This window comes from Streptomyces macrolidinus (assembly GCF_023887685.1).
Classification (GTDB): Bacteria; Actinomycetota; Actinomycetes; order Streptomycetales; family Streptomycetaceae; genus Streptomyces; species Streptomyces macrolidinus.
The window spans coordinates 57,355-104,277 of the sequence record NZ_JAMWMR010000024.1; the positions used below are offsets into that span (position 1 = coordinate 57,355).

At 69.5% G+C, this 46,923-nt stretch carries 39 protein-coding genes, 1 tRNA gene and 7 pseudogenes (1 of these 47 only partly in view); 26 read left to right on the forward strand and 21 right to left on the reverse strand.

The genetic code is table 11. The features are described from left to right. Positions 1 to 311, reverse strand: a pseudogene (locus NGF19_RS23475) (TioE family transcriptional regulator); it reaches 438 nt to the left of the window's first position. A gap of 58 nt (positions 312 to 369) precedes the next feature. On the opposite strand from NGF19_RS23475, the gene NGF19_RS23480 reads away from it, so the two are divergent. Next, positions 370 to 1,578, forward strand: coding sequence for an erythromycin esterase family protein (locus NGF19_RS23480; RefSeq protein WP_252427238.1), 1,209 nt, complete (start codon positions 370 to 372; stop codon positions 1,576 to 1,578). Here NGF19_RS23480 and NGF19_RS23485 read toward each other — a convergent pair. Then, positions 1,547 to 2,617, reverse strand: coding sequence for a protein kinase family protein (locus NGF19_RS23485; protein ID WP_252427240.1), 1,071 nt, complete (start codon positions 2,615 to 2,617; stop codon positions 1,547 to 1,549). The genes NGF19_RS23480 and NGF19_RS23485 overlap by 32 nt on opposite strands. 184 nt (positions 2,618 to 2,801) lie before the next feature. Here NGF19_RS23485 and NGF19_RS23490 point away from each other — a divergent pair, with 184 nt between their 5' ends. Then, the gene (locus NGF19_RS23490) at positions 2,802 to 3,092 is read left to right on the forward strand and encodes a hypothetical protein (RefSeq protein ID WP_252427242.1); all 291 of its coding nucleotides are present in this window, start codon (positions 2,802 to 2,804) and stop codon (positions 3,090 to 3,092) included. Between the two features lie 10 nt (positions 3,093 to 3,102). Here NGF19_RS23490 and NGF19_RS23495 read toward each other — a convergent pair whose 3' ends face one another. The 5 genes from NGF19_RS23495 to NGF19_RS23515 form a co-directional block, all read right to left on the reverse strand. Continuing rightward, entirely contained in the window at positions 3,103 to 3,561 is a 459-nt protein-coding gene (locus tag NGF19_RS23495; protein WP_252427244.1) for a hypothetical protein, read from the reverse strand. Positions 3,562 to 3,704: 143 nt separating this feature from the next. Next, positions 3,705 to 4,568 carry an isocitrate lyase/PEP mutase family protein gene (locus tag NGF19_RS23500; protein WP_252427246.1) on the reverse strand — a complete coding sequence of 288 codons (864 nt, stop codon included), beginning with the start codon at positions 4,566 to 4,568 and terminating at the stop codon, positions 3,705 to 3,707. A gap of 175 nt (positions 4,569 to 4,743) precedes the next feature. Continuing rightward, on the reverse strand, positions 4,744 to 5,466 hold the full coding sequence (locus tag NGF19_RS23505) for a Vgb family protein (protein WP_252427247.1): 723 nt from the start codon (positions 5,464 to 5,466) through the stop codon (positions 4,744 to 4,746). A gap of 55 nt (positions 5,467 to 5,521) precedes the next feature. Further along, on the reverse strand, positions 5,522 to 6,025 hold the full coding sequence (locus tag NGF19_RS23510; RefSeq protein WP_252427249.1) for a hemerythrin domain-containing protein: 504 nt from the start codon (positions 6,023 to 6,025) through the stop codon (positions 5,522 to 5,524). 162 nt (positions 6,026 to 6,187) lie between these two features. Beyond that, positions 6,188 to 7,171: a quinone oxidoreductase family protein gene (locus tag NGF19_RS23515; protein ID WP_252427251.1), complete on the reverse strand. Its 984-nt coding sequence runs from the start codon at positions 7,169 to 7,171 to the stop codon at positions 6,188 to 6,190. A gap of 183 nt (positions 7,172 to 7,354) precedes the next feature. Here NGF19_RS23515 and NGF19_RS23520 point away from each other — a divergent pair, with 183 nt between their 5' ends. Both NGF19_RS23520 and NGF19_RS23525 read left to right on the forward strand, forming a co-directional pair. Then, a complete protein-coding gene (locus NGF19_RS23520) occupies positions 7,355 to 7,882 on the forward strand; it encodes a hypothetical protein (RefSeq protein WP_252427253.1) in 528 nt (175 codons plus the stop codon). After that, the gene (locus NGF19_RS23525; protein ID WP_252427255.1) at positions 7,879 to 8,439 is read left to right on the forward strand and encodes a cysteine hydrolase family protein; all 561 of its coding nucleotides are present in this window, start codon (positions 7,879 to 7,881) and stop codon (positions 8,437 to 8,439) included. The genes NGF19_RS23520 and NGF19_RS23525 overlap by 4 nt, the downstream gene beginning before the upstream one ends. A gap of 37 nt (positions 8,440 to 8,476) precedes the next feature. Here the strand turns inward: NGF19_RS23525 and NGF19_RS23530 are convergent, their stop codons facing one another. Both NGF19_RS23530 and NGF19_RS23535 read right to left on the reverse strand, forming a co-directional pair. Then, on the reverse strand, positions 8,477 to 10,897 hold the full coding sequence (locus NGF19_RS23530) for a protein kinase domain-containing protein (protein WP_252427257.1): 2,421 nt from the start codon (positions 10,895 to 10,897) through the stop codon (positions 8,477 to 8,479). 177 nt (positions 10,898 to 11,074) lie between these two features. Beyond that, on the reverse strand, positions 11,075 to 12,226 hold the full coding sequence (locus NGF19_RS23535; protein ID WP_252427259.1) for a LacI family DNA-binding transcriptional regulator: 1,152 nt from the start codon (positions 12,224 to 12,226) through the stop codon (positions 11,075 to 11,077). Between the two features lie 241 nt (positions 12,227 to 12,467). Between NGF19_RS23535 and NGF19_RS31025 the strand changes: the two genes are divergently transcribed. Beyond that, the gene (locus NGF19_RS31025) at positions 12,468 to 14,015 is read left to right on the forward strand and encodes an endonuclease/exonuclease/phosphatase family protein (RefSeq protein ID WP_252427261.1); all 1,548 of its coding nucleotides are present in this window, start codon (positions 12,468 to 12,470) and stop codon (positions 14,013 to 14,015) included. A gap of 241 nt (positions 14,016 to 14,256) precedes the next feature. Next, positions 14,257 to 15,234, forward strand: coding sequence for an SGNH/GDSL hydrolase family protein (locus NGF19_RS23545; RefSeq protein ID WP_252427263.1), 978 nt, complete (start codon positions 14,257 to 14,259; stop codon positions 15,232 to 15,234). A 558-nt stretch (positions 15,235 to 15,792) separates the two neighbouring features. Here the strand turns inward: NGF19_RS23545 and NGF19_RS23550 are convergent. Next, positions 15,793 to 15,866, reverse strand: a tRNA-Ala gene (locus tag NGF19_RS23550). A 122-nt stretch (positions 15,867 to 15,988) separates the two neighbouring features. Next, positions 15,989 to 17,151 (reverse strand): annotated as a pseudogene (locus tag NGF19_RS23555) (nuclear transport factor 2 family protein). A gap of 95 nt (positions 17,152 to 17,246) precedes the next feature. Here NGF19_RS23555 and NGF19_RS23560 point away from each other — a divergent pair. Next, complete coding sequence (locus tag NGF19_RS23560) at positions 17,247 to 18,176, forward strand: LysR family transcriptional regulator (RefSeq protein WP_252427265.1); 930 nt, start codon at positions 17,247 to 17,249, stop codon at positions 18,174 to 18,176. Here the strand turns inward: NGF19_RS23560 and NGF19_RS23565 are convergent. Then, entirely contained in the window at positions 18,112 to 19,278 is a 1,167-nt protein-coding gene (locus NGF19_RS23565; protein WP_252427298.1) for a methyltransferase, read from the reverse strand. The two genes, NGF19_RS23560 and NGF19_RS23565, sit on opposite strands and share 65 nt — an antisense overlap. A 336-nt stretch (positions 19,279 to 19,614) precedes the next feature. Between NGF19_RS23565 and NGF19_RS23570 the strand changes: the two genes are divergently transcribed. The 6 genes and pseudogenes from NGF19_RS23570 to NGF19_RS23590 all read left to right on the forward strand — a co-directional run bounded on the left by NGF19_RS23570 (position 19,615) and on the right by NGF19_RS23590 (position 24,128). Then, the gene (locus NGF19_RS23570; RefSeq protein WP_252427267.1) at positions 19,615 to 20,529 is read left to right on the forward strand and encodes an aminoglycoside phosphotransferase family protein; all 915 of its coding nucleotides are present in this window, start codon (positions 19,615 to 19,617) and stop codon (positions 20,527 to 20,529) included. A 91-nt stretch (positions 20,530 to 20,620) separates the two neighbouring features. Further along, positions 20,621 to 21,037 (forward strand): DUF6234 family protein, encoded by a 417-nt coding sequence (locus tag NGF19_RS31165; RefSeq protein WP_372505741.1) that lies wholly within the window; start codon positions 20,621 to 20,623, stop codon positions 21,035 to 21,037. Positions 21,038 to 21,159: 122 nt separating this feature from the next. Next, positions 21,160 to 21,786 (forward strand): hypothetical protein, encoded by a 627-nt coding sequence (locus NGF19_RS23575; RefSeq protein ID WP_252427269.1) that lies wholly within the window; start codon positions 21,160 to 21,162, stop codon positions 21,784 to 21,786. 292 nt (positions 21,787 to 22,078) lie between these two features. Next, a complete protein-coding gene (locus NGF19_RS23580) occupies positions 22,079 to 22,579 on the forward strand; it encodes a peptidylprolyl isomerase (protein WP_252427271.1) in 501 nt (166 codons plus the stop codon). A 235-nt stretch (positions 22,580 to 22,814) separates the two neighbouring features. Next, positions 22,815 to 23,167, forward strand: a pseudogene (locus tag NGF19_RS23585) (hypothetical protein); the annotation flags it as partial. A gap of 357 nt (positions 23,168 to 23,524) precedes the next feature. Continuing rightward, positions 23,525 to 24,128 (forward strand): annotated as a pseudogene (locus NGF19_RS23590) (hypothetical protein). Here the strand turns inward: NGF19_RS23590 and NGF19_RS23595 are convergent. Then, on the reverse strand, positions 24,077 to 24,751 hold the full coding sequence (locus tag NGF19_RS23595; RefSeq protein ID WP_252427273.1) for a class I SAM-dependent methyltransferase: 675 nt from the start codon (positions 24,749 to 24,751) through the stop codon (positions 24,077 to 24,079). The pseudogene NGF19_RS23590 and the gene NGF19_RS23595 overlap by 52 nt on opposite strands. Before the next feature lie 112 nt (positions 24,752 to 24,863). On the opposite strand from NGF19_RS23595, the gene NGF19_RS23600 reads away from it, so the two are divergent. Continuing rightward, positions 24,864 to 25,394 (forward strand): GNAT family N-acetyltransferase, encoded by a 531-nt coding sequence (locus NGF19_RS23600; RefSeq protein ID WP_252427275.1) that lies wholly within the window; start codon positions 24,864 to 24,866, stop codon positions 25,392 to 25,394. 344 nt (positions 25,395 to 25,738) lie between these two features. Here NGF19_RS23600 and NGF19_RS23605 read toward each other — a convergent pair whose 3' ends face one another. Both NGF19_RS23605 and NGF19_RS23610 read right to left on the reverse strand, forming a co-directional pair. Next, the gene (locus NGF19_RS23605) at positions 25,739 to 26,338 is read right to left on the reverse strand and encodes a GNAT family N-acetyltransferase (protein ID WP_252427277.1); all 600 of its coding nucleotides are present in this window, start codon (positions 26,336 to 26,338) and stop codon (positions 25,739 to 25,741) included. 77 nt (positions 26,339 to 26,415) lie between these two features. Next, on the reverse strand, positions 26,416 to 27,255 hold the full coding sequence (locus NGF19_RS23610; protein ID WP_252427279.1) for a helix-turn-helix transcriptional regulator: 840 nt from the start codon (positions 27,253 to 27,255) through the stop codon (positions 26,416 to 26,418). Between the two features lie 103 nt (positions 27,256 to 27,358). Here NGF19_RS23610 and NGF19_RS23615 point away from each other — a divergent pair, with 103 nt between their 5' ends. Next, positions 27,359 to 28,558, forward strand: a complete 1,200-nt coding sequence (locus NGF19_RS23615; RefSeq protein WP_252427281.1) for an MFS transporter — start codon at positions 27,359 to 27,361, stop codon at positions 28,556 to 28,558. A 139-nt stretch (positions 28,559 to 28,697) separates the two neighbouring features. After that, positions 28,698 to 29,534 (forward strand): SDR family NAD(P)-dependent oxidoreductase, encoded by an 837-nt coding sequence (locus NGF19_RS23620; protein WP_252427283.1) that lies wholly within the window; start codon positions 28,698 to 28,700, stop codon positions 29,532 to 29,534. Here the strand turns inward: NGF19_RS23620 and NGF19_RS23625 are convergent, their stop codons facing one another. Further along, positions 29,535 to 30,671 (reverse strand): acyl-CoA dehydrogenase family protein, encoded by a 1,137-nt coding sequence (locus NGF19_RS23625; protein ID WP_252427285.1) that lies wholly within the window; start codon positions 30,669 to 30,671, stop codon positions 29,535 to 29,537. It lies immediately after the preceding gene. A gap of 287 nt (positions 30,672 to 30,958) precedes the next feature. Between NGF19_RS23625 and NGF19_RS23630 the strand changes: the two genes are divergently transcribed. Next, complete coding sequence (locus NGF19_RS23630) at positions 30,959 to 31,690, forward strand: SDR family oxidoreductase (protein WP_252427287.1); 732 nt, start codon at positions 30,959 to 30,961, stop codon at positions 31,688 to 31,690. 65 nt (positions 31,691 to 31,755) lie between these two features. On the opposite strand, the gene NGF19_RS23635 is transcribed toward NGF19_RS23630, so the two are convergent. Continuing rightward, positions 31,756 to 36,057 (reverse strand): S8 family serine peptidase, encoded by a 4,302-nt coding sequence (locus tag NGF19_RS23635; RefSeq protein ID WP_308288520.1) that lies wholly within the window; start codon positions 36,055 to 36,057, stop codon positions 31,756 to 31,758. 220 nt (positions 36,058 to 36,277) lie between these two features. On the opposite strand from NGF19_RS23635, the gene NGF19_RS23640 reads away from it, so the two are divergent. After that, entirely contained in the window at positions 36,278 to 37,306 is a 1,029-nt protein-coding gene (locus NGF19_RS23640) for a helix-turn-helix domain-containing protein (protein WP_252427289.1), read from the forward strand. A gap of 54 nt (positions 37,307 to 37,360) precedes the next feature. Here the strand turns inward: NGF19_RS23640 and NGF19_RS23645 are convergent, their stop codons facing one another. Beyond that, on the reverse strand, positions 37,361 to 37,978 hold the full coding sequence (locus NGF19_RS23645; RefSeq protein WP_252427290.1) for a TetR/AcrR family transcriptional regulator: 618 nt from the start codon (positions 37,976 to 37,978) through the stop codon (positions 37,361 to 37,363). Positions 37,979 to 38,051: 73 nt separating this feature from the next. On the opposite strand from NGF19_RS23645, the gene NGF19_RS23650 reads away from it, so the two are divergent. Beyond that, positions 38,052 to 38,879, forward strand: a complete 828-nt coding sequence (locus NGF19_RS23650) for a class I SAM-dependent methyltransferase (protein ID WP_252427291.1) — start codon at positions 38,052 to 38,054, stop codon at positions 38,877 to 38,879. A gap of 91 nt (positions 38,880 to 38,970) precedes the next feature. Here NGF19_RS23650 and NGF19_RS23655 read toward each other — a convergent pair whose 3' ends face one another. Together NGF19_RS23655 and NGF19_RS23660 are read right to left on the reverse strand one after the other, a co-directional pair. Continuing rightward, entirely contained in the window at positions 38,971 to 39,285 is a 315-nt protein-coding gene (locus NGF19_RS23655) for a hypothetical protein (RefSeq protein WP_252427292.1), read from the reverse strand. After that, positions 39,282 to 39,626, reverse strand: coding sequence for a hypothetical protein (locus tag NGF19_RS23660; protein ID WP_252427293.1), 345 nt, complete (start codon positions 39,624 to 39,626; stop codon positions 39,282 to 39,284). The genes NGF19_RS23655 and NGF19_RS23660 overlap by 4 nt, the downstream gene beginning before the upstream one ends. Before the next feature lie 108 nt (positions 39,627 to 39,734). Between NGF19_RS23660 and NGF19_RS23665 the strand changes: the two genes are divergently transcribed. The 7 genes and pseudogenes from NGF19_RS23665 to NGF19_RS23700 all read left to right on the forward strand — a co-directional run bounded on the left by NGF19_RS23665 (position 39,735) and on the right by NGF19_RS23700 (position 45,684). After that, positions 39,735 to 40,505, forward strand: coding sequence for an HAD hydrolase family protein (locus NGF19_RS23665; protein WP_252427294.1), 771 nt, complete (start codon positions 39,735 to 39,737; stop codon positions 40,503 to 40,505). A gap of 836 nt (positions 40,506 to 41,341) precedes the next feature. Beyond that, entirely contained in the window at positions 41,342 to 42,025 is a 684-nt protein-coding gene (locus NGF19_RS23670) for a hypothetical protein (RefSeq protein ID WP_252427295.1), read from the forward strand. Beyond that, positions 42,022 to 42,660: a hypothetical protein gene (locus NGF19_RS31170; protein ID WP_372505744.1), complete on the forward strand. Its 639-nt coding sequence runs from the start codon at positions 42,022 to 42,024 to the stop codon at positions 42,658 to 42,660. The genes NGF19_RS23670 and NGF19_RS31170 overlap by 4 nt, the downstream gene beginning before the upstream one ends. 21 nt (positions 42,661 to 42,681) lie before the next feature. Then, positions 42,682 to 43,422: pseudogene (locus tag NGF19_RS31030) on the forward strand (aldehyde dehydrogenase family protein); the annotation flags it as partial. Beyond that, on the forward strand, positions 43,419 to 44,486 hold the full coding sequence (locus NGF19_RS23690) for an enoyl-CoA hydratase/isomerase family protein (RefSeq protein WP_252427301.1): 1,068 nt from the start codon (positions 43,419 to 43,421) through the stop codon (positions 44,484 to 44,486). The pseudogene NGF19_RS31030 and the gene NGF19_RS23690, both read left to right, overlap by 4 nt. Continuing rightward, positions 44,483 to 44,686: pseudogene (locus NGF19_RS23695) on the forward strand (NAD(P)-binding domain-containing protein); the annotation flags it as partial. The gene NGF19_RS23690 and the pseudogene NGF19_RS23695, both read left to right, overlap by 4 nt. 248 nt (positions 44,687 to 44,934) lie before the next feature. Beyond that, positions 44,935 to 45,684 (forward strand): VWA domain-containing protein, encoded by a 750-nt coding sequence (locus NGF19_RS23700; protein ID WP_252427297.1) that lies wholly within the window; start codon positions 44,935 to 44,937, stop codon positions 45,682 to 45,684. On the opposite strand, the pseudogene NGF19_RS23705 reads toward NGF19_RS23700, so the two are convergent. Beyond that, positions 45,656 to 46,885 (reverse strand): annotated as a pseudogene (locus NGF19_RS23705) (NACHT N-terminal Helical domain 1-containing protein); the annotation flags it as partial. The gene NGF19_RS23700 and the pseudogene NGF19_RS23705 sit on opposite strands and share 29 nt — an antisense overlap. Positions 46,886 to 46,923 lie beyond the last annotated feature (38 nt).

The following is a 46,923-nucleotide window of genomic DNA, read 5'->3' on the forward strand; positions in this document are numbered from 1 at the left end:
CCGGTCTTCCAGGAGTTGCGCGTGACTCTCGTCGATGAGACGGAACGCCTCGTCGACCGCGCCTGGTTCACGGCCCGCATGATCGACGCCGCCGTCCGATGGCCGTGCCCGGGTATCAGGGCGAGGAACGCGCGCAGAGCCCGCGCGTGCAGCGACGTATAGGTGCGGTAGCCGTGAGGTGTGCGGTCGGCGGCCGGAAGGATGCCGGCCTCCTCGTAGTTCCTGACCGCCTGCGTGGACAGACCGTGCTCGCGCGCCAGATCGACCGGCCTGAGCTTGAGCCGATCGCCGCTTTGAAGGTTTCGCCCCATGACCCTGACGATATCGAGCGAAAGTCTCAATCGAACGTTCAACGATACCGTTGAAGGCATGGCTCCTGACATCAAGGACACCGCCCACCCCATCGACGCCGACGCCGTCATGAGACTGCTCCCGGCCCGGCCCCGGCTGCTCGCCCTGGGCGAGCCCACCCACGGCGAGAACGCTCTGCTCGACCTGCGCAACGAACTCTTCCGACAGCTCGTGGAGCACGAGGGCTACCGGACGATCGCGATCGAGAGCGACTGCATGGGCGGCCTGGTCGTGGACGACTACGTCACTTCGGGCACAGGCACTCTCGACGAGGTCGTGGAACACGGCTTCAGCCACGACTGGGGCGCCCTCGACGGCAACCGCGAACTCGTACGCTGGATGCGCGCGTTCAACGACGGTCGGCCCGCATCGGACCGGCTCCATTTCGCCGGGATCGACGGCCCGTTGGAGATCACCGGCGCCGCGAGCCCCCGGCAGGCCCTCACCGCGCTCCACGGCTACCTCGCGGCCCGGGTGGACGCGGACCTGCTCCCGTGCACCGTGGACACACTCGACCGACTGCTCGGCGCCGACGAGCGATGGACCGACTCCGCCGCGATGACGGACCCGAAGCAGTCCGTGGGGCAGTCCGCCGACGCGGATCAACTTCGGCTTCTCGCAGATGACTTGGTGGCGCTGCTCGACCAGCAGGCGCCGCATCTGCTTGCCACGACCTCGCTGGACGCCTTGGACCGGGCGCGCCTGTACGGACGTACCGCCACCGGCCTGCTGCGCTACCACCACGGGATGGCGGACACCTCACCGGCCCGCATGACACGACTCTGCGCCCTGCGGGACCTGATGATGGCCCACAACCTCCTCGCCCTCGCCGCTCGCGGCCCGGTACTCGTCCACGCCCACAACTCCCATCTCCAGCGGGAGAAGAGCACGATGCGGATGTGGCAGGGGCCGGTGGAGTGGTGGAGCGCCGGTGCGCTGGTGAACGCCCAACTCGGGGAGGAGTACGCCTTCGTGGCGACGGCCCTCGGCACGATCCGGCACCAGGGGGTGGACACACCACCGCCGGACACCCTCGAAGGACTCCTGTACGCGCTCCCGGAAGACCGCTCCCTCATCGACGCACGGCAGATGGCCACCACCCTCGGCGACACACCGCCCGCGCCCCGCGTGTCCCCCTGGTTCGGCTACGCCCCGCTCGACCCGGCGCACCTGCCCGGATTCGACGGCATCGTGTTCACCAAGGACGTGTGCGCGACGCCCTCCTGATCTCGGCGCCCGGAAACGGCGTCCGCTTGCTCTCGTTGACCAGGCAGCGGGCGAACTCGCCCATGACCATGGTGGCTTGGGCATGCCGATCGATGATCGCGGCGATGTCGCGCGGGACGTCATCGGGTCGACGGCCGGCAATCCACTCACGCAGGAACGCCTCGTGGTCCGAACCGCCGCGCAGCCTCTCGGGCAGGTGGTAGCGGAGCAGATGGCGCATGGTGTGGCCGTGGTCGTAGACGAGGTGGTCGGAGAGGAACTCCGCCTCGGCCGACGCCAGTTCGAAGTCGGAGCTGAGGGCGAGTCCGAAGTCGGCGAAGTACAGCGTTCGGCCGTCGGTCAGGAGATTGCCGAAGTGGGCGTCGAAGTGGACGAGTCCGCGCGAACTCATGAAGGCCGTCCCTCGTGCGAGGGCCTCCTCGACCCACAGGTACGGCGAACCCACCCCGCCCTCCGGCGCGGTGGTCAGGTGGTCGTGCAGCCAGTCGGCGAGCGTCTGCGGGACATGCTCCAAGAAGAGCACCAGGCTGGCCGAGGACCGGCCGATGGCCTCCAGACGCTCGCGCACGGCCGACGAGCCCTCCCAGTACTTCACCGCCCCGTCGATGTCCCCGAACACGTCGGTGAACCCTTCGGGAGGGGAGTCCGGCAGGATGCGCCAGTGGTACATCAGCGGAAAGCCCTCGTACTCGTTTCCGAGGACCCAGTGGGTGGTCATGATGTGCGCGGCCAGCTCGCGCCAAGCCCCGAACCCGGCCGAGCCCACCCCGTACTGGTAGAACATCGGCAGTCCGAAGAGGTTCGCCGTCGACCGTACGTTCTCCGGCCGCAACTCCCTGTCCGTGAGGGGGACCCGCTTGACGAACACGCGCGTGCCGTCGATGTCCAACTCCGCTGATCTGCCACCGACACCGGAGCCGAGCGGGGCAGCGGCGGCCACGGCCTCACCGAGCCGACGGTCACTCATGAGGGACAGACGTGTGGCCACGGTCCCGTACGTGGCGAGCCGCGCGGCATAGCGCGCATCAGGGTGGTGCATCGACGACTCCTCGGGCCCGGAACCGGGGCTTCGATCCTCTCGCGAACGCGGCCACGTTCGCGAACGCGGCCGAGCCTATCCCCGCTTGAGCAACCTTTCCGCATACGGGCGCAGTTGCAGGTGGACATGCGGGGACGGTGTGCGGAGGTCTCCGTGGAACATCGAACTGCGGACTGTCCGAGAAGTGCTGTGCATACGCGAGGCGTTGCCTGACCCCTGGTTCAGGAAGGAGGACGTAGGGGACTGGGCGAGGGACCCTTGCGACCCGACGGGTCTGCATGTCGGCGTTCACGCGCCCGATCTCTCCGGGCTGCTGTTCAACTGCCGTGCCACGACTCTCGACCAGCGCGCCGACGACCACACCGTTCTTGTGTACGTGCGCCGCGGGCATCGCGACGGGGCCGAGGAGCGACACGCCTCCTGGCTGGCCGAGCAGATCGGTCGGTCCGTCATCGGCCCGCCACAAGAGCTCTGAGCCGCGCCTGTCAGGGCTCCGACGGGGCCGCAGCATCCGTCGGCGGCTTCGCGGTCGCGGTGCTGCGGGCAGCGCGTTCGGTGTCCGCGTCGCCCTCGTCGTCGTCTCCTCCGGTCGCCGCGTCCCTTGTCTCCGGGCCCTCTTCCTCGCCCTCGTGTTCGTCCGGAGCGGCCTGGACGCCCACTCCCTGCGAGGCCGAGACGGTCTGGTCGACCGCTCCTCCTCCGCCGTCATGGTCACTGCCCGCCGTGCCCTTGCTCAGCGGGGCCAGCACATTGGCCGTGCGGTCGACTTCGAGCCAGGAGTCGGCGTTGGAGTTGTCGATAGTGATCAGGGAGGGGCCGTGATGTGTCTCCATGCCACCCGCAGGGGCGTCGGCCCAGGCGGTTCCGGCGGTCAACTGGCCTTGGCAGAGCAGGCCGAGAGCGGCCACCAGGGCCGCGCGCGCCTTCGATGAGGTGGGTCCCATGTTCCAGAGTTCCTTTCCGACCGTGCGGTCCTGGCGGTCGGGTGCATGAGTGCGGGGGCGGTGCGGGTGGCTTGGTGCCATCGGCCGCCCCCGCAAGTCCGGTGGTCGGGCTCCGGCGGTCCGGAGACCGTACATGGTGTGGGTCAGGCGAGCGTGGGCTCGTGGACCGGGTGGTGCCTGCTGATGTTCCGCTCCAGCAGTTCCGTCGACCGCCGCACCCCGATTCCCGTGTCCGGATCGAACTCGGGAAGCCGCCCATCGGCTCGCTTGAGGTCCGTCAGTGCGGTGTCGATAGCGGAGTGCGCGGCGAACAGGCAAGGGGTGCTGTAGATGGCCACCTGGCAACCCAGTTCGGTGAGTTCGGTGAGCGAGAGCCGGGGTGACTTGCCGCCCGCGATCTGGTTGAACAGCAGCGGCTTGTCACCGATCACGTCGCGGATGCGCTTGATCCACTCGACGCTGCGGACCCCGTCGACCAGGACGACATCCGCGTCCGTCGCGGCCAACGCCTTGGCCCGACGCAGGATCTCGTCCTCCTCCGTGGCGTCCGTGCGGGCGACGACCACCAGGTCCCGGCGGCTCTCCAGCACGAGGTTGAGCTTCTCCAGGTACTCCTCCAGCGGCAGCACCTGCTTGCCGTTCGCATGGCCGCACCGGCGGGGGCGCTTCTGGTCCTCCAGGATGACGCCGGAGGCGCCGATCCGTTCCAGCCGCTGCACCACATGGCAGGCGACCTCCGGGTCCACGTACCCGTCGTCGATGTCGACCAGGAGGTGGTGGGAGGGGAAGGCCAGGCGCAGCCGTTCCACGAAGGCCAACATGTCCGGCCAGGCGATGAATCCGATGTCGGGAAGCCCGTAGTGGGAGGCGGCGAAGCCGAATCCGGACACGAAGAACCCGTCGTAGTGCCCGGCCACGACGGACGCCGAGTACATGTCGTAGATGCCGATGAGCGGAGTCGTTCCGGGGGACCGGACTTCCTTCCTCAGCACACTTCCGTAACGCATGACTTCTCCTTGAGGACCTGGTGTTCCAAGGGACGGGGCGAGAGCGGTGGTCGCTGGGTGGCCCGTGATTCCGGGCATCGTCGGCCGGAGTGACGGGATTTCGGTCATTGGGGAAACGGCGGCGGCACTCGGTTCGAACGGGACGCGATCTGCCCTCTCGCGAAGACACGCATACCTATACAGACATGACCGTCCCTATACCTACGGACACGCCGTTCTTGACCTTGTGTACGACCCTCGCGGGTAGGCGTCGCGGATCCGGTTGACGTGCTCGTCGGAACCGTGTTGGCCGTGTTGTACGTGCTCGCCGGCGCTGCTCCTGCGGCATGGTCCGCGCAGCGGAGTTCGCGCCCCCTCCACCCAGCGGGTGGATGCGTATGGCGCCGTCGGTGTCGATCCGGCCGATGGCATCGGCCTGGTTGAGGGTGAACCACAGGGCGCCGTCGCCACCCGCCGTGATCGCCGAGGGGAACGCGCCGCGGACGGGCAGGTCGTACTCGGTGACTTGCCCGTCCGGAGCGATCCGACCGATACGGTCGGCCAAGGTCTCGGTGAACCACAGGGCGCCGTCCGGCCCTTGGGCGATTCCGAAGGGGCCGCATACGGGCGTGGGCAGCGGGTACCCGGCGACCACACCGGCGGTCGTGACACGGCCGATCCGGTGGGGCCGGTTCTCGGTGAACCAGAGCGCTCCGTCCAGGCCGGGGATGATGACCATGGGCCCGCAGTCCGGCGTCAGCAGGTACTCGGTGTGTTCACCGTCCAAGGTGAGACGGCCGATCCGGCCACTGTGGACCTGGGCGTACCAGAGCGCGCCGTCGGGACCCGCGGTGACCGCGTACGGGCCCCTCTCACGGTCGGCGACCTTGTGTTCTTCGATCGAGACGTCGGTGGTCACCGCAAGTCCCTTCAGGGCATGCCGAACGAGTCGGTCCACCCAAGGGCGGTGCTCGTCAACCGGGTGGCGGGGTGTCGGAACGCAGGAACGCCGGTGGGGTGTCATGCCACGCCGGGATGTCCAGTGCGTTCAGGGCAGAGACGATGCGCTTCTCCTCGTACACGAAGTGCGTCTCCATCAAGGCCGCGAGGCCGTCGATCTCGCGCTGGATCTCGATGGGGTCGCGGTCCGTGTTGCCGAGTTCGGCGACGAGCGCCTCGAGCCGTCGCAGCGATTCCTCCACCAAGTCATGGTCTTTGCGCAACTCCTCGATGAAGGCGGTCAGTTCGGGGTACTGCGCGGCAAGTACGTCGAATGCCGTGGCGTCCTCGCCGTGATGGTGCCGGTGCAGTGCCGAGCAGAACGTGAGGCAGTTGGTCCGCAGTTCGCGCAGCGGGGCGCCTTCAGTGAGATACCCCTCGACGTTTCCGCGGAGGGATGCGAGTTCTTCGCGAAGCCAGAGGTGTACTTCGATCAGTTGTGTGCCGAAGCCTCTCAGGCGTTCGTCAGATGTGACCAAGGTGAGTCCATTGGTTCCACGCCTCCATGCCCACGACGGTCTCTTTGCCGGGTGCACTGCGACGCTGGCACAAAGTTCTAGCGGCGAGCCGATTCGCCTGTCAAGCACATTCCTGTCCCTGAGCCGGCCAACCGTTCCCTTGCGCAGCACCCCGACCTCACATCACAACGCCCCGACCTGGAGCACGAGTTTGCCCGTAGTGGCACCCGACTCGATACGACGGTGGGCCTCGGCGGCCTGCTCCAGCGGCAGCGTCTCGACCTGCACGCGCAGGTCTCCCGAAGCCGCAGCCGTCACCGCGCGGCGCAGTGCTCGGCCCGTCTCCCGGGGGAAGTCGGCGGAGAACGCGGCAAGGTTGAAGCCGGAGACGGTCTTGTTGGTGAACCACAGTTCGTTCGCCGGAACACCGACGTCCTCCGCATCCGAGGCATTGCCCATGACGACCAGACGTCCCATGGGGGCCAGCCGGTCCAGACTGGCGCGGCGGGTGGGTCCACCGACCATGTCGACCACGACGTCGAACTGGCCGGCGTCGGCGACCCGGTCCCGCAGGATCACCTCGTCGTAGCCGAAGCGCTTCGCGGTCTCCACCTTGGCTTCGCCGCCGACGGTTCCGACCACACGCCCCGCCCCCAACAGCCGGGCAACCTGACCGAGTTGGCTGCCCACTCCACCGGCCGCCGCATGGACCAGAACGCTCTCACCGGGGGCGAGCCGGGCCACCCGGTGGAGCACGAGCAACGCGGTGGTGCTGTTGGACGGCAGCGCCGCGGCGACGTCCATCGCGAGACCCGAGTCGTCCAGCGGCGCGACCAGGTGCGCCGAGGTGACCACCACCTCGGCATAGCCGCCGCTGTCGACGATCGTGAGCGCGGCCACCGGTTGCCCCACGGTCAACCCCTCAACTCCCTTGCCGATGGCTCGGATCCGGCCTGCCACCTCGATACCGGGCACGAACGGAAGGGGTACGTCGACCACGCCGCGCCGGTAGAGGACCTCGGCGAAGTTGGCGCCCGCGTAGACCACGTCGATGGCGACCTGGCCCGGCCCGGGGTCGGGTATCGGCAGGGTGGCCACGCGCAGTGTCTCGGCCTCGCCGAACTCGGGGATGGTCACGGCCGTCATCTGCGTGCTGCTGGTGTTCATGCCATCGATCCTGCCGGTCCCGGCAACACGGTGGGCAGTGCCTGCTCATCCTGGGTGTGCCACCACCAGGCTTGCGTTGCCGCAGTGCGCGTACGCAGAAGGCGGCGGATCGGCTCTCAGGACCTCAGAAGAACGAGATGGGCGGCAACGACCTCGCCCCGCCCCTGTGACACGCTGTGCACCATGGGATGGACTTTCAAGCTGCACGCTGGTGTCGCCCTCGGGCTGGGTGCCACGCTCTTGTCGCTGGCCACGCTCACGTGGCTACCGGGGGTCCTGCCGCTCACCGGCACGAGCAGCCTGGGCGCCGCGGCGTTCGCGCTGGTCTTCCTGACCTTCGTGTCCGCTCTGGTGCGACTGATGCCGAGGGGCCCGGACAAGCACGCGATCTGGCTGGCCTTCCGGTGTCTGCCCGGCAAGGTGCAACTGACACTTGGCGCGATGGCCCTGTGGGGCGTGGTGCTGGTGGCCTTCAGCATGGCGACAGAAGGGAACCTGCAGTCGGCAGAGATACGGAACGGCCGCTACGTCGCCTTCGACATGACACCCCACGCGCGCGGCACGGTCGAGATCTCCCGGAGCCAATACCAAGCCGTCCTGGAGAACGACCACCGCACCATGCTCGCCATCCCAGGCGTGCTGGCCCTCGGCGCCGCCTACGCTGTGCTGGCAGCCGGAGAACTGCACCGAGCGGACAGGGAGACGACATGAGCAGCGCACTTCTCGTGATGGACGTCCAACAGGCCATCGTGGACGCCGTGGACCACGACTCCGGATACCTGCCACGCCTGCGCCGGGCGATCGACGGGGCCAGGGCGGTGGACATCCCCGTGATCTACGTGGTCATCGCGTTACGTCCCGAGTTCCCCGAAGTCGGCACGCGCAACAGGGCACTTGCGGCCATCGCACAGGCCGGTCTCTACATCGAGGGGGCCGCCGGTACCGAGATCCACCCCGAGGTCGCGCCCCGGCCGGGCGAGGTGGTGGTCACCAAGAGACGGGCGAGCGCGTTCTCGGGCAGCGATCTCGACGTGGTGCTCAGGGCACGCGGCATCGACAGCCTCGTACTCACCGGCATCGCCACCAGCGCGGTGGTTCTCTCCACCCTCTGCCAGGCGAACGACCAGGACTTCGGCCTCACCGTCCTGCCCGACGCCTGCCTGGACCCCGACCCCGAGGTGCACCGGGTCCTCGTCGAGCGCCTGTTCCCACAGTGGGCGGATGTCGTCACCGTCGACGACTGGCTCAAGACCATCGCCCCTCACTGATGCCGCGAACGCGCCGACTATCACCTGAACACGCCGACTACTGCGAACACGCCGACCATGTGGGGCCGTTGGTGCCCTGAGCGCGGGTACAGGCGAGCGTCGTGTAGTGGCGTGTGGCGGGCATGGTGGTGTGCTCCGTGACGAGAGCCCGCGCCCGCTCGGACAGCGGCGGCCGGTCGATCCTGCCCTCACCGGCACCGGGAACCAGCGCCTCGGCCACCTCACCGGCCGTCGGCCGCTGTTCCGGGTCGAGGTGAAGGCACGACCGGATCACCTCCACGAAGTCCCCGGGCAGCCCGGCGAGTTCGGGCCTGCCGGCCCGGATGTTGGCGACCACGGACGGCGTGTCCCGACCCCACGGGCTGCGCCCCAGCGCGAGGCGGGCGAGGACGGTACCCAGGGAGAACACGTCACTGGCAGGCGTGAACGTGCGCTGCTCGCGTAACTGCTCGGGGGAGGCGTACGCGTAGGTTCCGGCGAAGCCGCGCCGCGGCTCGGTGAGCCTCGCGATCTGGGCGATACCGAAGTCGATGACGCGCGGGCCGTCCTCGGTCAACAGGACGTTGGCCGGCTTGAGATCGAGGTGCACGATGCCCTCGGCGTGGATGGCGCTCAGGGCGACCGCGATGCCCGCCCCCAGCGTGCGCACCAGGTCGACGTCCAACTGCCCGCAGCAGTCGGCGAGTTCCTGCAAGGAAGGCGCTGCCACGTACGGCACCGCCATCCACGGCGTAGAACCGTCGGTGTCCGCCGCGATCACCGGCACGGTGAACCGCCCGTCGACCCGCTGGGCCGCTCGCACCTCATGGGCGAAGCCCTGCTTGATCGGGGGAGCCGCCGCGAGGTGCGCGTGGAGCGTCTTGACCGCGACCATCAGCCCATCGGTGTCCTGGCACAGGTAGACCCGCCCGAAGCCGCCCTCGCCGACGCGCTCCAGCACCTCGTACGGGCCGAAGGCCGGTGGCCGGTCCACCCCGGCGGCGGGCCGTGCCCGCTTCATCTCCCGCCACGTCCCGATGGCCGCGGCCTGCCCGTGCCACGCGACCCGGCCGTCGGCTTCCGCGGACACCCGCTTCCGCGCGTCCTGTTGACCCATCGCGCGCCGCTCGTCCTGCACCACGACGACCCGGATCGCCTCCGGCTCGCCCTTCCGGAAGACGTACGCATCGATCCGTACGTTCTCCTCACTCAAGCGGGAGACATAGACACCCGACACCCCCAACTGCTCGCACACAGAGACCTCTTCGGGGGTCGGCCGGAGGTCGTCGCGAGCGAAGCAGAGGGCCGTCGCCTCGTAGCCCTGCCGAGACAGGTCCCGTAGCACGGCCGCCCACCGCTCCTCGGTCCATGCGCGCCAAGTCAGGTCGTCCGCGCCGTCGTTCACGACCGTGAGGCAGGTCGCGTGCGAAGCGCCGGGCTCGCGTGCGAGTACCGCGCATGCCGCCGTGGGCGCGGCCTGCACGACCTCGCCCAACAGCGTCGCGGTCCGTTCCGCCATACGAAGTACCGTGCGCCCGGCCATCTTTGCCAGCTCGTCGCGCTGGCCGCGAAGGATGTCGTACTCCGGTGAGCCCGGCCCCTGCCCCTGCAACTCCATGCACGCGAGCACCTTCCCGAAACAGTCGACCGCCGTCGTGAAGTCCTTGGCGCTCACCGCCGTCTTGGCCTGCGCCACGCGTGCGGAGAGGGTACGGGAGCTGCCCGCCCCGTAGAGGTGCTCGCACCGCGCGGCTATCTCCCCGTACATCCGGCCCGCGCGCGGGAAGTCCCCCGAGGCCTCGACCGCGGCGGCCGTTGCGAGGAGGTCCCGCAGCCCTTCGTCGCCGCCCTCGTTGCCGAACGGCAGCCCGCCGGAGACCTCGGCGTAGCGCTGACGGGCGACGGTGACGAGCTGGTGGCCGGGGCCGAGTTCCTGCTGGGCGGTCCGCAACATCCCGGAGAACGCGCGCAGTGCTGCCGCGTTGTCGCCGCTCATCTGCTGCCAGTAGCCCACCTCGCACAGCAGCGTGAGCGCCTTCTCGGTGCGGCCTTCGCGCTCGGCGGACCGGCGCATGGCTTCGTAGCGGCGGACGGCCTCCTCGGATCGGCCCGACCGCCCGTGCCAGTGGGCCAGTTGGTGCCGAGCCAGCTCGGTGTCCTGATGACGCGGCCCCTGTAACCGCTCCCGGTCGGCCATCAGTTGCGTGAAGAGGCGCACCGCGACCTCCGGTTGTCCGGACTCGCCGGTCCAGTGGGCCAGTTGATGCCGTAGCGCCAAGGTGTCGATGTCCTGGGGGCCGAGGACGCGTTTGGCTCGTGCGACGAGTTCCGCGTAACGTTCGGCGGCTTGCTGCGCACCGTACTGATGCCCCGTCAGCTCGGCTGCCCGGCTGCCCTCCCGCAGAGAGGCGACGAACTCCTGCCGGGGAACAGCGCCGGTATCCGACCCCGCCCCACGCCGCTTGCCGAACCACCCCATGAAGCCACCCCGTTGCCAGAGCCGGACCCGTCTCGAATGGTCAGTATGCGCTACCCAATCGTTTGCGCCAATCGTTTGGGCAAGGATGTGCGATGAGCTTGGCGGGAACGAAACCGGCGGGCGATCGGGGTGGCGTCACGTCGCCCCGATCGCCGTTCACCGCCTACCGGTTGCTGATCACAGCAGACTTGGCCCGATCGCCGTACCCGTGGAGGCCCGCACCACGAGATCGGGCCTGAGCGCCTCCGAGGCGACGGGCTCGCCCGCGATACGGCGCAGCAGCAGTCGTACGGCGCGTCTGCCCTGTTCGGCCATCGGGGAGTGGACGCTGGTGAGCGGGACGGGCAGTTCGGCGGCGAGGGGCGTGTCGTTGAACCCGGCGAGCGCGAGGTCTTCCCCCAGCCGCAGGCCCAGGTCGCGGGCGGCGCCGATGGTGCCGATCGCCGCGAGGTCGTTGACGGCGAAGATCGCGGTCGGCCGGTCCGACCCGCTCAGCAGGTCGACGGCGGCCCGGTGCCCGCCGGTCGTGTCGAAGGGGCAGTGCCGCACCCGGTGGGTGGGCAGCGGCAGTCCGGCCTCGCGGTAGCGGTCGACGAAGCCGGAGGTGCGGTCGGTGCCGGTACTGGCGAAGGGCTCACCGGCGATGACGGCCACCTGACGGTGGCCCAGGGCCAGGAAGTGCTCGGCCACGAGTCGCCCGCCCAGGTGGTCGTCGCATGTGACCGCTGGATGACCGGCGTCCGTACGGCGGTTGACGAGGACGAAGGGCGCGCCGCCCAGGCCCGGACCCGTGCCACCCGGAGACGTACCGCGCAGACTCTTGCCACCCGGACCCGTACCGCGCAGACTCTTGCCACCGGGACCCGTACTGCGCAGGCCCTCGCCACCCGGACCCGGGTCGGTCAGCGCGGCCCCGTCCAGGTGTGCGTCGCCGATGATGAGGCCGTCCACGCGGCGCCCCAGGACCATGGCGATCCGCTCGCGCTGGATGGTGGGGTCGTCGTGGGTGTTGGTGACGAACGTGGAGAGCCCCCGCAGGGTCGCCTCCTCCTCCACACCCTCGTAGATCGTGGCCACCACGATCTCCGACAGTCGGGGGAAGAGCACCCCGACGAGGTTGCTGCGCCGCGTGCGCAGGCTGGTGGCGTGCGGGTTGGGCCGGTAGCCGAGTTCGTCGGCGAGCTCGCGGATCCGTCGTGCTGTCTCGCCCGATGCCGCGCGAGCCTGCTCCCCGGACGGCCCGTTGAGGACTCGCGAGACCGTCGACACATGCAGCCCGAGCTGTTCCGCGATCCCGCGCAGTGTCACCGGACCGCCGTCGCCTGCCATACCCGTCTCCCACCTCGCCGTTGGTGAACCGCCCCCCATTCTCCGCCAACGGCGCACCTCGGCGAACCCGACGGACAACTGCCCCGTTGGAGAACTACTGCGAATGTCAACTGATTTTGAAGGTACGGAAGTCGACTTCGTACCCGTGATCTTCACTCGTGATCTTCACCACTCCATTTCAGGGCGTCCGCACAGTACACTCCCACGGCACCACAGGAACTTGATAATGAGAGAAGGCGCAGTGCAACAGTCAGTGCGACGGTTATTGTCCGTTTTCTTTTCCGGCCTGCTGCTGGCGATGGGGTTGTCACTCCTGCCCGCGGCACCGGCTCAGGCGGCAACGGTCTCCGCGGATGCGGAGAATGTCGCCAAATCCGCTGGTGAGAGATATGCGTTGAGATCCGAAGCCAATGGGCTCTATGTCTCCGTCGACCCGGACAACAACGGACGGATGACGGCGAATGCTTCCACGGTGGGCTCGAAGGAACGATTCACGCTGCACACCAATCATGCTGGAAAGAACATAGCCCTGCGTTCCGAAGCGACCGGATTCTTCGCCACGAGCGAACTCGGAGCGACCGACAACTACAAGGGGATGATGCAGGCCAGAGGTGGTTCCATCGGGACGTGGCAGCAATTCACTGTCGAATCCCGCGAGTCGGACGGACCGATGCAGATCGCCCTCAAGTCGGTGGTCAGCGACAACGAGAAGTACATCAGCGTCGAACACGCCTCTGAGGGCGACGACAAGGACATGCTGCGGGCGCGCGCGTCGAGTGTCGGCAGTTGGGAGCGGTTCACGCTGCTGCGACTGGGTCAGGCCGGAACGGGCGGAGGCGCTCCAACTCCCGCCGCCGCGCCTGCTTCCGACCTGAACGTCATGACGTGGAATGTCTGCGCCAACAACAACCCGAACTGCTGGGACGAGAACCTGGCGGGCAAGGACCAGGTCAGCGCGGAGATCGCGGCTCGACTGCCGCAGCCGGGCAGCGATCACGAGATCCTGCCGGACGTGATCTTCTTCCAGGAATTCTGCGAGAAGCACGCGAAGCCGGTGGAGCAGGCCTTGGAGGCGCGCACCGGACGCGAGTGGGATGTGCGCTTCGCCCCGACTCAGTACAGCCTGGGCCAGCTCGGTGAATCGATCCTCGGTCAATACGGTGTGATGGCACAGAAGGAATGTGCCAAGGCGGACGGACTCGACCGGGGCTCGTTCGGAGTGGCGTTGGCCGTGCCGGCCGCCAACACGTATTACAAGGGGTACACGCTGCAGTCCCCTGTCTCGTTCATATGGAAGGGCGAGGACACCAAGGCCGAACAGCGTCCGGCGCTCTGCGCGGACCTGCCGGAGCGTGCGGTGCAGGTGTGCACCTCCCACTTCAGCGCCGGTGAGGGGCTCGACGATCCGGACGGCGTCTACCGGAAGAAGCAGGCCGCGGAGTTCACGGGCATCACCGAACTGGCTCCCGCGGGTTACCACACGGTGTTCGGTGGAGACCTGAACTCGGTGCCGCCGGACTCGGGTTGGGGCGGTTCCGACGGCAAGAACAGCGGTGTGCTGAGCACTATGTACGCGTCGTACCGTGAGTGCGCACAGCTCGGAGACCTGAACGCCGCTCGTAAGGGCCCGGCCACGGCGAACGCAGGCGATGACGGCAAAGCGACGATGAAGATCGATTACATCTTCGCGCAGCGGAATGCGCCGTTCAGGAGTTGCGCGGTGTCCAGCACGCACGGTTCCTCGGACCACTGGACGCTGTACGGAACGGTCGCCCTGCCGGCTTCCTGAGCCGCCGTACGACCGTGCCGCCGCGCCTCCTTCCTTCTCCAGGAGGGGGCGCGGCGGTGGGACGCGGTGTGCGCTTCACCCGCAGGAGCGGCCGACGACCTCAGCCGAGGTTCAACCCGTCATCACCAGCGGGCCCTTGCCGCCCCACCACTTGAGAGTGACTGTCCGTAGGAATGCTGCACAATCCGTGACGAATCTTCTAGAGTCACAACGTCGTCAATGCCGTTTCTCTGGAGGATTCGTGGCAACCTTCCCGACTCGTCTGGCCATGCTGGGTTCGGCCGCGGCTCTGACCGCGGCCGTCCTCGCGCCCGCGCAGGTCGTCGGCGCGCAACACGCCGCCGCGGCGGCAGCCCACCAGTGGGTCGCCCTCGGTGACTCCTACACCGCCGGGGTCATCCCCGCGGCCGGTGACACCTTCGAAGTCCCGCGCGACGGCTGCGAGCGCACCGACCGGTCCTACCCGCAGGTCATCGACCGCGACCTCGGCTCACTCTTCGACCTGACCAACGTCAGTTGCGGCGCCGCCACCATCGACGACATCACCTCCAGAGCCCAGGAGCCCATCGGGCGTCACCTGCCACCCTTCTCCGAAGACCCGGACTACCCGTTCCCGGCGGTGCCTCCCCAGTCCGCGGCGGTGGGCCCCGGCACCGACGTGGTCACCGTCGGCGTGGGCGGCAACACCCTCGGCTTCGACGCCATCCTCTTCCAGTGCCTGCAACTGGGCGCGGGCAGCGACGGTGTCGGCACTCCGTGCCGCGACGAACTGGTCGACGAGATCCCCAGCAGGCTGAACAGGGTGAGCAGGGACTACGACGAGATGCTCACCGTCCTTCACGAGCGTGCCCCGCACGCGAAGATCCTGGCCGTCGGCTACCCCACGATCATTCCCGAGGACACCTCCACATGCCGGTACAACGACTTGGAACAGTTCGGCTCGATCACTCCGGGCGACCTGGACTGGCTGCGTCAGGACGTCCTGGAGCCCCTCAACAGGGTCATCGAGAAGTCGGCCGGCGCGCACGACGCGGCCCGCTTCGTCGACCTCTACAACTCCTCCCGGAACCACAGCGTTTGCGACACCGGCAAGTGGGTGGAGGGCATCTTCACCCGCGTCCCTGACCAGCCTGCCCTCGTACACCCCAACGCCAGGGGCCACCACAACGCGGCCGACCACGTCGCCGCGGCGATGCTGGACACCATCGACGTGGGCTGATTCCGCACCAACTCCTGCTGCCCGCCCAGGGATCGAGGTCCCTCGCCCGTCACGTCACCGAAGCCGGTGCCCACAGCAGGTTGCGGCACCGGCGGGCGGCCCGTGGACCGACGGTCAGGTGGGCGCGGGCGTGCACGACGGTGCGGGCGAGAGCCCGCCTGGACACCATCTGATCGCTGATCGCTGATCGCTACCGTCGATACCGCGGAGCGACGCAACACCCTGCGGGAGGAGGCCGAGGCGCTTCGCTCCCGCATCGCGGCAGCGCAAGCATCCCTCGAACCGCGAACTCCTCGAATGCGCCCTCGGCTGCGACCATGAGATCGTTACCCGATGCGCCTGGACGAGGACGAAGGTCAGGAGCAGCGCCGACTCGCACCCGCCAACCCCGCCGACGAGGCACCCACCGTACGGGACTGTGGCTGCTGACCGCAGGTGACGACGGCGTCGACGGCGGAGGTGTCTGTCCGGCAACTGGGCTCTGATGACTCTGGACGCCGCGGCCGCCATCCCCGTACCCGACCAGCCCCGCCGGGAATGAGCGGAGCTGAGACGGGATGGGGCCGGTCGGATTCGAACCGACGTCCTCCCACACGCAATGAAGGCGCGACAACCTCTGCGCTACGAGCCCCATCCCGTCAACGATCATACGAGCCAACTGCGCTGCGCCGCACTCGGATTGGCGAGCCGACGACGGATCACGCGTAGTCGGTTCCGCGAACTCGGCGGGGCGCAGCTCGCGCTTGCGCTGAGGTCAGGAGTACCGGTGGTAAGCCTTGTTCGCGATGCGCCAGCCGTCGGCGACATGGACCAGCAGGAAGATGTCCGTGAAGGTGTCCGCGCCGTGCGAGAGCGTCATGGTCGCGGTCGCGACGGTGCCGTGGACGTCTATGGCGTCGATGCGGCGGGAGCGGGTCGGTTCGTCCGGGCTGGTCTGCCGTGGAAGAGAGCGCAGTACTCGTCCAACGGCCATGAGACGAACGCTCCGTTGCGGACTCCCTCGACGTGGGCGGTAGGCAGGAACGCGTCGCGGAAGTGGGAGGGGTCGCCGGTGGCGTGTCCGCGGATGTAGGCGCGGAGCGGTTCGAGTACCGCGTCCTCCACGGCGGGGGTTGTGGCGGCGACGGCGATGTCGGCCTCAGGGTCGGCAGGGGTGTCGGCCACCCCGGCCGCGCTGCGCAAGGGGGTGTTGGACGCGGCGGCCAGCAGAGCCATGTCCTTGGCCAGCGCGCCGATCGTGAACTCTGCCGAGGACGCGTCGGGTTGGTCGATGAGGAATGGGCGTTTGCGGGCCACGAGCCCGCCGAGCGAGGAGAGTTCGAGGATGTCCAGCACCTGGGCGCGGGGAAGTCCGAGAGCCTCGGCCTGCCGCAGTGAGTCACGCAGTGCGAGAACGGAGCCCGCAAGGCCGTTGTTGGCGATCAGCTTGAGCCCGGCAGCCGTGCAGGCGCCATCAACTCGTCTTACTGTGCCCAGCGTTGTGAGAACGGGGCGTACTCGATCAAGCGCGTCCTGGTCGGCCTCGGCGGCGGCGATGATCCGAAGGGCCCCGGTAGAGGCCGCCGGTACAGAGCCGAGTACGGGCGCGTGGACGTACGAGGGGCCGAACTGCCGGGCCAGCTCGGATGCTTCGGCGGGGGCGATGGTGCTGGTGTTGAGGACGATCGCGTCCGTTCGCAGCGAGTCACGGACCCTGTCGAGGACTTGGCGGCAGGCCGGACCGTCGAACAACGCGAGGATCACGAGGTCCGCTTCGGCCACGGCGTCGTTCGGATCGCTGGTCGTCCGGACGGTGGCTGAGGCACGTCCGGAGCGTGTCCAGCCGACAACGTCCCAGCCCTGGGCAGCCAGTCGTGTCGCGATCGCGTCGCCCATGCGCCCCAGGCCGAGGACGGCGATCGTGTGCGGTGTGGTCATGCCTGCCAGCGTGGTGCACCGCAAGGACTGCGACAAGCGCAGAGTTCGTAGGCCTGCCCTGCGGAACTCGCATACTGTAGAGGCATACTGGCGTCATGGACCTGACGGTGTGGCGAACCTTCGTGACAGTGTGCCGACTTGGGTCGCTGTCGGCGGCGGCGGCCGAGCTGCATCACACGCAGTCGGCCGTCTCCCGGCAGATCGCCGGGCTGGAGCGGCAGCTCGGCGTGCCGTTGATGGAGCGCCATGCGCGCGGGGTGCGTCCGACGCCTGCCGGTGAGGTGTTCCGGCGCCACGCACTGGCCACGCTCAACGAGGCCGACCGCGCCGTACGTGCCGTACGAGACGCGGTCGACGGGGCGTACAGCCGACCGCTGACCGTCGGCGCCACACCCTCCCTCGCCGCAGGCATCGTCCCCGAGGCCGTCCGCTCCCTGCTGAAGCAGGACGGACCTCTCCGGTGGACCCTGCACCCCGGCCTGAGCGCACAACTGCACCATCGCGTGATGACCGGCGATCTCGACATCGCCGTCGTCACCGACGCGCCGCCGGGGCTGCCCCATGATCCGCGGGTCGAACGCCGGTTCCTCGGGCTGGACGACATGGTCGTCGCGCTGCCCGTCGACCATCCAGAGGCGGGGCGCGGCCCGATACACATGCGGACGCTCGCCGAGCAGACCTGGGTCGAGGACAACGACGGCTCGGCGGCGCTCCTGCGCCAGCACGCCGCCCGCGCCGGAGTCAGCGCCCGTATCGACCTCACCGCGGCCGATCTGCCCGGCAAGCTGGCGCTGGTCGCGACCGGCCACGCCATCGCGCTGATACCCGGGGTGCTGACGCGTGCGCTGCGGCCCGACGTCACCACGGTGACCCTCGTCGACCCCCCGACCCGTGGCATCTACACGATCACACCACGTCGCGACCCCCACCCCAGCACAGCGTCCCTGATCGACCAACTCCTCACAGCCTTCGCCCCGGTCCGTACCCCGGCGACGCCGGACCGGCCAGACGCCACAGCGATGTGACCTCCGCGGCGCGGGCAGCGTGGAGGGGATCGGTGCGGTCCGAAGCACGCGGATGCCGCGGCCTGGTGTCGACCTTGTCCACCACGCGCAGGCCCGCCGCGCGGAAGGCGGTCAGCAAGGCGCTGCGCGTCCTGAGACCGAGGTGTTCGGCGAGGTCCGAGAGGATGAGCCAGCCTTCACCCCCTGGTTCGAGGTGGGAGGCCAGCCCGTTCAGGAAGCCGTGGAGCATGGCGCTGTCCGGGTCGTAGACGCCTTGCTCGACCGCCGAGGTCGGCCGGGCGGGGAGCCACGGCGGGTTGCAGACGATGAGGTGGGCGCGGCCGTCGGGGAACAGGCCAGGCCCTACGACATCGATGCGTTCGGTGAGCTTCAGCCGGTGGACGTTCTCGCGGGCACAGGACAGGGCGCGCGGGTTGATGTCGGTGGCCACCAGGCGGTCGAGTCCGCGGTGGGCGAGGGCGACGGCGAGTACGCCTGTCCCGGTGCCGAGGTCGAACGCGGTACGAGGCCCGGCGCCGTGGGCCACCGACGCGGGCAGTGGCGTCCGCGCGACCAGGTCGACGTACTCGCCCCTGACCGGGGAGAACACACCGTAGTGCGGGTGGATACGAGCGTTGATGGCGGGCACCGCCACACCCTTCTCGCGCCACTGCTGCGCGCCGATCACACCCAGCAGTTCGGTGAGGGAGACCACCATGGCTTCGTGCGGTGAGCCGTACGCCTCGACGCACGCCTGACGCACATCGGGGGCTCTGCGCAGAGCCAGGGAGTAGTCGTCCTCCAACAGCACGAGGAGCCTGCCCAGCACGCGGGCCCGGTGGCTGCGGGCCCGGCGGTGCAGATGGAAGGACTCGCCCGGGCTGTCACCCGCGCGGGGAGGCTTGCGGTCGATACGGCGGCCCATCGCGCGCAGGAGCTGGCGCGCGTTGTGGAAGTCGCCCCGCCACAGCAACGCCGTGCCTTCGCAGGCCAGACGGTAGGCGGTAGCCGCCTTCGTACGGTCATCGGCGACGACGACCCGTCCGGGAAGCGAAGCGGCGCTCTCGGAATGCCAGCGGGCGGAACGGGCCGTGTGGGCTTCGGTCCAGTAGATGACGGACACCACGAACTCCTCGTGATCAAGCGTGCGTTGGACGTGCAGGGGCACGAAGAGCGTTTCGACGAGGAGCGAGAGAGACGGCCTGTGTCACCGCACAGGCGCGCGTGTCAGGGCAGGCAGGACTACCGCTCCCGCGTCGAAGCGCGAGAGGAGAAGTCGCCGAGAACCATGCCGAGTGGTGTCACGACAAGCCCTTTCAGAGAGATGGGGCAAAAGGCTCCCACAGCTCTCTGGGCACAGGCAAACTCCGCTATATGGACGCCACTTACGAGGGAGGAAACGGGAGTCGACGTACGAATGGAGGAGAGGGGCGGTCGACGCCGACTACGGTTGCCGCGCATGACCAGTACCGAGATCGAGATCACCGCGGAGCTGATCCGGGATCTCCTCCGCGACCAGCACCCCGACCTGGTCGATCGCCCATTGAAGCTGGGGGCGCGTGGCTGGGACAACCAACTGTGGCGACTGGGTGACGACCTCGCGGTCCGGCTGCCCTGGGCGACGCAGTCCGCGGACGCGTTGCTGCACAAGGAGCACACCTGGCTGCCCGCCCTCGCGCCACGCCTCCCCCTGCCGGTCCCCGTCCCCCAGCGCCTCGGGGAGCCCTCCGAGCGCTTCCCGCGGCTCTGGATCGTCACGACCTGGGTGCCCGGCTCGCCTGCCGATCGTGTCCCGGTGACGCGTGCTACGGAGGCGGCCGAGAGCCTGGCCGTCTTCCTGACGGCCCTTCACCACCCTGCCCCCGCCGAAGCCCCGGCCGGTCGAGGCCGCGGAGGCCCGTTGACCGACTGCGCGGAATATTTCGCCAAGTGGCTGTCCTCGGCTGCCGAGTTGGGGTTGGTCCCCGACCCGGCGGCCGTTCGCGCGGTGTGGGAGGACGCGGTGGCCGCCCCCGAGTGGGCGGGCCCGGCCCTCTGGCTCCACGGCGACCTGCACCCGGCCAACATCCTCACCGCAGACGGGACCTTCTGCGGTGTGATCGACTTCGGCGACCTCTGCACGGGCGACCCGGCCTGCGACCTCGCCGCCCCGTGGCTGCTGCTGCCGGAGGAAGCCATGGACCACTTCCACGGCACCTACCAGCCGACCGCGGACGCGGCTACCCTGCTCCGCGCCCGCGGCTGGGCGGTGCTGCGCGCACTCGTAGGCATCCTCATCGGAGACGCGGGCGTCCATGGACGCCCCGGCGGCAAACCGACCTGGGGACCACCTGCCCACGACGCACTACGGCGCCTCATCACAACCGTCCGCTGAACGAACGGCCTTGTACCGCTGGTACGAGAACGGCCGGACTTGAGTAGCCGTACTCAGGCGTGCGGCTGTCGCCCGTATCAGCATGGTGAATATGCTGATACGGGTGGTGGATATCGGCTTGGCGGTTCTGCTCTTGGCATTGGACGCGGCAGCACTGGCCGCCTTCTGGTTCGCCGAGGGACTGAGACAGTGGGCGGCCCAGGGGCAGACGGTTCCGAGCGCGGCGACTCGGTTCCTCCAGACGGAGGGGGTGGGGGCAACCGTCTTGACGGCAGCGAGCTACGGCCTCTTCCGCGCCGGCATGCCGGTGGCCTGCGCATCTCAGGCACTCATAGCCGCGCTCCTCGTCCTGATGCTGATCCTCAGCGCGGCGACCATATGCGGCAACCGGGTCGGGAGTTGGCATACACGACGTCGCCTACGGCGAGCCCGCCGCCGCTGGCACGAGTGTCAACGCGAAGGCAGCAAACACACACCTCCTCCGCCCCATCGACGCCGCCCGCGGTGACATGTCACCGGCCGCTGAGGCTGATCGCGCGCAGGAGGGGTACCCCTGTCGGGCTTGCGTAGACCCGGCTGTTCCGGACACGAAGGCGTGCGCCCGCGAAGGACTTGCGGCATCATCGGTGGGTGATCACTGTTCGACCTGGGCTGGAGATCCCCAGCCATGAGGGCTTTGACCTCTGGCCGATCTCGCAAGTCGAGCCCTATAGCTTCCTGGCGCTCGACGGAGCGATGACGCCGGACGACGTCGGTACCGCGGTGATGGCTCTGGCTGCCTGCAATGACATCGATCCTGGAGCCGACCGCCCACCGCGCCCTGACGATCCGCTCGGTGGCTTCCTCCACGGGCTGCTGACCAGGGAACCGCTGTTCGCTGCGGGCGGGTTGGAAGTGATCGACAGCATCACCGGTACCCGTCTTGTGCCGGGCTGTTGCAGTGGGCTTGAGGACCGAGGCGACTGGTGGGGCGTCCTCGACGGTGACGGTTCCGCTGCGTGGCTCGGTCACGACCCCTCACCCACCATCGAACGCCACGGCCCCACGGTTCGCCTGACCGTCGACTCCGACGCGGACACCGCTCAGTGGATCGACGTGTCCGTAACGGAACTTCGCCACCTGCTGACGGGGGTGGAGAAGGATCTCGCCGACTTCCTGTACCTGGCCACCCGCTGGGCCACCGGGCAGCTGTCGGATCACGCGGAGCCCGTCGGCCATGCGCTTGCCCGCGCCTTGACACTGCCACCGCGGAACTGAGTGCGGGAGCGCAGGCTGGTACGGGCGTACCGGCCGGTCGTACCCACGACGCGCTTGAACCGGTCGTGCCACGGCGCGCTTGAAGTTGGACGGCGCCCCGCTCTCGGTCATCCCCTGCACGGTCGTCGACGCCCGGAGCGTCGGCATCACGGTCGTGACCGACCGACCAGGCTCGCATCGATGAAGTTGCCGGATCCGCCGAACGCCGCACGCACCTTGCCCTCGTGTTCAGGCGTGTGCTGCCACAATGCCTCTTGATCATTCCATTGCCTGAACCGCCAGGGAGAACATCATGCCGAAGGTCCGACTGGTCACCAACCACGGTGACATCGTTCTGCAGCTCGACGCCGAGAACGCCCCGAAGACGGTCGAGAACTTCGTCCAGTACGTCACGGACGGCCACTACGACGGCACGGTCTTCCACCGGGTCATCGACAACTTCATGATCCAGGGCGGCGGCTTCGCGCCCGGTATGAAGCAGAAGAGCACCCGCGCCGCCATCCAGAACGAGGCGGACAACGGGTTGAGGAACAACAAGTACAGCGTGGCGATGGCCCGCACGATGGAGCCGCACTCGGCGACGGCCCAGTTCTTCATCAACGTCGCCGACAACGACATGCTGAACCACAGCGGCAAGAACATGCAGGGCTGGGGCTACGCGGTCTTCGGCGAGGTGGTGGAGGGACGCGAGGTCGTCGACGCGATCAAGTCCGTCGCGACCGGCTCCAAGGGCGGACATCAGGATGTCCCGAAGGAGGACGTCGTCATCCAGCGCGCCGAGATCGTCGAGTGAGACGGCAGGTCCGCCGGCGGGAGCACTGGCGGCCTGCGCCAAGCTTGATGCGCTCTGATCCGAATCCGGTCCCGTGCAAGGGGACCGGAGTTCGTGCGTTGGTAAATCACCCAGCCCGTACGGTTAGTTGTTGTTATTGACCTTGGTGTAGGCGGCGCTGTAGCCATTGGGGCAGTAGAGGGTGTCGGAGCCGTCGCCCGTGTGCCAGAGGCCGTTGACGGTCACCTGGGCGTTGTTGCGCGGTCCCGGCCGGGTCGCGCTGCCGCTGGCCTTCCTGCGCGGGCCCGACGGCCGGTGGTGTGCCAAGTGGCTGCACCTCTACCTGACGGGGAATCCCAGCTCCAACCGGGTCGAGGGCAACCGGGTGACGGTCGCGACGCTGCTGCGCGGCATCGTCGAGCGCGAACACCTCACGGTGCGCTATCTCATCGACCTGATGACCGACGACGCGACCACCACCACCATGTGGGACGGGACGACGATCCCGGCGGGCCCGTCACCTACATCGGCCTGGAGAAGCCCGACGGGCTGCACCCTCGGTCGCGTGTCGTCACGCCCGAAAGTCTGCGTGACCTGATTCCCGCGTGACTGTTAACGTTGCCGTGGCGAGGCCATGAAGAGGCTTCCTTCTCATCACTCATCGAACTAGCCTCATCGCTCTCCTCGCCACCGACTTGAGGCCTCCGGCGTCCCACGTACAAGGACGGCCGGAGGCCTTCGTACTCTCCGCGGAGGCGGCTGTGCGAGGCACACCCCACCCGCGAACTCCCTTCACCAGTACGGCGATCCCTGTCACGATAACGACATCATGAACCCCCTCTTGTTCCCCACCGTCGCCGCCCAAGGGATATGGGCGCGCTCGAAGACCGAGAGGATCCCACCGGCCACCGGCCGAACCAGTGGGATCGTGGGAGCAGCCGATGGTGAGCAGGGCCGGGGGAGAGCGTGAACCGACCACTACTGTTCCTTGACGTCGACGGTCCCCTCAACCCGTATGCCGCCCAGCCGGAGAGGCGTCCCGACGGCTACACCACGCTCAGAGTGCCTCGGGGCGGCGGAACGCGAGGGGAACATGGAGGGTTCTCGACCCGGAGGCGACCTTTGCGGGTCTGGCCCGGAGCACGGGCCTTCTCTGCTGCGGATCGGCTACGAGCTGTGCTGGGCCACCACGTGGATGGACGACGCTAATCGGTGGATCGCTCCGGTGCTCGGCCTGCCCGAACTCCCCTTCGTCGACTTCGGCGACGCACTGTTGCGGGAACGCCCCGACGGGATCCACTGGAAGACCGGTCCCCTGGTGGACTACGCCAACGGGCATCCGTTCGCTTGGGTGGACGACGAACAGAGCGATCTGGACCAGGCTTACGTGACCGCCCACCATCACGGGTCGGGGCTTCTGCACCACGTCGACCCGCGGGTCGGTCTGCGCGAGAACGACTTCCACGCGCTTGCCGACTTCGCCCGGTCCCTGGAGCCGTTCGGCAGGCCGAGGCATGGTCATGTGCCCAACTGGGCAGAGTCCGCCTCGGACTTACGGGCGAGCAGGTAGATCTCCTTGAACTGCCGCCGGTCGGCGGGCTGAGGCTCGCGAACCATCCGGGCTACCTCGGCCAAACCGGCCGTGCGCAACATCGCGGCGAGGTGATCCGGCGACCACCGATAGGCCGGTGCCACTGCATGGTCGAAGACCTGCGTCGGGTGGGACGGGCCTTCGCTGGCGGAGAAGCCGATCAGGAGGTGGCCGCCAGGCGCCAGCACACGGTGGAACTCCGCCAGGACGACGGGGAGTTCACGCGGCGGTGTGTGGATGATGGACCAACGGGAGAGCACGCCTCCGAGCGCGCCGTCAGCGATGTCCAGCGCAGCCATCGAGCCCACGTCGAACCGCAGGCCGGGGTACGTCTGCCGAGCCGACTCGATCATCGCAGAGGAGGCATCGACGCCGCGCACCGCAAGCCCCAACTCCTGCAAGTAGGCGGTGATATGGCCAGGCCCGCACCCCAGGTCTGCGACCTGACCGTCCCCACTCGCGCTGACGACCTCGGCGAAGGCAGCCAACATCGCACGATCCAAGGGCCTGTTACGCAACTCGTCGCGGAACATCTGCGCGTACACGGGGGCGGCAGCATCGTAGGCTTCACGGGTGACACTGAGAGCATCGTGGTCCATCATGCCCACGACCGTAGTCCCCGGCGCCGAGCAGAGCCAGGTTCGGTACGTACAGGTGGTGCCGTTCAGCCCGCACTGAGCACCAGGAATCGGCCGCCCATGCGAGGATCGTGACGTGAACGATCTTCGCTTCCGGCTCGCCGAAGAGGCCGACCTCGCCGCCCTCGTTCGGCTGCGTGACGATGCGGCCCGCTGGATGCTCGCCCACGGCATCACCGGTCAGTGGCAACCCGGTCAGCTCGCTGAGGGCGACTTTCGCAGGGTCATGGAGAACGGTGAGATCTGGCTCGCCGAGGCTGATGGCCGCGTGGCCGGAGCGTGGGAGCTGTGGTGGGAGGACGAGGACGCGTGGGGGCCGCAGCCGCCGGTGGCCGGGTACGTGCATCGGCTGATGGTGGACCGGAGCAACGCCCGGCCGGGGACAGGGCGGTTGTTGCTGCGTACCGCGGAGCGCCGCGTTGCCGCGGCGGGGCGCGCGTTCGTGCGTCTGGACTGTCTCGCGGGCAACGCGCGCCTCAACTCCTACTACCTGGGCGCCGGTTACCGGGTCGTCGGCCACAAGGCAGGCAAGCCGCAGCCGGGGGGCGTACCCAAGTCGTTCACTCTCATGGAGAAGATCTGCGGGCCGGTCGCGGAGGGTGAGTGACCGCGGCCGAGCGGGTACCCGCTCGCAACTCCCGGACGTACCAGTCGAACCGTGCGCGGCTCCGCCTGGATCACCGCCTCCGTCCCACCCTGGCTCGCCGCGTACTCGGACGCCAGGAGGACCGCGCGGGTGGCCAGGCCGTGACCCCTCCAGCACGGGTAGCGGCCGTACGCCACATTCACCTGACCGGGGGCTGGCTCCTCTCCCTCCAACCGCAAGTCGACCTGCCCCGCCAGTACTTCATCGGCACCCACCCGGATTCATGAGCTGCTACGCGCTGACATCCACCGGCCTGCCCGCGGTGGCCATCGCCACCGACCACGGCCGCCCCTGGAGAGCCGCGCTCAGGCCCCGTCAGCCTGCTCGCGTCGGAACCACTCCGGTGCCAGGATCGACATCACCGTCGCGTCCACCCACGTGCCTTCCCACAGCAGCGCGTCGCGCAGGACACCCTCGGTGACGAATCCCGCCTTCTCGTAGGCCCGGCGAGCCCTCGGGTTGAAGGCGTAGACCTCCAGTGAGATGCGGTGCAGGCCCAGCTTCTGGAAGCCGTGTCCGACGATCAGCCGGGTCGCCTCCGTCCCCAGGCCCCGCCCGTAGCTCCCGGGTACGAGACAGATGCGGAAGTTGCAGCTCTCGTTGTCCGGGTCCCACTCGTTGAGAACCACCTCGCCGACGACGTTCCCCGTCGTCTGCTCGACCACGGCGAGGTCCAGCCGGTCGTCCTGAGTCCCACGGGTGTCGTACCAGGTGCGTATCCGTGCCTCGTCGAGCTCGCCGTCGTCATGGCTGCCGGTCAGCCGTGAGGTCTCCGCGTCCTGGAACATCGGCATCAGCGCGGGTACGTCATCCACCGTGACCGGCCGTAGCAGGACCCGATCCCCGCTCAGCGTGGGCTTGTCGAGGAAGTCGGGGTGGGGAGCGCTACTCGCATGATCAGCCATGGCCGCATTGTGCCCGGCCACTCCGTCCGGTGTCCTCCCGTTATCGGCCCAAGCCGCCAGGTCACCGGAGACGCTGGTTACAACAGGGGCGGTTCGGGGGAGTCGGTGACCAGGCGGGTCAGCGCCTGCTCGTCCGTGTCGGTGACGGGCATGAACACCACCAGATGCTGGCCGGGGCTCTCCGCCACGTCCAACTTCGTGTAGTTCAGGTTCAGTTGCCCTGCCGTGGGGTGGCTGAAGCGCTTCGTCGTGGGCCGGAACGCCTGTACGGGGTGCTCGGACCATAGCGTGCGGAACTGGCTGCTGGTCTTGGTCAGAGTGTCGATGAGCTCCTGGGGGCGTGGGTCCTCAGGATGCTTGCCGACGGCGATCCTGAACTGGCCGAGGATGTCGCGGACTTCGCGTTGCCAGTCCACCAGCAGCGACTGCATCTGGGGGCGGGTGAACAGCAGCCAGATGCTGTTGCGCTCCTGCGGAGGAAGGTGCTCGAGGCCGCCGACGAGGGTCGCGTAGGCGCGGTTGGCGGCCAGCAGGTCCCAGTAGTCGTTGGTGACGTGCGCGGGGTTCGGGTCGAGGGACTCCACCAGCTTCCGCAGGGTCGGGCTGATGGTCCCCGACTGCGGCTGAGGCTGCTCGGCCGGTAACGCAGTCTCCGCCAGCGTGAACAGATGCCGCCGCTCGGCCGGAGTCAACTTCAGTGTCTGCGCGAGGGCTTCGAGGACCTGGCGACTGACCCGGATGTCCCGGCCCTGTTCCAGCCACGTGTACCAGGTCAGGCTCACCCCGGAGAGCTGGGCGACCTCCTCGCGCCGCAACCCCGGGGTACGGCGCCGCGACCCCGGGTTCAGGCCGAACTGCTCAGGAGAGAGCATGCCCCGCCGGGACTTGAGGAACGCCGCCAGAAGCTCACGCTGCATGCCCGCCATACAAGCACCCTCTCTCCACGCCTGTCCTGGTGGTCATTACACCAGCATGATCGCCCCTCTGTACCCCCTTCGCCGGACGCCGCATTCTCGTCCCGTGACCACAACGACCAGCACCGCGATCCCCGCCCCGGCACCGTCAACTCCCGCCTGGGACAAGCCCGTTGCCGTACTCGCCCTCGGTTCCTTCGCCATGGGAACGGACTCCTTCGTCCTGGCCGGCATCCTGCCCCAGATCGCCGACGGCCTGCACATCTCCACCGGTGCCGCCGGCCAGACCATCACCGCCTTCGCCCTCACCTACGCCCTCGCCGCACCCTTCCTCGCCGTACTGACCAGCCGACTGCCCCGCAAGCCCCTCCTCGCCGTCGCCCTCACCCTGTTCGTCCTCGCCAACCTCGCCTCCGCCGCCGCACCCAACCTCACCCTGCTGCTCACCGCCCGCGTCATCGCCGGACTCGGCGCGGCCCTCTACACCCCCAACGCCTCCGCCGCCGCGGCCACGCTCGCCGGACCCACCCACCGGGGCCGCGCACTGTCGGTGATCCTGGGCGGCCTGACCGTCGGCACCGTCTTCGGTGTCCCCGTGGGCACCTTTATCGGACAGCATCTGTCCTGGCAGGCCAGCCTCGTCTTCGTCGCCGCGGTCGGCGCGCTCGCCCTGCTCGGCGTCCTGGTCGTCCTGCCCGGACTCCCCATCGCGCCCGCGACACCCCTCACCCAGCGCTTCGCCGTCATGGCCGACCGCCGCGTCATCGCCATGGTCGCCTTCATGCTCCTGACCAGTGGCGCCGGCATCCTGATCTACACCTACACCGCCACCGTGCTCGGACAGATCGCCGACATCCACGGCACCCGACTCGCCGCCGCCCTGCTCGCCTGGGGCATCGGCGGTGTCTTCGGCTCCTTCGGCAGCGGCTGGCTCACCGACCGCCTGGGCGCCGAGCGCACCCTCACCCTCGCCATCGCCCTGCTGATCGCCACCCTCGCGGCGCTGACGATCAGCACCTCGTTCGTCGCCGTGCTGATCGTCATGGTCCTCAACGGCGCCGCGGGCTGGGCCGCCTCGACCCCCAACAACCACCGGCTCACCGAGCTGGCACCGACGCTGCCCAGCGTCGTCATCTCCTTCAACTCCTCCGGCATCTACCTGGGCCAGGCCCTCGGCGCGGCCCTCGGCGGCATCCTGCTCGACGACGGCGTCACCGCCCGTGTCCTGTGCCTGACCGGTGCGGGCATCGCACTCCTGGCCGCCGTCGTCCACCTGCTGATCCCGCGCCCGACCCCGAAGTACTGAACGAAGCGAAGAGGCACGCACATGCGGGCCCCACCACCGCGCACCCGTACCTCCACCTGCACACCTCACCCGTACCCCCACCCGCACCCCACACCCGTACCGCACCCGCGCAGAACACCACTCACCGAAGGGCCGACAGATGACCGACCTCAGCGACCGCACCATCTTCCTCACCGGAGCCACCGACGGCCTCGGCCGCGCCGTCGCCGAAGAACTCGCCTTCCGCGGCGCCACCCTGATCCTGCACGGCCGCAGCAGAGCCAAAGGCGACCAGCTTCTGGCCGAGCTGTGCGCCTCCACCGGCAACCGCAACCTCAGCTACGAGACGGCCGACTTCTCCTGCCTGAAGGAGATCCAGAACCTCGCCACCCGCCTGCCGGCACACGGCCGGCTGGACACCCTGGTCAACAACGCCGGTATGGGCGTCGAACTGCAACGCCGCGAGAGCCAGGAGGGCCACGAGCTGACCTTCCAGGTCGACTACCTCGCCTGCTACATCCTCAGCGCCCGTCTGGCCCCGATCCTGGCCCGCAACGCCCCCGCCCGCATCATCAACGTCACCTCGGCAGGACAGGCCGCCATCGACTTCGACGACATCATGCTGCGGCAGCGCTGGAGCGGCGAACAGGCCTACTGCCAGGCCAAACTCGCCCAGATCATGTTCACCTTCGACCTGGCGGCCACCTTGGAGAACGACGGCGTGACCGTCAACGCCCTCCACCCGGCCTCGTACATGCCCACCAAGATCGTCACCCCTCTCTACACACCGCAGAGCAGCGTCGCCGAAGGCGTCGAGAACCTCCTGCGTCTCATCGAGGACCCCCGGTACGCGCACCGCACCGGCCGCTACCTCAACCGCGCCGACGAGACACGCGCCCACTACCAGGCGTACGACGAAGAAGCCCGCCTCGCCCTGCGGTCCACCAGTGCCGCCCTCACGGGCACGCCCTTCCCTCGTACCGCACCGGCCTGTTGATCACGGCGCCAAGTCGAGGAACTCCCAACGGGCTTGGGGCTGTGTACCCGTGAGCCATTTCCCGCAGTTCTGCAGAACCATCGGACTGGAGGTGACGTGTTGCGTACCTGTGCCGAGATCACGCAGGAACCGGTCGATCGGCCCGCGCCGGATCGCCGTCGTCCCCGCCCATCGATGCACCGTCTGCCCCACGTCGTACGCGGTCCGCGTAGCGTGGTTGAGCACCAGCCTGAGCAGTGTGTCCTGTTCGGTGCTCGGCAACTCGCCCGCGTCCAGGGTGCGTTCGATGTCCTGCCATACCTCCGTGGCCCACGCCCGCGCGGCCCGCAGCCTGGCTTCGGCGGTCGCGTACTCCGTGTGGAACTGCGCGGTGTCGACGACCGCGTTGCGCGTCCCGGTCTTGGCCGCGGCGACCGACTTCAGCTCGTCGAGCAGGCGCCGTCCGACGCCGAACGCCCAGCCGGTGTGTCCGATCGCGGACATGTTGACCAAGCCGAGGCGGTAGATCGCGCCTCCGTGGGCGGGAGTTGTCGTCGTGGCGAGATACGTGTGCGTCGCCGGTACGTACACATCGGCGCAGTGGTAGTCGATACTGTGCGTCGCGCGCAGCCCGAGCACATCCCAGTTGTCGACGAGTTCCACCTGCGACTTCGGCATCGCCAGCACCCGCAACTCCCCGGTGCCCTCGACCTGGATCGCACTGTGGATGTGCGTGGCGTGCGCCACTCCGGAGGCGAACTGCCAACTGCCGCTGACCAGATAGCCGTTGCCCACCGGGACGGCGTGGCCCGGCCGGGTGCCGTGCCCTGCCAGCAACGCGTGGTTCCCACCGGCGGGGTCGGGGAACAGGTCGGCCGCCGCGACGGCACCGAGATAGGCAGCGGTGGTACCGGTGACCATCTGCAGCGCCATCATCGTCCAACCGGCCGCCGCATCGTGATAGCTGACCCGCTCGATCGTCTCGATCAGTTGGCGCGGGGAGAACTCGTAGCCACCGAGGTCCTCGGGCAGTCCGGCCCGGACGATCCCGGTGTTCAGCAACGCCCGCGCGATGTCCTCGGTGAGTCTGCCGAGTTCCTCGGCCGCGTCCGCGTTCGCCTCAAGTGCCCCGCCGAGCGCGTCGATTCGTTCGAGCATCGCGGGACATTCCGGGCTGACATGTAATCCGGCCGAGTCCGCCATGGACGGTCGCTCCTCGCTGTCGGTGCCGAGCCAGCGTCACTGTAGCGAGAAGTCGTACGCTTCCCCACCCCCGCACAGCCGACCGGCGTGATTCCGGCCGAGGCCGCGCAGCGGACACGACATCGACCCCGTGCAGGCCGCGCCCCCCGGACACCCAGGGCGCACGGTCCGCGTGCGCCGCGTACCGCGTCGTCGCACTCTGTACGCATGACCTGTCGGTGCGGCGCGACGGAAGGTGATCCATGAAGCTCGCAGTCATCGGTGGAACGGGCCTGATCGGGGCGCGGGTCGTGAAGGTGCTGACCTCGGCCGGGCACGAGGCGGCGCCGCACTCGCACTCCACGGGCGTCGACGTGCTCACGGGGAAGGGCCTGGCGGAGGCGGTGGCCGGTGCCGATGTCGTCGTCAACCTGACGAATTCGCCGACCTTCGACGACGCCTCACCGGCGTTCTTCCGGACCTCGATGGACCACCTCCTGGCCGCCGCGCAGAAGATCGGGGTGGGCCATGTCGTCATCCTCTCGATCGTCGGCGCGGACCAGGTGCCCGGCCTCGACTACTACCGGGCCAAGGTCCTGCAGGAAGACATCCTCAAGGCCGGACCGATCCCCTACTCGATCGTCCGCGCCACCCAGTTCATGGAGTTCATGGACGCGGTCCTGTCCTGGACCACGGAGGGCGACACCGTCCATCTGCCCACCACTCCGCTCCAGCCGATCGCCGCCCAGGACGTCTCCGACGCCGTCGCCGAAGTCGCGGTCGGCGACCCCTTGAACGGCACCCTCGACATCGCCGGGCCCGACGTCTTCCCCCTCGACGAACTCGGCCGGATCACCCTCGCTGCCCGCCCCGACGGACGTACGGTCGTCACCGACGACACCGCCGGGATGTTCGCGGCCGTTCACGGCGATGCCCTGATCGCCAAGGGCGGCGCCCGTATCGCCCCCACCCACTACCGCGACTGGCTCTCCTGAACCGGCACCCGGAACCCGCTTCCGGGCGCGGCGGTCACCGTGACCACCGCGCCCTTGCAAGCCGCTCATCCGGTCCGCAGCCGGTGCACCCCTCCCATCTCGGTGCCGGCGTAGAGCCAGTCACCGTCCGGGCTGATGGTCATCGAGATCACGTCCAGGTTCTGCAGACCACCGGAGACATTGGTCCAACTGCGTCCGCCGTCGGTGCTGCGCAGCACCCCACGACCGCCCTTGATCAGGTCGTTCGCGGTGAACGACGAGGTACCGGCGTAGATCGTGTCCGGGTTCTTCGGGGAGAGGACGATCTCCGAGACACGCAGGGGCAGTGGCCCGGTGTCCGCGGTGCGGAAGTGCGCGCCGCCGTCGTCACTCACCCGGAGTGCGGAGCCGCCGATCACCAGGCGTTCGCCGTCCTTGGAGAGGGTGATCGCGGTGACCGCGCCGTCGGCGACCTTGGTGACCGTGGTACCGAAGTCGTCCGAGCGGTACAGCCCGTCCGCCGCGCCCAGCCACAGCCGGTCGGGGTCGCGGGGGTCGGTGGCGACCGCCCGGAACAGCCGGTCCTGGTAGAGCTTCTTCCAGGTCGCGCCGCCGTCCAGCGTCCGGTAGACACCAGGACCGGCGAGGCTCGAGAAGGTGACGGCCACCCGGTCGTCGTCGACCGGACCCACCGCCAGGTTCAGCGGCGTCTCGTTGGTCCGGCCGCGCTCCTGCCAGGTCTTCCCCGCATCGTCGCTGCGAGAGACGTAGAAGCTGGACAGGGCATCCTTACGGATCTTCCAGACCGTGTCCGGATGCTGGGGCGAGACGGCGATCTGGCCGATCTTCCGCCCGAAGTACGCCTCCGATCCGCTCAGTCCCCACTCGGCGGTGCGCGGGGTGACCGGCCCGGTCGGCAGGGTGGTGCGGTAGATCTCGGAGTCGGTACCGGCCAGCAGTTCGGGCCCGTCGGCCGCGTTCAGGACTGCCAGGTCGTAGGCGCTGACCCCCTGGACCCCCACGCGCCGCGGGTCGCTGCCGTCCTTGCCGGTGGTGAACATCCCGGCCCCTGGCGCGGACCACAGCAGGGAGCCGCCGGTCCAGGGCGAGAGGTCGGACATCACCGAACCGCTGATGGGCTTGTTCACCACCGACCAGGACGCGCCATGGTCCCGGCTGAGGTGCTGCCGGGCCCCGACCGTGAAGACGGCGAGGGTGCCCTTGGCCAAGGTGATCGACTGGATCCCGCCGTCCTCGACCCGGTGCAGTTCCTCCCAACGTCCGCCGCCGTCCCGGGAGCCCACGACCTGGCGGTCGGTGATCACGGCGACCAGGTCCGCGTCGGCGGTCAGACCACGCAGGCGTTCCTCGGCGGGCGCGTCGTACACGCGTTCCGCCGCCGGTGCCTCGCGGGCGTCCAGCACGCCGGGCAGCTTCCACACCGAGGCAGGACCGCCCAGGTAGAGCGCGTCACCGCCGATCGCGGCGTCCAGGACCTCCGCACCGAGCGGGTTCGGCCGCTCGGTCCAGGTGTCGCCGTCGTCGTGGCTGAGGAGCACCGCGTCCGCGGTGACCAGCGCGAGGACACGGGACTCGGGATCGCCGACCAGGGCGTAGAGGTGGGTGTCGGGGACGTCCAGGCGCTGCCAGGTCTGTCCGCTGTCGCGGCTGCGGAGGAGCTGCCCCTGGTAGGTGAAGTCGAGCACGCTGTTCATGCCGCCCCCGCCGCCGGTCTGCGCGTTGACGGCGTACCAGAGGGTGTCCGGATGCCGGGCGTCGGTCAGCGCGGAGCCGGTGCCGTTCGCCACCGGCAGCCGGGAGAGCTGCCGCCAGGTCGCTCCGGCGTCGTCGGTCATCCAGGGGGCCCGGTTGACGTACTGCGTCAGGACCGCGGTGGACGGCTGGGCCTCCGTGGTGGCGATGTCGCCGGCGGCGCCGTTGGGCCCGATGGGCTCCCACCGTCGGCCGCCGGGCCGGTTGTCCTCCGGCAGCACCTCGAAGGCGGAACCACCGCGCAGCCGCTCGCCGCTCGCGGTGTCGGCGCGCACCGAGACGGTGTACGTGCCCGCGCGGTCGCCGTCGAGCCGTGCCCGGTACCAGGTGCCGTGGTCGTGCTCGGCCACGATGTCGACCGGGCGGCCCCGCGGGGGAGTCACGGTCACGGTCGGGGGAGCGGCGAGCGCGGTGGGGCTGAAGACGAACGCGGTGGAACGACCATCACTGGGATCCGGTGAGGTCTGCACCACCAGCGGCCGGACCGCCAGCAGGTAGGGCACCCGCAGGTTCGGCTCGCCGGTCCGCTCCGGGTCGGCGACCAGCCAGCCCGCGAGGTCACGGTCGGCGCTCGTGCCGACGTCGTCGGACACCCGTACGGTGACGGACCGGGTGCCCCCGGCCGGGATGGTCACCCGGGCCGGGCCGACGTGGGCGTCGCCCGCGTCCTTCCCGGCCGCCCGGGTGCTCAGCCGCAGCGTCGTCGACCGGTCGGAGGTGTTGTGCAGGGTGACCTTGCCACTGCGGCCGACCCGGTCCCGTGAGAGGTCCGCGAGACCCAGGGAGAGCGAGGTCGGGGAGGCGGTGACGGTGGCGTCGGCCGCGTCCGCGACGTCCAGCCGACCGGCGCCCTGCGCGGTCGTCGGGGCGTCCTCGACCGGAGTGGCCGAGCCGATCAGCCGCGCACGGATCTCCTCCGCCGAGGCGTCGGGCTCCAGTTGACGCAGCAGGGCGGCGGAGGCGGCGACGTGCGGGGCCGCCATACTGGTGCCGGAGAGCCGGTAACTCCCGGGCTCCCACTGCTCCTTGGGCCAGGTGGAGCGGATCTCCACTCCGGGCGCCACCAGGTCGGGCTCCAACTGGAAGTCGGGTCCGGGGCCGCGCGAGCTGAACGAGGCGATCTGGTCGGTCACATCCTGGCCGGAGAGGGATATCTCCACCTTCCCCTTGGCCAGGGCCGTGCTCAGCTCGGGCCACTGCGTCTCGGCCAGGCCCAGGACCATGATCTTGTCCATGCGGAAGCTGTCCCCGGACTGCCGGGCGCCCACGTCGACTTGTACGGTGCCGGGGGTGGCCGTGCCCGCCTGGGTGCGCTGGGGGGCCAGGACCGGGCCGCCGCCGGACTCGGCGTACCCGAGCAGGGCGATCGCGCCGCGCTCCTCCGCCAGCCGCGCCTGCTCCAGCAAGAGCGACGACACGTACGAGAGTCTCTGCGGCAGGACCGCGCGATAGGCGACGACCTTGCCCGTCACATCTCCGACCCGGTCGTAGTCCTCCTCGGTCCCGTCACCGACGTCGACCAACTCGCCGGTCACCGGCTTCCGCGGCGGGTTGGCCGAGTACGGCGCGCGGTAGGTCTGGAGCAACTCCCGGCGCGGGGTGACCATATGGGCGGTGGGCAGGGTGAGCCCGCTGGTGGAGGCGCCGACCGAGAGGACACCGTCGGCGAGGGCCGGGGTGCTCACGGTGCCTACGCCGGGGCCGGTGTTCCCGGCCGCCGCGACGACCACAACACCCAGCTTGGTGGCGGCGGTTGCGGCCAGGCCCAGGGGATCGGTGCCGTCGCCCGGACCGCCCAGGCTCAGGTTGACCACGTCGGCGCGGTGCGGGTTCGCCGGGTCCACCGCGGCCTCCAGACCGGCGATGATGTCCGAGGTGTAGCCGGCACCGTCGGCGTCCAGCACCTTGTACGCGGTGAGTTGCGCCTCGGGGGCGACACCGAGCACCCCATCCGGCCGCTGACCGTCGGCCGCGATGATGCCCGCGACATGCGTGCCGTGGCCGTTGTCGTCCGTCGGATCGTCGTCGTTGTTGACGAAGTCGTGCCCACCGACCACCTTGTGGTCCGGGCCGGAGCCGCCCCCCAGGTCGGGGTGGCTGTAGTCGATGCCGGTGTCGATCACGGCGATGGTGGTGCCCGCGCCGCGGGCCTTGGTACCGCCGGGGTCCTTGCGCTCCCAGACCTTCGAGGCGCCGATCAGGTCGACGCTGGTGTCGGTGCTGGCCCGCATCCGGGTGTCGTCAAGTACCGCGGAGACGCCGGGCAGTTCGGCCAGCCGCTGCCGGTCGTCCGGGGACACGGTGAGAGCCATGCCGTTGACCAGCCCGGTCAGCTTGGTCCGGGGAGTGGCCTTGATCCCGGCGTCGTGCACAGCGGTGAGGAACCGGGCCTGGGCGGTGCGCAGTTCGGCACGCCGTTCCCGTACCTCGCGCACCGCGGAGGCGGAGACCTCGCCGCGGGTGTCGATCCGCGCCTGGTCCACCGACTGGAGGGCGGGGCCGCCGTCGAGTCGTACCAGGACCCGCTCGGCGGCGCTTGCGGAGGTGGCGGCTGCTCGTGGGCTGCCTTGAACGGCAAGCCCGCTCAGGGCCACGGCAAAGGCCGTGGCCAGCACGGCAGTTCGTCTTCGTGAGAGGCGCATCGTCCAGTCGTAGCGAGCCACCGGTGTGATCGGCAACGCCGGGCCAAGTCCCCTTGCGGCCATTGGCACTCATAGGCCACGATCACGTTCCACAACGCGAGGGACCTGACGGTGGGTTGGTCGCCCACGGGCTGAACCGACCTCCATCACAGCGGACTTCGAGCACGGTCGTAGCAGTGTCCGGGAGGGTGACATGGAAGAACCCGACGACAGCGGCAGCCTGAAGGCTGTCGGAGTGCCCCGGTTCGACGAGCGTGTGTACCGGACGCTGCTCGGTCATCGTGACGCGACCCCCGCCGAGTTGGGCAGAGAGTTGGGCTTGCCCGCGGACCGGGTGGACCGCGCGCTCACCCGGCTGCGGCTCCAGGGACTGGTGAGCCGGTTGTCCGGACGGCGACGGCGCTACACCGCCATCGAGCCTGACGCGGCGGTGGAGGCGTTGGTACGTCATCGCACCACGCAGTTGGAAGCGGTGCGCACCACCGCGGTGGAACTGTCGTCGCTGTTCCACTCGGTCCAACGCGGGGACGGCCGGGGCGGCGCCGTGGAACTGCTGGAGGGACCCCAGTCGTTGGGCCGCTGGTTCGTCCGGCTCCAGCACCAGGTCCACGAGGAGATGCTGGTACTGGACCGGCCGCCGTACGTGCTGGCGCAGAGCAACCCGGTCGAGCCGGCCAGCCTGGCGGGCGGGGTGCGGTGGCGGGGGATCTACACCCCGGAAGCGCTGGAGGTTCCTGGCGCGATGGAGGAGGTCGAGAGGCTGGCGGGGTTCGGCGAGGAGAGCAGGGTGCTGCCGAACCTCCCGATGAAGCTGGCGATCGCCGACCGCCAGATGGCGCTGCTGCCGCTCAGCCTGGACCTGGACACCTCCCGCGCCCTGCTCGTCCGGGAGTCGACCCTGCTGAACGCGCTGATCGACCTCTTCGAGTGCTACTGGGAACGGGCGCTGCCTCTCATACCCGGCGGGCAGCCCGCGACCGGTGGGCCCCACACGGCGGACGGCCCGGATGCCGACGACCCGGCGGCCGCTGACGGCCCGGACGAGGCGGACCGCGTCCTGGTCGCGCTCCTGGCCAGCGGAATGACCGACGCCGCGATCGCCCGCCGTCTGGGTCTGTCCACCCGCACCATGCGCCGCCGCACCCGCAGGCTGTTCGACGAACTGTCCGCGAGCAACCGCTTCCAGGCGGGAATCCAGGCGGCCCGCCGGGGTTGGCTGTAGGTCAACGCCGTGCGGCGCTACGACGTCCGGGCGCGAGTCCGGGACGATTCCGCATCAACGAGAAACGTCCTGGGCCGGTCGTCGTTGCACGGCGTCGGCGATGACCGCCGTCACGAGCTTGTTGACGGCTGACGTGGTGGGCGGGCCGGGGGCGCGGTCCGTGAAGAGGAGATGCCCGCCACCGACCAGGGAGAGGGTGAGTGAGTCGATGTCGGCGTCGGCCGCGATGCGGCCCCGTTCACGCTCGTCGGAGAGATACGCGGAGACCGCGGTCGTGGCCTGGGCGAGGATCGCGATGCCCCCTCCGGGTGTGGCTTGCCGCAGCCGTGCGCGCAGTTCGTCCCGGAACGTGATGAGCGGGATGATGGCCACCGGAATCGGTCCGAACAGGGTGGTCAGCGCGGTGGTGAGGTTGTCGGCCACCGTGCCGGTGCCGGCGGACTCGCGCAGCGCACTCGCCTGCGTCTCGAGCTGTGCGGCCCGGTCGAGCACGAGGGCGGTGAGGAAGGCGTCGAAGTCGGCGAAGTGCCGATGCAGGACGCCTTTGGCGCAGCCCGCCTCGTCGGTGACGGCCCGGCTGGTCAGTCCGTTCGGCCCGTCCCGCAGAAGCACGCGTTCGGCGGCGTCGAACAGTTGCTGCCGCGCGTCTCGAAGGTGTACCCCGGTCGGCACTCGCAGATCCTCTCGTACGGTCGGCTCGTCGGCGCCCGTTGCCTAGTGGGCATGCGCCCACTAGGGTGGGCGCATGCCCATTTTACCGCGAGAACAACAGCAACTGCCCCCGACTGAGCCGCATTTGGCCCGGCGGACGGCGGAATCGTTCGGCGTGGATGCCCGACGCTACGACCAGGCCCGGCCCGGCTACCCCGACGCACTGGTGGCGCGGATCGTCGCGGGGAGCCCCGGCCCTGACGTGCTCGATGTCGGCTGTGGCACCGGCATCGCGGCCCGCCAGTTCCAGGCCGCCGGGTGCACCGTGCTCGGCGTCGAGCCCGACGCGCGGATGGCCGACTTCGCGCGAGCTCGTGGCTTGGAAGTCGAGGTGGCGGCCTTCGAAGCCTGGCGGTCGGCCGACCGGACGTTCGACGCGGTCATCGCCGCGCAGTCGTGGCACTGGGTGGATCCGGTCGCGGGCACCGCGAAGGCGGCGCGTCTGCTGCGTCCGGGGGGACGGCTGGCGATCTTCGGGCACGTCTACGAGCCTCCCATCGAGGTGGCCGAACCGTTCGCCGCTGCCCTCCGGCGGGCGGCACCCGACTCCCCGCTCAGCAGCCAACCGCCCCGACGCCCGCTCGACCTCTACCAGGCGGCCTACGCGAAGTTCGGCGACAAGATCCGGGAGACCGAACAGTTCAAGGAACCCGAACAGTGGCGATTCGACTGGGAGCGGTCCTATACGCGCGACCAATGGCTGGAGTTGCTCCCCACCACCGGAGGCCTCACCCGACTCCATCCCGATCAACAGACCGAGATACTGGACGCGGTGGGACGCGCCATCGACTCCCTGGGCGGGCGCTTCACGATGAGCTACACCACCTTGGCCGCGACGGCCGTACGTACCGGCGTCTCCTGAGTCCGTCCCTCAAGTCGCCGACGCAGGAACCCGCGCAGCCGTCCGACGCCCTGCCGGACGTCGGGCGATGCGGATGCGTTCAGGCGGGATGTCACCGTTGGCGGTCCTGGAGCTGCCGACGGGCGGTCGACCAGACGATCTCGAACTCATCGGCCGACAACCGCTCCGGGTCGTGCCCCTCCCACTCGGAGACGGGCGGTTCGGCGGTCAGGCCGTGGACACGCTCGTACGCGGCCGACTGCCCGCCCCTCCGGGCTTCTTGCCACTCGGCACGCGAGGCAGCGGCCAGGGCCTTGTCTCCGGGGCACTGAAGCTCGACCTGCCGGAGTACGTATCCATCGCCGTCGAGCTCGAAGTAGAACCAGACGGATTCCTCGTCCCAGAAGCAGCGAATCCAGCGCGTCACGGGTTCACGGCGTCGAAGGGCTCGTCGCGCCAGCGCCAGCCGGCGGTGCCGTCGTCATGGATGTGCAGCATGAACTCGGCGACCGGGCTGCCGTCGGGGAACGTCATGGTGAGCGCACTGCGGATCTGGGTATAGCAGGCGTCGGCCTGTTCCCAGTCCTCGTCATCAACGGCCCGCTCTTGCTCAGCGAAGAGGGGGCGGAACTCTTCGAAGCCATGGAGTGCCTCGACTTCGGCGTGGGTCCAGGGCATGTCCGCGCCGGTCACGGTCAGCTCGGCGATCTCCCGGTCGCCGTGGTGGAGCCTCCAGGTACGGCCGGTGGTCAGGTCCGGATCGGTCATGTCCCCATGATGGCGATCACCACTGACAGTCGGGGAACGAGGCCATGGCCCCGTACGCACCCGGCAGGCGGTAGATCGTGCACGGTACGGGCTCGATACGATCTCGCGGTGACCACTTCCAGCGCCCGCACCACAGTCTTCGACATCGACGGCACGCTCTGCTTCGACGGTAAGACGATCGACAGCCGGATCATCGCCGCCATCGAGACCTGCGAACGTGCCGGTCACCAGTTGGTCTTCGCCTCCGCCCGGCCGGTCCGCGACCTGCTGCCCGTTCTCGACGGGGCCTTCCCCACCGCCACGTTGATCGGCGGGAACGGAAGCCTCGTCTCCGTCGACGGCCAGGTGCGGGCGCGGGCCGCGTTCGAGGCGGGTGACCTCGGCAAGCTGCTGGTCGAGGCCGATCGGTTCCGGGCGGGCTACCTCGCCGACGGCCCTTGGGACTACGCCTACACCGGGCCGGCCGACCACCCGATCCTCGACCGCGTCGACCAAGGTTGCCTCGCCCGCCAGGTCGACCTCGCCGACCTCCCGGCCGTCGTGAAGTTCCTCGTGGTCGACGCGACCGACATGGCCGCCCTCGCCGAGGCGGGCCGCGTGCTCGGGATGACCGTCAACCACCACCTCGACGAGGCGATCATCGACTTCGCTCCGGGCACCACGAACAAGTGGGAGGCCCTGACCTCCCTGGGCATCGACCAGTACAACGCCTTCGGCAACGACATCAACGACCTCGACCTGCTGCGCAACGCGCGGCACTCGGTCCGCGTCGGCACCCACCCCGGCCTGGACACCATCGCCCGTGTCACCGTCGCCCCCGACCCGAGCGCCGTCGCCGCCGAGATCTCCAGGCTCGCCGCAGCGACAGCCTCGGCCTGAGACTCCTGTCTCCGGTCGGTCGCGAATCCACAGGAAGACGGTTGCGAGGGGGAGCAATGAAGTGGCGTGCATTACGAGCGGTGGCCATGGTGGGCCTGTCAGGGCTGCTCGTCACGGGCTGCAGCGATTCCGAAGGTGCGCATCGCGCAGACCGGACCTCGGCCTCCCCTTCGCCGTCGAGCGAGCCGGTCTCAGCGAGGGCGCAGGCCGCCGAGAGTGTGAAGCTCACCCTTGAGGAGCGGATCTCGGCGGATGAACAGCGGTTCGGTTCGGGTGCGAACTCTCCCTGCTCGCCGTCGTCGCCTCAGATGCTCACCGCGAAGTGCAAGGCGGCAGCCGATGCCACATCCGACGCTGCGGGCCTCGCCTTGAGCGAGATCGATGGGCGCCAAGGATTCGCGACGCTCGACTCCGCTGCCCGCAAGATCCAAGCTGCTGTGCGTACCTACGAAACCCTGGGATGCGCCCAGGGGCCGACCCGAGCGGACACACGCGAGGCATGTCTGGATCCGGCTGCTGTGATCGCACAGGGGTTTGCGGACTTGCGGAGCGGGGCCAACTTGGGTCTTGCTGGTAAGTAGCTCTGAAAAGAGGGCTGTTGACCGCCAGGTCGGCGGCGGTGACGCCCGCGGCGACCGCACACCGCATCCGTGCCCCACGCCCAGTCGGCCATGCGCGGCGACCCGGTGCAACGCGCGCTCCGGCCGTCGCCGTCAGGTGATGTGGATCACGGACAGAGCGTCGATGGCATGTGTACCGTCCACCGGGGCAGTCGGGCCCCGTGGCGCGTCGAAGGCAGGGGCGGGGGAGTGGGGCAGAGAGCCTACGGGCAGGTCATGCGAGCCATCGCCTGCGCGCTGATGGCGTGGCAGGTCTGGCTGGTGTGGCACATCGCCAGTCACGAGGCGTCCACCGTCCGCTGGACCTGCGAGGCGGCCGAAGGCTGCGCCAGCGATCAGTTCGCTGCCGGGGCCTCCTTCGTCGGAGCGGTCTGCGCCATCGTCCTCGGCCTGCTCTCCGCACGGTTCCTGCACCGTGCCACGCCCGGCGCGGTGGTCGCGCTCTGCGCCGTCGCCTGCGCTGCCGGCTGGTACGACGCGGTCGCGGACGGCCAGGTCGGGTACGACACCGTCACCGACTTCCCCCTCTTCTTCCCGATCGGCCGGTTCTCCGTCTCGGGGTGGCTCACCTTCCTCTGGTCCGTCGCGGCGACGGGCTGCCTCGCCGCGTGCTGGGGCGCGGCCGTGAGCCTGCGCCGCACCGCCGGGCTGCGCAGGCTCTCCCGCCGTTACGCCACGGCGGACGCGGTGCTGGAGGGCTGGCGGCCGGTGGGCCGCAAGCACGGCGAAGTCACGGTGGTCTTCGAGGACTTGACCGGGGTACGCCACGAGGTACCCGCCGTCGTGGAACGTGTCGCCCTCCGGCGTGACGTCCTCGCCGTGTACGACACCGACCGCCCCGACGATCCCGTACGCACCCGGGTCGCCGTACCCCGCCGAAAGCTGCTGCGCCTCTCATGAACCGAAACCGCCCCATGGCCGCCGCCCGCAGGTTCTTCGGCAGCCCTGTCAGCCTGCTGTCCACCGCCGTCGCGGGACTCGCGTTCGCCGCGCTGGTCCAGGGCGCCACGCACGGCCCCCGCCGGCTGCTGCTGACGGGGTTGCCCGCGACGGCCCTGGCGCTGGCGGTGTTCGGCAAGGCGGGCGAGCCGTCCCGGTCGGACCTCATGGTCCCCGCGCTGCGCTCCGGCGGACCCCGCGCCTTCGCGCCCGCCGTGGTCCACTCCGTGAAGTCCGTGCACAAGGAGACCGGTCGGCCCGCCATCGACGGACGGGCGCCGGGCTCGGCGTTCGCCTTCGACCTGACCGTGGTGCCGGACGGCCGTCCCGCATACCGGATCCAGGTCCGTCACCCGCTCGATGTGCAGGGGCTGCTGCACCGGTCGAGGGCCGTCGTCGAGTACGACCCCGAGCACCCCTGGCGGGTCGTGATCCCCGACAACCCGCCGCGCGAGTGGCTGGCACGCGCGAGCAGCCTCACCCCGCCCGCCGAGGTGAAGCAGTACGCCACCGGGGTACCGGCCGGCCTGAAGACCCTCGTGGCGAGCGTGGTCTTCGCGGCCGTCCTGTTGGCGCTCGTGCGACTGCTGGGCTGAACCCGCCGTCGAGGCCCCACTGCGATGATTCCCCTGTGGACGGCCGTGCCTGCCCTGGCCTGCGGCAACGCCTTCATCCTCAAGCCGTCGGAGCGTGCCCGGTCGGTTCCGCTGCGGTTCGCCGAACTCTTCCTGGAGGCCGGTCTGCCACCCGGCATCCTGAACGTCGTCAACGGCGCCCGCGAAGCCTTGGACGTCCTTCTCGAAGCCCCTCGCGTGGCGGCCCTCGGCTTCGTCGGCTCCACCCCCGTCGCCGCGCACGTCTACGCCACCGCCGCCGCCCACGGCAAGCGCGCCCAGTGCTTCGGCGGTGCCAAGAACCACATGAACGTGATGCCGGATGCCGATCTCGATCAGTCCCTCGGCGGCGCCCGCAGCGCGCTCGACCGCAGCCTGGCCCATCTCGCCGACCGCGAGCGTTCGGTCAACGCCCTCTCGACGCACAGGCGTTGCGCTTCCCTCTCGCCGACACGGCCACCGAACTCGCCGCCTCCCGCGCCCTGTTCCAGCAGGCCGCCCAGGCCCTCGACCGGGGTGATCCGCAGGCGCCGTACCTGTGCGCGGTGGCGAAGCGGTTCGCCACCGACACCGGGTACGCGGTGGTGGACCGCCGCGCTCCAACTGCACGGCGGCTATGGATACTTGAGCGAGTACGGCATCGAGAAGGTCGTCCGCGGCCTGCGGGTGCACCGGATCCTGGAAGGAACCAACGAGATCATGCGCGTCATCGTGGCCCGTGGACTGACGGAGGCGTTCGGATGAGTGACGTCCTGTTCCACACAAGCGGCCACGCCGCCCACATCACCCTCCACCGCCCCAGGGCCCTGAACGCGCTCACCCACGAGATGGTGCTCCGCATCGACGAGGCACTCACCGAGTGGGAGCACGACCCGGCCGTCGCCACCGTCGTCCTCACCGGCGCGGGGGAACGCGGCCTGTGCGCCGGTGGCGACATCCGCGCCATCCACGACGATGCCCGGGACGGCGACGGCAGTGCCTCGGCCGCCTTCTGGCGCGACGAGTACCACCTCAACGCCCGTATCGCCCGCTATCCGAAGCCGTACGTCGCCCTCATGGACGGCATCGTCATGGGCGGCGGAGTCGGTGTCTCCGCACACGGCAGCGTCCGGATCGTCACCGAGCGGTCCCGTATCGCGATGCCCGAGACCGGTATCGGCTTCGTCCCCGATGTCGGCGGCACCTACCTGCTCGCCCTCGCCCCCGGCGAGCTGGGCACCCACCTCGCCCTGACAGGCGCGTCGATCGGCGCCTCGGACGCCCTGCTGTGCGGGCTCGCCGACCACCACATGCCCTCGGCCTCGCTGCGGCCCTTCGTCGACGACCTCGCCGAACTGCCCGTACGCGAGGCTCTCGCGCGCCATGTCCAGGACCCACCGGCGGGAGAGCAGGCCGGTCGGAGGGAGTGGATCGACACCTGCTTCGCCGCCGACACCGTGGAGGAGATCGTCCAGCGCCTCCTCGACCAGGGCGACCTGGCCGCCAAGGAGACCGCCGAGACCCTGCTCACCAGGTCCCCGACGGCCCTCAAGGTCACCCTGGCGGCCATGCGCCGGGCCCGCCGAATCGGCCTCCTGGAGCGGGTCCTCGACCAGGAGTACCGCGTCTCCTGCGCGATGCTGACCACCCCGGACCTGGTGGAGGGCATCCGCGCCCAGGTCATCGACAAGGACCGCAACCCCGCCTGGTCACCCGCGACGCTCGCCGAGGTCACCGACGCGGACGTCCAGCGCTTCTTCGCGCCCCTCGGCGAGCGCGAACTCGGCCTCGCCGACGGATCCGACACCACCGAGGAGGCGGCCTGGTGAGCCGGACCGTCGCGTTCATCGGACTCGGACACACGGGCGGCCCGATGGCCACCAACCTCAGCAAGGCCGGTCACCGGATGCTCGGCCACGACCTCGTCCCCGCGGCCGTGGGCGAGTTCGCCGAGGCACGCCCGCTGCTGGAGGACATGGGCAAGAAGGCCGTGCACTGCGGGGGATCGGGCGCCGGGCAGGCCGCCAAGTGGCCGCGCTGCACGCGGCCCTGCGCCACGCCATGATCAGCCGCAGGGGCATCCACCCGAACCCGGACTACCCGGCCGGGCTCGCCTACCACCTCATGGGCTTCGACAGCGGGCGGTACCGGGCGCGGCGTAGCCTGCCGATCTCGACTGCCAGGGGCACCAGATGCGGGGGCCCCGTCGGTAGGGTGCTGGTGGGAAGGTCGTGCCGGGGCCGGGTGACCGGCCCGCGGTCGGGAGGGGAACATACGATGCTGAGCAATCCGTCGCTGCGCGGTCCCGCGATCAGTCTGATGAAGCTGAGCGAGGACGCTCCCGGTCTGGTGGAGCACTACGAGTCGGCTGCGGTGAGTCTGCGCAAGCAGGAGTTGGGCGGTCGGCGCGCGGCGGTCTACCTGGTGCTGGACCGCTCGGGCTCGATGCGGCCGTACTACAAGGACGGCACCATGCAGCACTTCGCGGAGCAAGTGCTCGCGCTCTCCGCGCACTTGGACGACGACGGCGTCGTGCCCACGACCTTCTTCTCGACGGACGTCGACGGTACCGCCGACCTGAGCCTGGCCAACTATGCCGGTCGGATCGAGGAGTTGCATCAGAGCCTGGGACACATGGGCCGCACCAACTATCACTGGGCGATGGACGCGGTGATCGACCACTACCTCACCTCGGAGAACAGCGCCCCGGCCCTGGTCGTGTTCCAGACCGACGGCGGACCCACCAGCCGTCTGGCCGCGGAGCGTTACCTGTGCAAGGCAGCTCGGCTGCCGCTGTTCTGGCAGTTCGTCGGATTCGGCGACCCCGACGAGAACGAGTTCGCATTCCTGCACAAGCTCGACGACCTCGCGGTCCCCAGCAAGCGGATCGTGGACAACGCGGGGTTCTTCCACGCCGGCCTCGCACCGCGCTCGATGAGTGACGAAGTGCTCTACGACCACCTGCTGCGCGAGTTCCCGCACTGGCTCAGGGCTGCGACCGCATCGCGGAGAGTCCGAGTTCGGTGAACCCGTCGGCGGCGAGCCAGTCCTCGCCTACGGCCGAGGGGCGCGACGTGACGAGCCAGCGGTTGCCGGGGTAGGTCTCCACCAGGTCGCGCAGCCAGGTCCGGGCACGATCGCGTTCGGGCTCCGGCACCTCGTCGAGGCCGTCCACCAGGACGAGTCCGCGCCCGCCGGCCAGGACGCGATGCTCCCAGCCCTCCGGCTGGGTGTCGGCCAGCGGGCAGCCGACGGAGGAGAGGAAGCGCGCCGGGGACGGGAGGCGTTCGCCGTGCCGGGTGAGGGTGCGCAGGGGGAGTACGAACGGGATCCGGCCGGTGAGGTAGGCCATACGGTCCCTGGGGCCGGTCGCCGCGGACACCGCGAGCCACTGGATCAGCGTGGTCTTGCCCGAGCCCGCGACCCCGCGCAGCAGCACTCGCTCGTGGCCGGACAGTGCCTGATCGGCGGGGGTGGCCACGGGGGAGGCCGGCACCGGCCCGAAGTCCGGCTTGTCCCTGTGCCCGATCACATCCAGGCTGAGGTAGGCGGCGTCCAGCGGCCAGCGATCCGGTGAGTTGCTGAGATCGATGCCGTAGATCGTGAGCTTGCCCTGCTTCTTGGCGACGTAGTCGAGATAGCCGCGCTCGAAGGCGGTGTCCCGGGCGTCCGGGCGCGGCGTGCGGGTGAGCAACTCGTCGACCTTGGCGATGAGGTCCGCCTGTGTCCGGGTCTGTTCCACCAGGGTGCGCGCCACGAAGGTGGAGCGGCGGGTGAAGAACTCCAGAATCTGCAGGCAGGCCCACTCTGTCGCGGAGTCGAGGAAGAGCCGGGCGTCGACCGACAGCCCGTCCGGCGCGGGGCCCTGGCGGCGCAGCCTGCGGGCCAGTTCACGGTGGCCGAGTCGTACGGCTTGGACGTCGTCCATGTCCAGGTCGCCGAGGGCGAGCAGTCTTCGGGCCAGTGCGTCCGCCACGGCGATGCGCTCGTGGGTCCGGAACGGGCGTTCACCGGGTGAGTCGATCGCTTGCTGGACCAGGTGTTCCGCGAGCTTGTGCACGTCCTTCTCGCCCAGCGTGCGTCTCTCGCCGCGGAAGGAGACCAGGTCTTTCAACCGCACGGGCCTGTCGACCAGTCCAGCACCCGGCCCGTCCGCCACGAACAGCTTCCTGATCAGCGAGCCGATCAGACTGGAGGCAAGTTTGCCACCGAGTACCACAGGCTCCATCCGCCACCCCCGTGCATTCTGGGTACGGAGGGAGCCTA

Bases quoted from the DNA above. Each gene is read 5' to 3' on its own strand.
- NGF19_RS23560 (WP_252427265.1), top strand. From the start codon at position 17,247: ATGGACCTGACGGTGTGGCGAACCTTCGTGACAGTGTGCCGACTTGGG.
- NGF19_RS23530 (WP_252427257.1), bottom strand. From the start codon at position 10,897: ATGGGGTGGTTCGGCAAGCGGCGTGGGGCGGGGTCGGATACCGGCGCT.
- NGF19_RS23570 (WP_252427267.1), top strand. From the start codon at position 19,615: ATGACCAGTACCGAGATCGAGATCACCGCGGAGCTGATCCGGGATCTC.
- NGF19_RS23480 (WP_252427238.1), top strand. From the start codon at position 370: ATGGCTCCTGACATCAAGGACACCGCCCACCCCATCGACGCCGACGCC.
- NGF19_RS23595 (WP_252427273.1), bottom strand. From the start codon at position 24,751: ATGATGGACCACGATGCTCTCAGTGTCACCCGTGAAGCCTACGATGCT.
- NGF19_RS23580 (WP_252427271.1), top strand. From the start codon at position 22,079: ATGCCGAAGGTCCGACTGGTCACCAACCACGGTGACATCGTTCTGCAG.
- NGF19_RS23610 (WP_252427279.1), bottom strand. From the start codon at position 27,255: ATGCAGCGTGAGCTTCTGGCGGCGTTCCTCAAGTCCCGGCGGGGCATG.
- NGF19_RS23500 (WP_252427246.1), bottom strand. From the start codon at position 4,568: ATGCGTTACGGAAGTGTGCTGAGGAAGGAAGTCCGGTCCCCCGGAACG.
- NGF19_RS23515 (WP_252427251.1), bottom strand. From the start codon at position 7,171: ATGAACACCAGCAGCACGCAGATGACGGCCGTGACCATCCCCGAGTTC.
- NGF19_RS23640 (WP_252427289.1), top strand. From the start codon at position 36,278: ATGGAAGAACCCGACGACAGCGGCAGCCTGAAGGCTGTCGGAGTGCCC.
- NGF19_RS23700 (WP_252427297.1), top strand. From the start codon at position 44,935: ATGCTGAGCAATCCGTCGCTGCGCGGTCCCGCGATCAGTCTGATGAAG.
- NGF19_RS23660 (WP_252427293.1), bottom strand. From the start codon at position 39,626: ATGACCGATCCGGACCTGACCACCGGCCGTACCTGGAGGCTCCACCAC.
- NGF19_RS23620 (WP_252427283.1), top strand. From the start codon at position 28,698: ATGACCGACCTCAGCGACCGCACCATCTTCCTCACCGGAGCCACCGAC.
- NGF19_RS31170 (WP_372505744.1), top strand. From the start codon at position 42,022: ATGAACCGAAACCGCCCCATGGCCGCCGCCCGCAGGTTCTTCGGCAGC.
- NGF19_RS23670 (WP_252427295.1), top strand. From the start codon at position 41,342: ATGCGAGCCATCGCCTGCGCGCTGATGGCGTGGCAGGTCTGGCTGGTG.
- NGF19_RS23535 (WP_252427259.1), bottom strand. From the start codon at position 12,226: ATGGCAGGCGACGGCGGTCCGGTGACACTGCGCGGGATCGCGGAACAG.
- NGF19_RS23520 (WP_252427253.1), top strand. From the start codon at position 7,355: ATGGGATGGACTTTCAAGCTGCACGCTGGTGTCGCCCTCGGGCTGGGT.
- NGF19_RS23525 (WP_252427255.1), top strand. From the start codon at position 7,879: ATGAGCAGCGCACTTCTCGTGATGGACGTCCAACAGGCCATCGTGGAC.
- NGF19_RS31165 (WP_372505741.1), top strand. From the start codon at position 20,621: ATGCTGATACGGGTGGTGGATATCGGCTTGGCGGTTCTGCTCTTGGCA.
- NGF19_RS23690 (WP_252427301.1), top strand. From the start codon at position 43,419: ATGAGTGACGTCCTGTTCCACACAAGCGGCCACGCCGCCCACATCACC.
- NGF19_RS23605 (WP_252427277.1), bottom strand. From the start codon at position 26,338: ATGGCTGATCATGCGAGTAGCGCTCCCCACCCCGACTTCCTCGACAAG.
- NGF19_RS23650 (WP_252427291.1), top strand. From the start codon at position 38,052: ATGCCCATTTTACCGCGAGAACAACAGCAACTGCCCCCGACTGAGCCG.
- NGF19_RS23630 (WP_252427287.1), top strand. From the start codon at position 30,959: ATGAAGCTCGCAGTCATCGGTGGAACGGGCCTGATCGGGGCGCGGGTC.
- NGF19_RS23485 (WP_252427240.1), bottom strand. From the start codon at position 2,617: ATGCACCACCCTGATGCGCGCTATGCCGCGCGGCTCGCCACGTACGGG.
- NGF19_RS23625 (WP_252427285.1), bottom strand. From the start codon at position 30,671: ATGCTCGAACGAATCGACGCGCTCGGCGGGGCACTTGAGGCGAACGCG.
- NGF19_RS23495 (WP_252427244.1), bottom strand. From the start codon at position 3,561: ATGGGACCCACCTCATCGAAGGCGCGCGCGGCCCTGGTGGCCGCTCTC.